This window comes from Nocardia sp. NPDC059195, assembly GCF_042754695.1.
GTDB lineage: Bacteria > Actinomycetota > Actinomycetes > Mycobacteriales > Mycobacteriaceae > Nocardia.
Window position 1 is genome coordinate 1 of sequence record NZ_JBHZBG010000042.1, and the last position, 41245, is coordinate 41245.

Consider the following 41245-nt stretch of genomic DNA (forward strand, 5'->3'; position numbering starts at 1 on the left):
GTCTCAGGCCAGCAGATCAGGCAGGTCGGGAAACCCGGGCCGGACAGGCGCCTTCGGGTTTTCGGTGTTGGCGGGCTTGTGGGCCTGCATCTGTATCCACCGTGCCGCAGTGGGCGGTGGTGGGCTTCCCGCGTACATGAAGGTTCCGGCCACGATGATGGACAGCATCAGGCACCAACCAGGTACCGAGGCGACGAGTACCGAGGTGGAGTCGTTGAGCGCGTGCGGGTAGCCACCTATGTGCAATCCGTTGCCGATCAAGACGAGCGCGATCCCGGCGCTGGCGACGATCTCGAACAGCCACCGCGCCCAGCGCGGGTACCAGCCCGGTGACGTGTGCACCCGGCAGTAGAGAGCCTGGATACTGACCGCGGTGACCGCGACCGGCCACACCGCAGCCTCCCAGCCCGACGCGCCTGCCAGGCTCGCCCACTCGACCCCGAACGACGCGGCCGCGGCGAACACCGCGACGGCGACGAACGAGAACGCCCTCTTCGACGGCGCCGAGATCGAGTACCGGTGGAGTGACTGCTGGCGAAGTTCTTCGCTCGACGGCGTTGACGCCCCCGAAAAGCCGCTTGTCTCAGTCATATTGGTGCTCCTGGTTGAGAAGGATTGGAGCATCAGTGTGAGCGCGGGCACCGACACCAACGGTCGTGTCGACGCTCGCTTGATGAGGTACGACACGCAAAAGCGAAGCCCAATCCCGCCTTTGCGGGTGCAGAACAGATCGCGGTGAGGGCTCGACAGCAGCCCGGGGTAATCAGCGCTCGCGTTCGAAGCCCTGCCCCGGCGATTCGAGGCCGTCGAAGGCATTGATCGGCGCGCGGGTGAAAGCGTTGGGTTGCGGACTCAGGATCGTCGGGTGAGCGCGGTCGTAGGCCTCGCGCTTACGGGCGGCGTCGGCGACGGCGCGGTCGATCTGATCGCGGTCAGTGGCCGCGCCGAGCAGGGTGTGGGTCTCGCGGCTAAGCATGTTCAGCCGGTAGTAGCGCTCCCCCGCGGCGACATCGACCCGCAACCGGTAGTCGAGATCATCGAGCTCCTCGCCGATCTCGTGTAGCCGCTGCTGGTCAGGGTCGAAACCGATCCGCTTCATCTCCGCGATCAGATCCCGGTACCGGTCTTCCAAGCTGCTCATCTCGATCCCCCTGTCATCGATGTGGCTGGTCTCACCCTACGCCGGAGGCGTTGTCCGACAAGCTCGCTCGGGACAGATCAGGTGCAACCGGCGCCGCGCGCATCAGGCTGACGGGGCGTCCTGGCACGATCAGCCCACCCGACCACCATCTCGACCACCGGAGGATCCCATGCCCATGCTGCGTCTACTCGGCACCGGAACCGCGGCCGGTGGTTTCGCCGCCCTCTACGACACCGACGCCGACCTGCTCGTCGTGCAGGGAGCCTCCACCCGTGACGGCACCGCGGTGCTGGTGCCGACCGAGTTGCTCGACTCGGTCGAACCCGGCACTACGCTGCTCGCCGAAACCACCACGGCCGCTGGCGTGGCCCTGGTCGCGGGAACTCCCGTCGACGACGAGACGCGCGAGAAGCTGCTGTTGGAGCCGAACGAGACAGCCGTCGAGGTTCCCAAAAACGGACAGTGAGCACCCCGGCCGCGCTCACAGGTGTTATCCGGTCGGGCGATTTCGCACCTACACTGCCTGCGCACGCTCGACAATGATCAACAACGCGGCGGAGGTGGGCATGAAGAAACCGTTCCTGTACCGGCAGCACCGCTACATCCACGGCGCGATCCTGGTCACCACCGATCCTGACGGCACCACCAGCTACGAGAAGCGTTGGCCGTGCTCGAACTGGCACTGCCCCGAGCAGTTCCACACCAGCATCGAGTGCCCGATCCGCAGCGACCTGCCGGGATTTCGGCAACCGCCGATGTCGGACTCGGCCCGGGTCCTGGCCAAAGTCCGGCGCCGCGAAGCCAGGCGCATCGGCCGCGAAGCCCCGTGGGTCCACCAACTGCGTCTGGCAGTGTTCATCATCGCGGTTATCGTGCTGTTGGCGATGATGCTCGCCACCAACTGACCTCACACAGAAGTAGGCCCAGCCGGGAAAGCTTCCGGCTGGGCCTACTTCTGTGTGAGGTATCGGGTGGTCAGGGCAGTTCTTCGTGGATGTGGGCGGCTGCGTCGGTGAAGTAGCGCACGCACCCGGAGGCGGTGACGTGTTTGCGCCACTGCGCGGTGCGTTGGTAGCCCGCATCGGCCAGGGCGGCATCGAGGGCGATGAGCCCGTCCTTGGCGCCGGCGGTCGCGGTGACCGATTCCCAGAACGCGGTGACCGCGCGCCCGGTTTCGCTGCCATCGACCGCGCTGTAGAAGATCTCCCAGCCGAAAAGGTCAGCGGCACAATCACCGTCGTCGAGGCGTGCGATCACATGCAGCTCGACAGTGCTCGCGCTCACCGGCGCATCCCCCGACTGGCCGCGACCACGGTCTCCTGGACTGGCGCAGGCACCGGATCAGGACTCGGCGCTGCCGCCCGGTCGGTGCGGGTTCGGCACGCCCGCGCCTGCCCGGTGGCGGCCGTGGTGGTGTTCTGGGTCGCGGCCTGGTCGCGGTCGGTGACGATCTTGTCGACCCGCACCGGCCATTGCGCGCGCCGGTCGGTGATCGTGGTGCGAGTCTGCGCGGCCGCTTTCGCGCTGGTGTCGACCATGGTGCGGATCTCGGCCATGGTGTCGCGGTCGACCCCGGCTCGGCCCAACGCTTTGCCCAAGGCGTTGCGCTGGGCGAGGAACAGCTCACGGCTCTGCTCGACGGTGCGACTCGACCCACCCCGAGCGACTGTCCGGACGGTGTCGTCGAGTTTCTCGCTGGCGGTAGTGATCACCTTGTGAACAGGGTTGTCGGGGTCGATGTTGGTGGCGGCGGTGACGCGCTTGCTCACCTCGCTGGGCAGGTTCGGCACCGCCGCGTCGATGACGGCGGACTCGCGCAGGGCGTCGACCTCGGACTTGGTGCGTTCGTCGAGGAACAGCAACTCGGGCAGCTGGTCGCGGGTCAGGACACGGCCGGTCTCGATGTCGGCGAGCAGCGCGGTGAGTTGGTGGCGTTCGGTCGATGCCAGGCCACGGCCCTGGGTGATGGTGTCGTGCAGGGTGTCTCGGGCGGTGGCCATGCGGTGCAGGCGGGTCTCGATGTCGTCGTTGACACCGAGCTCGGACGGGTCGGGGTGGATGTTGTCGACGATGTAGTCGGCTTCGGCCCGCTGTGCTTCGGCGTCGTTGAGGTAGCGGAGCAGCGAGTCGGTGAACTTGTCGCGGTCGACGTAGTCGGGCCACACCCCCAGATCCGGTTTGTTCCCATCGCGGATGTTGCGGCCGATCTCGCGCACGAGCTGCTGATCTTGCGGGGTCATGACCGCGATCTCGGTGGCCATCTCCTGCGGTGCGATGCTGCCGCCGGCGTAGAGGTCGAGCAGCTCGGCCATCCGCCCGCGCGCTTCCTCGCCGGGGTCGACCGAGACCGGTGTGTTCAGCAGATCCACGTCGGTGACGTCGCCGCGCAGGTAGTCGACCGTCACGTCCAGGTAGGCGCGGGCGTCGGCCGGGAGCGGCAACTCGGCGAGCTCGGCCCGCAACTGCTCACGTCGCTGGGCTTGGTCAGCGGCGTGGCCTTGCGGATCGCGGTAATCGACACCCGGACCACGCCAGCGGTGAATCGCTTCCATCACCGGGCCTTTGACCTCGGCGTCCAGACCGGAGGCCGAGACGATGTCGATCACCGCTGATTCCCGGTCCCACAACACCGCCGCTTCGTCGAAGGCCTGCCGTTCGGCGGCGTCATGGGCGGGGTCGATGCGGACAGTGCCCTTGTCCGCATCGATGCGCACACCCCAGTCGTGGGCGTAGGAGCCGACCAGCTTGGTGACCTGATCGCTGGCCACCTCCAGCTCCTGCCGCCACTCCAACGCGTCGGTCAGCCTCAGCGCGACCTGGTCGCGGTTGGCCCACGGGATCGGCTGGGACAACCGCTCTTTCGCGGCCGCGGCTTGCTCGGCCAGCAGCTCGGCGAGCTCTTCGACCGACGCCGTGCCCTCCCCCACAGCGATCTCCTGCTCACGGGTACGGCGCTCACGCCGGTACCGGGACTGGTTCAACGCCACAATCGCGTGCAGGTGCGCGGTGCGCTGGGCATGCCCGACCGGCTTGACCTTGGTCGAGACAACCGACGCATCGTCGATCTCGTCGTAGCGTGGCTTCCACTCCGGGTGCTCACCCAGCAGCGGACGCGACGCGACCAGGTGGGTATGCAGTTCGCGGCGCGCGTAGTCCACGACCCAGCCGACACCCTCGGCCGGGCCGACAGCGCGTACCGGCGCCCCGTCGACCTGGCCGACGAACAGCCCGGGTGTCGCGGCGTCCTTCTCGGCTTGGATGAGCTGTTCACGCAGGTAGTTGGCGTGCTGCAGAGCCGTCAACTCTTCGACTTCTTCGGTGGTGGCGATCCGGTTGTCGGACATGGGATTTCCTTCCTCGGTGACCACGGTGGTGGTCCAGGCGGCGCCGGGATCTCCGGCGGTGGTGAGCTGTTGTTCGGTGACGCCGCGGCGCAGGGCGGCGGCGAGTTGATGCGCGCGAACCGCTTTCGCGACCGCGACCAGCTGGGCAGGGGTCGCGAACCGTTTCGGCGGGGCGAGGCGGGAGTCGTAGAGGTTGGCGACCAGGCGGCGGCCGCGGCGCTGGCGCACCGTCACCGCGACCGGGTCCGCGCCGTTGGGGCGAAGACCCGCCGCCCGAAGCTGACGGCGGGTCATCAGATAGGCAGGAGCGGTCTTCCACTCGTAGCTGTCGCGGGTGTCGTGCTGGTCGGACATGATCAGGTCACCCGTTGGTCAGCGGCCGCGGCCGCGACCCTTGCTCTGCCCGTTGTCCTGCTCGGGATGCACGCCATAGGCGTTGGACCGCATTCCCCCTGCCCCGCCACGCTGGGTGGGCTGGGCAGCCGCTTCGGCGGGGGCGGGTTCGCGCCCGGACTCCGCGGCGACCTGCTGCAGGATTTCGTCGGCGCTGAGCCCGACCTGCTGCAACCCGCGTTTCATCGCTGCGGCGCGCTCGTGCGGGTCGTAGGAGTGCTGCACTTTGGTCGGCATCCGCTGCTTGGCGATCCCGTCCTCGCGCCCACCCCACACATCGGCGATCCGGCGGGCCTGCTTGCCGTCGATCGCGGCTTCCTCGCGCGAGGCCTCGAACACGCCTCGGACCTGGTTACGCAACGCCTCGGGCACACCGAGACCGGACAGGTGCACATCGAGCTTTTCCAGGCGCAGGGACTGCTCGTGCTCGGTCAGCGAGATCCGCCCCGAACCCAACTGCACATGGGCATCGACGACAGCGGAGACCTGGTTGCGGGCCCGGCGCACCGTCCCTTCCGGAGCGGCGGAAGATTCCAGGACCCGTTCGACCTTGCGGCGAGTCACCCGCGCGTTATCGGAGGCGTAGACCTGCGCACGGGTGTGATCGGCGTGCGCGGCGGAACGGTCATCAACGAACATCAACGCGGGCACCTTCGTCTTGCCCGCATGAATGTCGACCAGCACCGCACACAGCTGGTCTTTCTCCAGCGGGTGCAAACCCTCGCCGTGGGCGAGAACGTCGGTGATCTTCTTCTTGTTGGCCGCGGCACGCTTGACGACACCGTCATCGGCGACCGCTTCCAACGACCCACCCTCGGCGGTGATCCGTTCGGCCTGGGCCGAGAGGACCGCATACATCTGCACGGTGTCAGCCAGCTCAGCGCGATCGACGTGGTTGGGCCACAACGGCTTGAGCCTCACGTCCGGGTTATCGCGGATCGCGACACCACGCGCCCGCGCGATCTTCTGATCCTCAGGGGTCAACACCGAGACCTCACCGGCCAGACGCTCCCGGATCCCGTCGGTCGGCCCGCCGGCGCGCAAGGCGTCTTGGTACCGGACCAGCAGCCCATCGATGCGCGCCTTGGCCTCTTCCCCAGCATCGACGAGCGGAGGCAGGCGCCGCATCTCCCGCGTCGCCATCGCCGTCTCGAAGGTCGTCGCGCCCGAAAGCGCCTCCACCGAACCCGGCTGTCCGAGGTAAGCAGCAACGAGGCGGATCTGATGGCGCACAGGCTGTTCGACCTTGGCACCAGCCAACTTCTTGGTCAGGGCGTCGAGCTGGGTAGCGCCCGGGTTGAGCCGCCACGCCTCGACAGCGGCATAGATCTCGGTCTTGGTTTCCTCCGACAGGTTTGGCTGACGGGCGATCATCTCGACCATCCGCTCCTGGGCCGTCTTCACCCGGGCACCATCGGCGCGCTCACCCTCGGCGGCCTTGAGCGCGGCCGCCAACTCCGGTGCCGCGGCGACCTGCTCGGTCGGGGACACCTGCCCGGTCGCGAGGTCGATCGTGAGCCCGTAGCGGGTCTTGACGTGGGCGGCCATGCGCGCCAACCCGTCCTGGGCAAGCGGTGACTCGGCCGAGACCGTGGCCGCGTCCTTGATCAGCGCGGCGAGCTGTTCGCGTCCGACATTGTCCAGACCGGAGTCGAACGCCTTCTTCAGCTTCGCCTCGATCGCCTTGCGCTGGATCTCCTGGCGGTGCTTCTCGGCACGTTCGTGCTCGGCACTGCGGGCAGCTTCGCGTTCGATGTCTTGTCTGCGGCGCTCGGCGGCGGCCAGGGCGGCGGCCATCACCTTGGCGAACAGCATCTGCACGAACTGTCCCCAGTGCCTGCCCATGTCGCCGAGTTCGTCCGAGTGCTGCACGGGGGCCTCACCAGAGGGCATCAGCAGGTAATCGGGCATATCGGGGGTTCCTCCCAAAGTGGGTGAGGCGGTGGCCTCGGTGGCGGGTGCGGGAATCGGGGTGAAAGGGTCCAGGCCCGCAATCGGGACCAGGTCAGCGATCTCGTGACCGCATTGCAGGTGGTCGTGCATGTCCTTGCCGGTCGCGGCACCGACCACGCGGACCCGTTGCGCGATACCGGTGAGGCTGTCCATGACCTTCTCGGCGCGGCGGTAACCGGGGCCGTCGTGGTCGACGACGATCACCACGGTGTGCACCCCGGCCAGGTGTTGGGCGTGCTCAGGGGTCCACGACAGCGCCCCGCCGACGTTGGTCGTCGCGGTCAGACCGGCGGATTCAGCGGCGTGGACATCCTTTTCGCCCTCGCAGACATAGATCACGCGGTCGGCGTCGTCGATGGCTTCACGGACCTGGGGCAACCGGAACGGGATCCGGTCGAAGCCGTGGTGCTCCCACCGGCCGGTCTCGGCATTCCAGGCCCGCTGGCTGAATTCCTTGCCGCGCCCGCCCTCGAACGCGGCCTCGCGGCGCTGCACGACACCGGCGATAGTTCCGTCCGCGCGGGCGTACTCGTAGGCCTCGACCATCCGCCAGCTCGACTTCTGACGTCCCAGCTCCGGCTTGTGCGACATCGCCGGTAGGTCTGCTGCTTCGAGCGCCTGCTCGGCCCGCGACACCACAGGGGCGGGCTTCACCGCAGGTTTGCCGACCCGGCGCCCCGGCGCGGCGGGCCGGTCGTAGAGGTCTTTGACGTCCAGGTCGAGCTTCTCGAGGACCTGCTCGTCGGTGCAGCCGGCGTAGCACTTCACCTTGGTCTTGGCCATGTCGTCGAGGTGCTTGACCGCCAGCGACGGGCGATGACGTCGACCGTCGTTCTCATGGACCGGGCAGCAGAACTGTGTCCACGTTCCGGCCCGGCGCCCTGGCCCCATCTTCTTTTCCAGAGCAGTGGTGATGGTGACCCAGCTACGCGGGCCTTGCTTCGGGGTGGGCGCGGCGCTCATATGAACGGCACTACTTCACGCGGTTTGCGGTCAGGGTCGAAGTTGTTGGGCACCAAGATCTTCGACCCGGGCATCTCCGTCCACCCGTCATCACTGACACCGGGGATCGTGCGAGCGTCAGCGACACGCGAGTCGGCGGGAACGGTGGGCAGCACCCCGTAGAGCGGCTGGTGTCCATCGCGCGTCGAGCAGTGCTTGAACGGGCCCTCGCCGTCGAAGATCCGCGCCATCATCGGATCGAAGTGCTGCAGCCAGAACTGCGACTGCTCCAGGCCTTTGCCCAACCGCAGCTTCTCGAACGCCATCCACAGCGCGGCGAAGCGGCTCTTGACCTCGCCGTGGCGCCACCACTGCGGGCACCACCGCAACTTGCCGTTGTGGGCGGTGGCATCGCGACGGTAGGTCACCGCCACGTAGTTCTCGACGAAGTCGACGACGTTGGCGTAGTGGGTCTTCGGCGGCGCAGGCTCGGCCGCCGCATCCTCGCCTGCCTCGTCGTCCTCGGTGGCGGCCGGGGGGTTCAACGCGATCTCGACCTGGTGGCGCGCGGCTTCGGCCATCTCCGCGCGGGCCTCGTCGGTGAGCATCTCGGTGAGTGCCTCTTTGGCCATGGACTTGGCCAGCACATCGAGCTCGCTGTCGACCGCGCGTTGCAGGGCGGCATTGAGCATCTCGGTCATGTTCTCGGTCGTCATGCGGAACGGCCTTCCTGGTAGGTGTCCTCGGTGCCGTCACCGCGACCGACCACACGTAACGGCGCGGAACCGGTCACTCGACGGCGTTTACGGGTCTTGTTCGAGTCCGAAATCTTGGCGTTGGCAGCCTTTTCGGCGGCCTTGATCGCGTCGCGGACCTCGGGGGCGTAGTCACGCTCGGTCCAGGGCACGGTCTTGATCAGCACCGCAGCTCGACCGGAGGTGAACACCACCGCGCGCCCACGCGGCAGCGAGGTCAGATCCGAGCCGGTCATGGTCCGCTCGGTGATCCGCGAGGTCGACACCGACTTGTGCCCGCCCTGGCTCTTGGATGTCGAGGAGACCTGCTCGTAGTGGTCGCCGATCAACTCCGAGCGGTCACGCAAGAAGCTGGCGTCATCGAGCCCGCTGCCCAAGACCTTGATGTTGGCCGCCGACCACAGCGCCTTCATGCCCTCTTCGCCCCAGCAGCGCACACCCTGGGCCCACGACTGCAGAATCGTCATCACGACCATTCCGCGAGAACCGAAGTGCGAGTACTGCTTCGGCAACGACGGCCACTTGACGATGTTGGCGGCCTCGTCGAGCACCAGCAGCATCGGAACCGGCAGGCGACCACCGGCGTGCCGGTTGCCCTCCACCGCTCCCGCGTCCGCGACCGCGGCCGCCAGCGCGGTGACCAGCGGGCCCGCGTTGCCCTCGGACTCACCCGAGAGCAGGAACAGGGTGTCTTTCGAGGTCACGAACTCGTCGGCGTAGAACGCGGTACGCGGTGCGTCGTTGGGTCCGGGAGGGGTCACCCACCGACGAACGTGGGAGAACTTCAACGCCTGGGCCATCTTCTTGGCCGTGCCGAACACACCGGCGCGCTGCTCATCTCCCGCAGTGGAGTAGTGCGCGGACAGGCCGGTGAAGAACGACTCGAAACGGCCTGACGCCGCATCGAGGATCCGCAGCGGTGTCTCGTCGTTGGGGGTCGTCACCCACCGGTAGGCGTCGGTGATCGGGCGCTGATCGACCGCGGCCGCCAAGAACAACCCCGCGAGAAGGTCTTTGCCTTCCGGCTCGAAGAACGGGTCACCGGAGCCGAACTCGCCGGTCGCGGCGAAGATCCCGGCCAGCTCGGCGGCGCGAACCTCCGCACCCTCGCCGTCTTCGGTTCCCCAGATCCATTCCGTGGGATCCCAGTACCAGCTCGACTCCTCCCCCGCGATGTTCTGGGGGTCGAACACCCAGGAACGACCGCCGGTGCGCTGCTCACGCAACGCGCGGGTCGCATCGACCACGTCGCGCTTGTTGCTCGTGGCCACGACCGGCCCGATCGCCTCGAGGATGGCCGGGATGACCCGGGAGGTGGACTTACCCTGGCGTGGGCCCCAGATGTCGAGGTGCAGGTCCTCGTAGGAGCCGTAGAGCTCGGTGTCGTCGATCACCGCACGCCCGATCAGCACCCCGGGGGCGTCACCGCTGGCCAGGACCACACCGAGGGTGGCTGCCATCGTCGCCATCGCCTTGCGGCTCAACGGAAGCAGCTCTTTGCCACGGGCCATGTACCTGGCGCGGGCGTCGACAGTTTCCTTGTTCTTGCGCTTGGTCTTGGGGCGTTTGCGTCCGGCCTTGAGGTCGGCGCACTTCTCGCACAACCGGCCCCATGCCCAGGCTGAACCCAACGCGGTCGCGGCCAGGCCGGCGACCAGGGTGACCGCACCACCTGTGGCGGCGGTGGTCCACTGGACCTGGCCGCTCATCAGCTCGATCGTGAGGTGCAGCGGGTGCAGGGTGATGTCCTGATCGGGCCCGCCGTAGAGGGCTTCACCGATCCGCAGGCTCGCGCCCGCTCCCTCGATCAGCCCGAAACCGGCACCGACCGCGATCAGCGACTTCATCCCGTTGTCGTCGTCGGACCCACCGCTGGGGGCCTTGATACTGCGGTCCATCACCGGACCCCTTCCGAATCGCTGGCCACTACGACGCGGGTCGCGCCGTCATGGCCGTGAATGGTCTGGATGTCGGTCAGACACGACGCCTGCACCGTGGTGCGCACCTGGCCCCGCCAGCGCATCGAGACCGTGCCGTCGGGCCAGATCACGCCGTCCGCGACGACCCCCGTGCCGCTGAAGCCGGTCGGGTCGTTGTCGCGGTGAAGCTCGAAAAGAACTGGTCCGGAGCAGGTCTCGTACGACATCAGGCCGCCGCCTCACCCACACCGGGCAGCTGCCCGGTCGCGGCGATCTGGGCCAGCTCGGCGAGCGCCACACGGCGGCCGCCGCCTTCGTTGGGCATCCGCACCGCCGCGACCACTCCGAAGGTCAAACCCGCTGTAAGGGCCCAGTCCGCGCAGGCACGCAACCGCGGGCAGCCCGCGCAGATCGCCTTCGCCTGCAGATCGGCGCCGGGGATGCTTCCGGGGAAGAACACCTGCGTCGGCACGGTCGAACATGCCCGGTCCGGCCACTGATCAGGGCTGATGTTCTGGAGCTGAATGTGGATCACCGCACACCCCCAGTCGGGGCCACGGCGCTCGTCGGGACCGCACCGGGCGTCACGTCAACTGATGGGTAATCGGCTGACGGGAACGCGACGCAAACCAGCACCATCACGAACAGCGCCACGGCGATAAGCAGCCCGAATACGAAGCGGATCACCGCGCACCCCCAGTCGGGGCCACGGCGCTCGTCGGGACCGCACCGGGCGTCACATCGACCGAGGGGTAATCGGTCGAGGGGAACGCGAAGCAGACCAGCGCCATCACGAACAGTGCTGCGGCTACGAACAGCCCGAACAGGGCGAACATCGGCCCGACCGGCGAACCGGTCCCCATCGGGATGATCACGTCGTAGGTGCGGAATGTCGGGCGGCTCATGACGAAACCTCGGACAGCTGTACGTATCCGAGCGCCTCAGCCGAAGTCATGCCGATCGCAGCGGCCCAACGCTGCACTTCGAGCTGGGCAGGTGCGACCGCGATCTGCATCGCTGCCTTGGCCTGCGCCTGGGTGAGCGTGCGCCCAGGCAAGAAGTCGACAACCCACTCGTTATCACCGACGTACACGGCGCGATGCTCGGTCACTTCCGAGGTCATGCGGCCGTCGACGACCTGCACCGCAGGGATCGCGGGAGTCGCTGCGCGCCGCCAGATATCGCGGCTCCAAGTGGTCGGGATGTTCATCAGGACCACGCCTCGCGCTCAGCGGCGGTCATCGGCCACTCCAGCTGCAGCACCCGCAGCACCGCGTCGAGGGCGTCCAGACGAAGGGTCTCGGCGTGCATCGCGATCAGGCGCCACACCATGTCGACGTTGGGGTTGTCCTCCCACAGCAGCGGGCCCCACTGGTCGACGATCTCGGCGATCGCGAGCCCGGCGAGCGCCTGCGGGACCGTGACCAGCTGCTGCGGAAGCAGCGACAGCTTCCACATCCCCTGCTCGTACTCGAAGGCGACGTGCTCGGTGCGAGTGGCGATCAGCCACTGGCCCTCTCGATGGATCGTCATCTAGATTCCCATTCGTCATTACTGATATGTTGGTAATGATCGTAATGACGAAGTCGGGACATGGCAATAGCTTGTCTTGTCCGTACTTACGGAGATGATGGAGAGCATGAGCACGCGACCAAGATGGAAGATCGTCTACGACGAGCTCCGCGAGCAGATCGTCAGCGGCAAGATGCAGCCAGGCGACAAGACCCCGACCGAGGTCGACCTCATCGACCAGCACGGGTTCAGCAGGCCGACGATCCGCGAGGCATTCCGCCGCCTCGAGCAGGAAGGACTGGTCAGCGCCGCGACAGCCGGTATCGGCCGCACTGTCCGCAGCCGCGACCTCATCACGTGGCATCTCACGAAGTTCGAGCTCGGCGCGTACACCGACGACCCGGTCAACCGGGTCGACCAGTGGGAAGCCGACGCACACGCCGACGGCTGGCAGACCCGCCAGGTCGTCGCCGGCGTCGCCGAACTGCCCGCTACAGCGCAGGTGGCCCGCTACCTACAGTGCAAGCCCGGCACCCTGCTGCTGCGCCGTCGGCGGCTGCGCTACGTCACGAAACCTCAAGTGCCCGAACAGCTCGCGATGATCGCTGACACGTGGACACCGCTCGACATCGCGGACATGACGATCGACGGCGTCGCCCCGCTCCGCGAAGAAAGCAACGTCGTCTACCCCGGCGGCATCTACCGCGCGCTCGGCTTCCGCCAGGTCCAGTTCTCCGACGAGATCACCGTCCGCATGCCTGAGCCTGACGAGGCGGAACTGCTCGAGCAGCAGCCCGGCACCCCGGTCGGCCAGCACGCTCGCGTCGGCGTCGACGCAAGCGGGCGCCGTGTGCGTGTGCTGCTCAGCGTCTTCTCCGGAGACGCGCTGCGGCTCAAGTACGACCTCTACGTCCCCGAGCACCGGCCCGCCACCAACGGAGCCAACAAACCCGCTGAGAGGAACTCCTGATGACTACTGAGCCCGACCGATACGACCCCACCGGCGCGGCCGCGATCTGGGACCGCGCCGCCGAACTCGTCACGGCCATGCGCGATCCGGAGCTGTCGACCGACTGGAACACCGGCCTCGAACAGGCAGCTCGCGCGCTGAACAACGAATCCCGCGGCATCCGGCAGGACGGCGGGATGTACTACCGCACCATCAGCGGCACGGGCGTCGGGGTCAGCAGCAAGAGCGACGGGGCGGCCGCGATCTGGGACCGCGCCGCCGAACTCGTCACCGCCATGCGCGATCCGGAGCTGCCGACCGACTGGAACACCGCGCTCGAACAGGCCGCTCGCGTGCTGAACAACGGGTCACATGCCAGCACAGGAACTGGGCCGACCAGCTAGCTCGATCGCGTCTCCCCCTCGACGTCGACCCTCGATGAAAGGACTTCCATGCCGGACTACGTCTGGTACGCCGCCTACGGCTCCAACTTGCACTCCAGACGGCTGGCGTACTACATCGAGGGGGGAACGCCGCCCGGCACCGGGCACACCTACCCCGGATTCCGCGACAAGACACCACCTTTGAAGACCCAGGCGCTCACCCTGCCCGGCACCATCTACTTCGCCTGGGAGAGCCCAGTGTGGACCGGTGGTGTCGGCTTCTACGCGCCCGACCACCAACGACCCGACTGGCCGGACAACGCTGCGATGCACGGCTATCTGCTTACCACCAGCCAGTTCTCGGACCTGCTCACCCAGGAGATGTATCGGGAACCCGGCGCGGACATCGACCTCACCGAGGTCCTCATGACCGGCCGATGTCAGCTAGGGCCGGGGCGGTACGAAACGCTCGTGCTCGCAGACGAGCTCGAAGGGATTCCGGTGCTGACCTTCACTTCGCCGTGGGATGTCCACACCGTCGAATTGCGGTGCCCCTCAACTCGATACCTTGAGATGATCAGTACAGGGCTCCACGAATCTCACAAGTGGTCGGCGCCGGAAATCCGTGACTACCTGGCAGTACGTCCCGGTGTACGAGGCGAGTGGGCTCCTGGCGAACTGGCCGAACTCGTAGTGCGGGCGCTGGAATTCGGTGGGGCCGAATAGATTGCTTCAGTCGAAGCGGCGTGTCGGCGCGCAAACCTCGCCGAGAACGTATAGATCTAATCGCATGGCTAGACCAGTGACGCTTCCGCCAGCAAAACCAGTCGGACTGAAGTTGTCCCTCGAGGTTATCGAGGCGATTGACGCCGCAGTCGAGGACTCTGGGCTGAACAGGCGCGCGATCTACGAAATCGCGCTGCGACAGCTGCTCGGTCTGGATCCCTACCCCGGCGCACCCCGCGAAGGCGATGTGCCCCCGGGACAGCTTTCGTTGGCTAGCTAGCACACCAGCTGTGTGAAACGTGCTGGGAGCGACTGCTTCCCAGCACGATGATGCAGCGCGTACACACGATTATGAAGGAGAACCGCGATAGGCGACTGACCACAGGCCTCTGAGCCTGCACTCACAACTCAAAAAAGCGAGAAACCCCCGGCAGGCAGGCCAGGGGCTTATGTCTCGCCCCTCAAATGAGAGGCCGCGTCTTGCACGACAGGTCTCAGGATAACGCACGTCCGCACACATTTGTGTGTGGACACGCTCTTGACAGCACAGAACGTGCGTGTACGTATCCTGATCAGCACAAACACGACTACCCCGCCCCACTCCCCACACTCGACGACGCCGACAAATGGCTAGCGCTGATCGAGTCCGCGATCACCGATCGCTACCGCGGATCCAGCCCCACCAACCGGCGTCGTGGGCACATCAAATGCCCGCCGACGATCCGCCGTGGCCACGTTCGCGGGCACCAGTGCACCAACCTGCACCCCGGCCTGGTCGCAGCGTGGGGCGGCAAAGAAGCTGCCTGCCGCCGCGTGTGCCGGGTCCGGCTCGATCCCCGCAACAACGACGAAGACAGCGTCGGTGCAGTGGCGTGCTGGTTCGATCGCGCGACCTATCTCCAGGCCGCGGCCGCCGCGTACGACCGTCGATACCGGGGCGTGCGCCCGATCCTGGTCAAGCGTCGCGGTGGCACGACCGGAGGGGGCGTCGCCAAGGGGCCGTTTATGAAGGTCGTGGAGGTGATGGCGGCCGTCGTGGACCGCAACACCGGGCGCGGGTGCTTTCTGAGCAACTCCCAGCTCGCCGAGCGGACCAGTCTGTCGTTGACCACCGTGACACGGGTGCGCCTGGCGATGCTGCTCATGGGCGTCGCCACCGAGGTCATGCGCGGCCGCCAGCGCACGCGGATCGAGCGGATGGCCAGCTGGCGCGTCGGTGACCGTGCGCGTGGGTGGGCGTCGGTGTGGTCGCTTCACCCACCACGCGCCGCCGGGCCTGTGGATAACGGTGGGGACAGCATTCGCCCAGGTCAAACAAACATGGCTACCCATCCTGAAAGGGGCCGGGTTTTCCCCGCAGCCGAGAGATTAGATGGGTCTTACGTAGGCAAAAGCTGTGGAAATCGCGCTTCGCGCAGCATCGACAAGAGCGGGCGGCGCGAAGCGAAGCCGAGGCCGCCTCAGGAGGCGCTTGTGCTGGCACTCAGGTGGCTCGGAGACGCCCGAACTCCGGTATGGGCACGGCGATACACCGCAGACGCATGGGCGCACGCTCTGGCGCCAGCAGCCGAGAACGGTTGGACGCCAGAAGATCTCAACGAGTCGATTCACCCCGGCGCCGACCCACACTGGCCCTTGGCCTACGTGCGCGCGATGCTGGCAGCCGTGGACCTGCCGTACCCGCCCCACGTTCTGCGCTCGATCGCCGCGCTCCAAGAAGCTCAGGCCCAGGCCACAATCGATCACGCCGTCGACGCAGCAGTCTCCGCAGCCAAGGCCGCGGCGGCCACCAAGCGAGCTTCGACCCGCGAGGCCGCTCTCGCCGGTGACGGCCGCCGGGCAGCGCTGGCAGAATCCCGTGCGATCGCGGACGCCGCAGCGCAGCGGCGCGACGCCGGTGAGCGATTCGACCACCGAGGACACTGGCGACGCCTCCGCGACGAGCGTCAGGAAGGCAGCTAGCGCAGGCACACGCGACCGCGCGGCCGCCACCGAAGAAACCCCGGTCGCGAGCGTGGTCATGCGGACGAGAACCGAGCGTTTACCGCGGTAAACGGTTCGGTCAGTCGGTCCGGGTGCGGATTGCCTGCTCGACGAGCATCACGTTGAGCGCCGCAACAAGCTCGCCGAGCTGGCCTTGGTCGAGGTAGCCGGTCAGTGCGGCGGCCAGGGTCTCCGGCCCAGCACCGAATTTCTTGAGCGCCTTGGTGACTTGAGGGACCGAGGCCGGCGCAGGAACCTTCGGCGGTTGCTCAGGCTTGTCGGCGTCGGGGGAGTTGGTGGCGAGCCAACGGTCGACCTGCTCCTCGCGAGGGACTCGAGCGAGGCTGCGAGCTACCCGCACCGCGAGATCGCCGCGCCTCAACGCGTCCTGCAGCTCCGGCGCGAGCTCAAGCAGCGCACGCCGTTGGGACACCCAGCCCTTCGACCTTTTGAGCTGCTCGGCGGCCGCGGCGGCGGATCCGCACTCGGTCACCAGAGCATCGACCGCGCGGGCCTCCTCGAGCACGTCGAAGTTCTGCCGGTCGACATTCTCAGCGATCGACACAGCCAGCAGCGTCGCCCGGCTGGCAGCGACCGCGTCCTTGATGACGAATTCCAGCTCGGCGCACCCGTACTGCTGTGCGGCCGCGAGGCGGCGACACCCGTTCACGACGATCCACCGGGCGCTGCCGATGTCGGTCTGGTCTTCGGGGTAGAGCTGTAGGTACGCAGCGCGGGTGATGACCAGCGCGGGCTGTAGCTGGATCTCGGCGATCGAGGCAAGCTCGGTCAGGTCGCCGAGATCGATGCGCGGATTGCGCGGATTCGCGACCAGATCGGCCAGTGGCGCCGATGTCGGTGGCGTCGCCCGCCGCCGCTGGGCCGCCTCTTTGCCGTCGACGGGGGAGTGGTCGCCTGTCGCCTCGGTCAGGTCGGCGAGGTTGATGCGTGTTCCGCCCCGAGCCATCACGACACCCGCAATTCGAAAGCGAGCTTGAAGAAGTCCTCACGAGCACGCATAGCCGTTCCGGAACTGGCGTACTCGGTGACGACCTGCCCGTTGGCAGCGGCCCGCGAGTGAACTTTGTATCGGCGAACCACGGTCCGGGCGCTCGACCACTCGTTGCGCGCCATGAACTCGAGGGTCTCGTCGCGCTCGGCCTCACCATCCCGAGGGTCCCAGTTGTTGAGCACGACTGTGTACTTGAGGCCGCGTGGGATGACGACCTTGCGGATCGTCCGGACAGTCGGGTCGAAGCTCAGCGGTTCCGGCGTGATGGGCACGACCACATGGTCTGCACAGTCCAATACCGCGCGTAATGCGTCCGCGGCTGGGCCTTCGCCGAGCGGGTCGCTCTTGTCGCCGGCCGGTGCCATGTCGATCCACCCGGGGGTGTCGACGAAGACGTGATTGATGCCGGGGAGATCGCGCAGTCGGCGCAGCCCGTCGAGGTCCTCATGGGCTTGTACGACGTGGAACGGCAGGTTCTTGACCCGCGAGCCCCACCACACCGCCGATCCCTGTGGGTCGATCGATACCGCAGCCACATCGGCTGGGTCGTCCTCAGCTCCGGGACGCGCTGCGACTTCGGAGGTCACCGCTGCCAGGTTCACGGCCAGGGTCGACTTCCCGACCCCGCCTTTCTGGTTCAGCAGGACATGCACGTACGCCATTCAGTTCTCCTCCGCGGCTTCACCCGGCGTCCCCGGGCTACTCGGATGCTTCGCAGCATAAGACCGCCACCCGGCCAGTTCTCGTCGAAACGCGCCTCGTGCCGATCGGTGCGACGGGGCACACGAACGGGTGTCGCCAAAGAACCAAATCGTTTTGTTTCGTTAAAACGTATCAGAAAAACGATTTGAAAACGTATCGAAATTGACGAATTAAGCGTAGAATCGAGGAATGACCGATCAACCAGAGATCTCGCCCGGCGCCGCGATCACGGCCGCCGCGCCGCGGCTGTGCCAGTTCCCCACCGCCTACGACCCCGAAGCCGCTGAAGCTGCGGCCGACCCGTGGGTCGTGTGCGGCCGCCCGCTCGACGACGTCGCGCCGCGACCGGGCCGCAAACCCGAGTACTGCGGGGAGAGCCGCATCGATCCGGACGGGCATCAGCGTCGTCACGACCGCGCCGGGGCTTTCACTCGCAAGCGCGAGCTGGAGCGGGCCGCGCTCGGCAAGGCCGCGCCTGTGCAGCGCGATCGGCCCACGCCCCGGCCGGTGACATCGGCGCGCGCGTCGCTGGCCGACCTGCTGGCACAGCTCGAGATGGTCGCCGCCGGACACCGTGAGCAGATGGGCGGGCTGCTGGACCGGGTCGTCGACGTGGTCGGGGCAGCTGGGGATCCTGACGCCGCCGTCGCCGAAGTCACCTCGATGCGCCGCGAGGCCCAAGCAGAAGTCGAGACCGCCCAAGCGCGTGCCGACGAAGCAGAGGCCGACGCCAACGTCGCGCGCCGCCAGCGGGACCGCGCCGTCGAAGACAAGGAACTCGCCGACGGCGTTGCCGAGGACGCGCTCGCCGAGCGGGACCAAACACTGGCAGAGGCCGAACGCAGCATCGACGCCATCCGCGCCGAAGCTGCGACCGAGGTCGAGGAGATCCGCGCCCAGGCCCAGGCCCAGATCGAGGAGATCCGTCAAGCGGAAACCGCCCGCGTCGAGGCCGCCGAAGCGCGCGCCGCCGCTGCTCAGGCCGACGCTCGCGCCGCCGAGGAACGCGCGACCGCCGCCGAGACCGCCGCCGAGCAGGCGCGGCGCGACGCTGCCGAGCAGGTCGATACCCTCACCCGCGACCACGCCGCCCGCGTCGAACGCGTCACCACCGACGCAGGCGCCCAGGTGGCCGCCGCTGCCGCCGCCCAGCAGCGCGCCGAGTCCGCCGCCACGGCCGCCGACACCCGCGCGGCCGAAGCCCGCACTGAGCTTGCCCAGGTCAAGACCGATCTGTCAGCGGCGCGCGAGCAAGCGCGCGAGGATGCCACTGCCGCCCGCGAGGAGATCGCCGGACTGCGCCGCGAACTCACCGACGTTCGGGCTGAGGCCCGCGCCGAGCGTGAGCAGCAGCGCGCCGACCACGCCGCCGAGATCGCCCGCGTGCAGCAGGCCGGTGAGGCCGGCGCCGAGGCGCTGCAGCGCGCACTCACCGCGGCCGAGAACACCATCACTCGACTCGAAACCCAGATCGCCAACAGCACCGCCGAGAAGGAGACCCGCTGATGTTTCGTCAGTCCACCACCACGATCACGACCCGAAAAGCGTCGACCACGACCGACCAGCTGGTGGCCGGTGCGCTGCCGGACCGGGTCCAAACAGCACGCGAGCGGCTCGAGCACCAGTACGACCCGGCGCTGCTCGAAGCGCTCTCGGAGCGCGAGCTGGCCCAGGACCGTGAGCTGGCCGAGTTGGTGCGTGAGCATCAGCGCGCCGAGCAGCGTGCCCGCATCCGCGCGGCCGCCGACGCCGCCGAGCGTGTGCGTGAGACGGCGAAGTCGCTGGCGGATCGGGAAGCGACCGATCTGCTGCGTGCGGCGCAGGCGGTAGGGGAGCAGCGCCACAGCAGCAGCCCCCACGCCAAGGTCGCCCGACTGCACAAGCGCAAACCGCGCGTGCTGGCCCTGCTCGTCGGTGTGGTGGCATTTTCGATGCTGTTCTCCGCGGTCACCGTGCAGCAGAACATCGCGCCCGGGCTCGATGTGGCCAACCCGATGTTCTGGTTGTCCTACGGTCTGGAGGCGCTCATCTCCGCGGTGCTGGTCGCGCTGATGCTCTCGACGAGCGACACCTCCGAGTGGGACGTCATCGACGAGGGCAAGCTGCGCCAGGTCTACCTCGTCGAGGCCGCGCTGCTGCTGGCCTCGATCGGGCTCAACACCTTCCCCTACGTCCGCGCCGGCGACGTGTACGGCTTCGGTATCCACGCCATCGCGCCGGTGATGATCGGCGTCGCGCTCATCACCCACCGTCTGGTCGCCGAGCGCTACGGCAAGGCGATCGAAGCGGCTACCGCCGCGATCCCCGATCACGAAGATCTCCAGGCTCGTCTCGTGGCGCTGACTCAGGTCGGTGATGCCGGGAACCGGATCGTGCCCGCGATCCTCGCCCCGACTGCTACGGAGCAAGCTGCTATCGAGCGCGAACGCAGCACTGCTCCGCAGCAGGACACCGACGAAGCGGAGCACCCGGGGGCCTCTGTTGCGGAGCACGAGCGCAGCACTGCTCCACACAGCAGCGCAGCACCCGCCGCGCCCGGTGCTGCGCAGCATCACACCGATGCTGCGCAGAGCAACCCAGCAAACGGTACGGAGCAGAACCCCGTCGCCAACGCCGTGGCGGTCGAAGAGGTCAGTGAGTCGATGACAGAGGTGCTCGCCATGCGCAGCACCGTGCAGCACCCTGCTACGGAGCAGGCCGCCGATGAGTTCTCCGGCGACCCGCACCACGACGAGTTCGGCGCGTTCCTCGAGGTCACCGTGGTCGCTGACGACGGCGCAGACGCCCCCGTCGCTGTCGAGACTGGTCGTGCCGCCGACACGGTCATGGTGTCCGCGCCCGCCCAGAACCTCACCGCGGTCGAGCCCGTCGTCGTGCGCAGCACGGGCACGAAGCAGTCCGTGGAGCACGTTGCGCCACAGCCTTCAGCTACTGCTCCGTACCGCTCCACGGAGCAGCGGAGCACGAGTGCAGAGCACGCGCGGAGCACCTCCGTTGTTGCGGAGCAGCCAGCGCAGCACGAGCGGAGCAGCGCCCCGACTACGGAGCAGAGCGGCGATGCTGCGCAGCGCTCTACGGAGCAGGCCAACGACACCGAGCCGGGGACGATCCTGGCGGAGGTGCGGGAGTTGGCCGGCGCGGTGAAGGATGCGACGCAGTCACGCTCCGCCGTGGAGCGCATCGCGACCGTGCTGGCACACCACGACGCGACCGGTGACGCTCCTAGCCGTGTCGCCCGCGATCTGCACATCGGCTTCGCCCAGGTTGAGAAGTGGCTCAACGCCGCGGCTGAGATCCGACGCGATCGCACCGGCGCCCGCGTCATCCACCTGCACAACGGCTGACACCCAGCCACAGAAAAGACGAGACCCCGGCGGCGCTTATCCGCCGGGGTCTCGTCGTGTCCAGACACTACTAGGGCGCGAGCTGACGACGTCGTACCAGCCGCCTGGCGAGCTCGTCGGTCTGGAACCGGCGTCGTCGATTCCGCCCGAAAAGTGAGTTCCGCCGGTGCTCGGCCGCGCTGGAAATTTCGGCGATGAGGTCCGTCTCCAAAGCCGACCGAGCACCTGTGTTCGCGGTACGATTAAGTCAGGCCCCGGCAGAGCAAGGTAACACTTACGACGTCGTAAGTGGTTTGGCCCTCGCGGGGCGAGGGAACCACCCGGCGGGTGGGCGCTGCGCTGGGCTGTCTGGCGGAGCCTGAGATGGAGGTGGTGGCGGTGAGCACGGAGGCGTCGTCGAGCACGTTGCGCTCGCAAGAGATCGAGCGTTCGCGTGAGCGCCGTCGCCGCCCGAACGCCGTCGAGGGAGCGGGCTACAAGCGGGTCACAGTGCGCCTGACCGCAGACGAGTTGGCGACGGTGCGAGAAGCCGCAGACGAGGCGGGCATGTCGGTGCCGGGGTACCTGGCGCAGTGCGCGCTCAATCCGGTCGGTGCTTCGGTGACGAAGTCGGGCAAGCCGCGGCCGTGGCTGACGTGGCCGAAGCGGTTGGCGTTGCAGCGACTGCTGTTGTCGGCGGCGAGCGCGTTGCACGTGATGCGGCTGGAGCAGGTCGCGCCGGTCGGGTCGAACATCAACCAGATCGCGCGCATCGCGAACAGCACGGGCTACCTCGATCCGGAGCGCGGTGAGGAACTGGACCTCGCGCTCGAGGAGTGGCGTGCACTCGATGCGGACATGCGTGAGCGCGGGGCACGGATCGAGCAGTTGGCCAAAGATGTGACGCGCCGATGATCGCGAAGATCGGGCGCGGCCAGAAACTCGGTGGGCTGCTCGTCTACCTGCTCGGCGAGGGCGAGCACAACGAGCACGAGCACCGCCACCTGATCGCGGGCTCACCGAGCGTCATGCGCGCGGATTGGATGGTCGATTTCCACGGGCCCGAGGCCAAGCGCGCCGCGCGGGATATCGCGTTGGAGATCGCGCGCGAGATCGACCTCCCGCGAAAGCTGTACGGAACCGCGGTGCGGATGAAGGCCAAACCGGTTGCGGTCGGTGCGCGTGGCCACGGCGTGGACGTCGTCGAGCGGCCCGGCAAGGGCGAGGCCGGGGTGATGCGGGATGCGCCGAATTGGCATTGCGTGCTCGCGGCGATGCCGGGCGAGGAACTGTCTGACGAGGTGTGGGCGCAGATCACTCACACCTTCATGGACGAGATGGGATTCAGTGCGACCCCCGACGCCAAGCGTGCGCAGGCGCGGTGGGGTGCGGTGCGGCACGGGCGGTCCGGTGAGCACGGCGACGGCCAGGACCACGTCCACATCGCGGCGTCGCTCGTGCGTGAAGACGGATCGAAGGTCTCGACCTTCGACTACGGGCCCGGCAAAGCCAAAGGCGACTGGTCCCGCGCCGAGGAAGTCTGCGTGCTGATCGAGCAGCAGTACGGGTTGAAGGTCCGCGCCTCCCGCAAGGAGGGCGGGGAGCTCTCGGCCAATTCCCGCGCCGAGATCGAGCGCATGGCACGCGATCAGGGTGCTGAGACCGAGCGTGAGCGTTTGCGTCGGATGGTGCGCGCGGCCGCGGTGAGTGCCGACAGCGAGGTCGCGTTCGTGCGCGAGCTGCGGGACGCGGGGATCTCGGTGGTCCCGCGCTGGGCGGCCGGCGGGAAGACCGACGTGGTCGGCTACTCGGTGCGGTTGCGGCACGGCAATACCGAAGCTGGGCCGTGGTGCGGCGGCGGAACGCTGGCCAAGGACCTGAACTTGAACGCGTTGCGCGAGCAGCAGTGGGAGGACTCCCCGGAGTCGCGTGCTGCGGCGGTCGCAGCGTGGCTGTCGCCGAAGACCACCGGTGAGCGTGCTCGGCGCGGTCTCGACGAGGCAGAGCTGTGGCAGCAGGCCGCGACCCAGTTCGGGCAGTGGCACCAGCATCTCGGCGAGATCCCGCGTACCGATCGGGCGCGGTGGGCGTGGGCGGCCGGGCAAGCCGCCGGGGTGTTCGCGGCATGGTCGGAGAAGCTCGAAGGTGAGCAGCCCGGTGCGCTCGCCGCGGCCGCGCAGGAACTGACCCGGTCGGCACAGCTGCCCAAGGGCGAGCGACGCTACCGGCCGTCGTCGACGGAAAAGCATCTCGGCGATCTCGCGAAGCTGCTGATGTCGGGAGGTTCGACGCGGGCGGAGTCTCATGGTCGCGAGAGCGTCGACGTCACGGCGGCGGTGTCAGCCGCAGTTCTCGCGGCACTGTTGCTGTTGCTGTTGGCAGCGATCGCGATCCTGCTCGAGGTCGCGCGAGCGCACCGTGCCCGGGGCGAGCTCGGTCGGGCAGTGGCGTTGGAGGGTGTGAGCACCACGCGCCTGTCACCGCTGAGTAAGCGGTGGGAGGCCCAAATCGATGAGCGCCGCGGGCACGAAGACCGCGACATCCGCGACATCGGCGTCACACCCACGCCGGAGCGGCACACGGACATCGCGGCGGCGAAGACATCGAAGCTGAGCGAGATGCTGAACAAGGCGGCGGCTGCGGCGAGCGCTCCGTTGACGCCACCGTCGGCGTCGAACGCACGCAAACCCGCGCGGCCGCGTCGGGTGTTCTACAGCGAAATGACGGCGGAGCAGAAGACGCTGATGCGGGTCAAGGCGACCACCGACGCCCAGTTCGCGTTCCGCGATCTGAACGTGCGCGCACTCAGCGACGAGGACCTGGCGCAGGAGCTGGCCGAACGAAGGGCCGAGTTCGGCATGTTGGTCCGCGACCTCGACGAGCGCAAAATCGAGGGGCCGCGGACTCGGCAGGCCAAGGCCGACAACGCCGAGCTGGCACGCAAGGCCGACGCGATCGAGCCCGCACTGCAGGCCGACCAGGCCGCCAGTGAGCTCACCCGCGCCGAGAAGTACCTCTACGCTGAGCTCGCCAAACTCGACACCGCGATCGAGGAGACCCCGCGCCGGAAGTTGCTCGCCCGCAAGGCGCTGCAGGACCGAGCCGAGCGGGCCGAGACCGAGCTGGCAGAGGTTCGCCCGCAGGCCGAACAAGCGCGCGGCGAAGCAGAAGCCGCGGCCAAAGCCACCGGGTCTCCCCAGCACGAGTGGAACGAGATCCTTCGGGAGTCGACCCCGGCACGGGAGCGTCACCGGCTCGAAAAGGCCAAGGAGCAGGACCGCAATGAATTCGTTGAGGACCGCGGCTACCTGCGTGATCTGCAGCGGACTCTCGATCGTGTCGAAGCCGAGAGTGAGCGGCGTGAGAGGTTGACTCCTGAGCAGCGCGCGGCCGATCAGCGGCGTGCTCGCACGGCGCCGAAGGGACCGAAGAAGTCGACGGAGACCGGCTACAAGATGCCGTACCAGCCACCGCCGGACCTGGGTCGCGGCCGCGATTCCGGACCGAGCTTGTAGCGGTGGAAGGGCTGGCTTACCCCCCGGCCTACCCCCTGGCCGTGGGTCCAGTACCTGGGCTAGGGGGTAAGCCGGTACCTGGGCCAGGGGCTAGGCCAGGGGCTAGGCCAGGGGGTAAGCCAGGGTCGCTGGGCTGCTGACCAGCGGTGTTTCTGTTCTGCCCCGTCACCTTCGTTCGCGGGCTCCGATTTTGAAGACCACCCGCTCTCTGCGTACCTAGACAGAGGGTGGTCTTCAAAAGTCGGGGACGGGGCAGAACAGAAACACAAGATGAAGTGAGTTGAATGTGATGGAAGGGGAAGGGGGCCGGGGGCTGCGGTCGTCGAGTTCGGGTTGGATCGGCAAGTCCCAGCGTTGGCCGGCCTGGCATACGGGCTGCCGCGCCTGCTTCGCGGGCTTGCCTCACGATCTCGGGTCGCATCAGCGGTCCGAGGGATCGCCACTTAGATAATCCAACCGGTTACCTTGCTCGCCGGAAGTCATCGACATCGCCTCATCGGCGACGACGGATCACCCCTGCCCTAACCATTGCGCCAAACAGTGTTTCGGCGGCGGTGGCCGTGCTCGAGTGCTCCCCGCCGGATAACTTTCCCTGCCCGGCTTGCTCAGCCAGACCGAGCAGCACCTCCCGGACGCTGCGCGGTGAACTGAGCACCAACGCCACCGCCTCTCGGTGCGCGGCCGCTCGATCTGTCGTCGCGGATCTCGGCTGATCGGGCACGACGGGGGTCGGTTGCGCTGTGGTCCCGGCGTCACGATGCGCGGTCCACAGCTCGTCGATGAACGGTTTGAGTCGTGAGTGCATCCACTGCTGATGCTTGGTGATTGGCGGGTCGTTGTGCATTCGATGCGCCATCACCCGCAAGAGTTTCTCCGTCGCGGTCGAGCTGGAAAGAACCCGCTCGACTGCACCGTCTGGCGATATCGGTCGGCTGCGCTCGATGACACGATCGCGGATTTCCTCGTGGATCTCGACGGGCTGACCGGTGCGGCGGGCAGCGCGACGCTCCTCTGACGAGAGCCGTCGGCACTCGTCCGAACACCACAGCCGCGGTCGACCTCGGCCCGGTACTGGCAGCACATCCTGGCCGCAGCGTGGGCAGCTCTTGGTCTCCATAGCGGCACTCTACCGATTTAAATCCGACGAAATTCCCCCAAATTCTCACTGATGGTGCAAGAGGTGTGTGGAGAGTTTCAGTTGTGGCAGGGGGTTCGGTGAGCTGACACGGCTTGTCGCGTTTCCGGCGAATAGTGCGGGGTCGAGTCCGGGATGCCAGAGGTCTGCTTGGGGAAGGTGCGAGTGGAAGAGAGAGGTGTGAAGGATTGGGCTGTGGCAGCGGGAAGGCGCGGCAGCCGTCAGGCGAGGATGTCGCCGAAGAGGGTGAGTTGCTCGTTGTCGGTGAGCGCCGCGCGGTTGCGGTGCGGGCGCTGACCGAGCAGCACCGCCGCCCGGTCGGGTTGCGTGCGGGCCCGGCCCAGCCGGGCCGCGACGGTGTCGGGGTCGACGCCGCCAGCGAGCATGCGCTGCTCGGCTGTCGCACGCAAGGTGCCCGGCGCCAAGCGCAGCCCGGCGTCGGCACCGACGGCACGGATGACCCGGTCGACCGACCGCAGCGCCATCCGGCCACAGATGCGGGAGACGAACAAGGCGCGGGTTGAGTGGGTACGTCTGTGCAGTCGCAGGTGTCGGTGCGAGAGCCACGCGGTGAGCGCGGCCCGTGACGCGGCGCTGATCGCGACGGTCCGAGATTGTCCGGAGGCGGGGGTGATGGTGGTGCGGCCGGGCCAGTCGGTCAGGTCGAGGTCGTCGACATTGAGGGCGGCCAGCTCGTGTGCGCGGGCGCCGACGTCGAGGGTCAGCACGACCAACGCGTACTCGCGGGGGCCGCGGGCGGCGGCCGCGGCGAGCAAGGCACGGTGCTCGCCGTGGTCGAGGGTGCGCGGGGTGTAGAGCTCGGCGGTGACCCGCGGTGCGTCGGGTGCGCCGAGACCTAGCCAGTCGTGGAACATCGCGAGGGCGGCCAGCGAGGTTCGGACCGAGCGGGGTGCGAGGTCGGCCTCGGCCAGCCACGCCACCACCGCCACGTCCCGCGCGCCCGGGTCGCCCAGGGCGTCTGTGTGGTCGTCGTCGGCGGCGAGCCAGCGCAGGTACTGGGTGACCCGGTCGAGATAGCCCGTGCGGGTGCGGACGGCGAGATCGCGGCTGTCGAGGTGGGCGGCGAAACCGGCCAACAGCACCGGCAGCTGCTCACTCACCGGTACCGCGAACTCGCTCTCGCTCACCGTCACCACCGCCGTCCCATGCCGCACTCGTTGTGCGGATGATCGCAGCAGCCCCCGACATTCTCGACCCACAACGATTAGCGGCCGCTCAGGAGATTCCCGGGCGGCCGCTAACTTCTATCTGACGAACTGGTCGTGGTCGGTCACTTGTAGGTGATGCTGGCGATCTTGTGGGTGCCGGGGCTGACCTCGGTGGTGCGGATGACGAACGCGATCTTCTCGACTTCGGTGTCGCCGGGCCACTTCTGGTGCAGGGTGACCGCCCATGCCGACTTGTCGGTGCTGTCGGCGCGCAGGATGTGCACGCAGTACTTCACGTCCGGCACCAGGGCCGCGATGCCTTCGGCCAGCGCGGACTGGTCACCGACGTGGGTCTCGCCGTTGTCGGTGGTGAAGGAGCGGACCTTGGCGGCGTCACGGGCGACGAAGTAGCTGTGCTCGAAGCCCAGGATCGCGCCTTGGGGGGTGGCGGTGTCGCCTGCTTCGGCGCTGATCGTGATCGAGGCACTGCGGAAGTCCTCACACCCTGACAACGCCCACGCGGGCAACGGCGGCACCACCACCGTCGGCGACGTCGTCGCGGTCGCAGCGGACCCGGCGACCACAGTCGGAGTCGAGGTAGCGGCGTCCTCGGAGCCGAACGTGATCGCGGCCAACCCGATCAGGGTGACCAGCACACCCGCACCCACCACACCGGTCAGCGCGGCCGCCGCCTTCGACCGCCCTCGTTTCTCGTCGAAGCGTTCGTCGTCGTAGTTCTTGCGGGGTCGGCGCGCGATCTTGCCGCCCCCGCCGTAGCTGGTGAGCCGCGGCAACGTCGGGGGCGCGTCGTAGTCACCGGACTGCTCGGTCGCTGTCGCTGTCGCCCAGTCGTTCCAGTCGACATCATCGCCACGCGGCGGCGGCGAGTCCTCGCCGGGAGCGGGTTCGGTCCAGTCGTTCCAGTCCCCGCTGAACCCGTCCTCGTCGACGACATCGACATCGAGGGGCGGCTGAGCTGCGGCGTCGGTGTAGGCCGGCGGCCGGTAGTCGGGCTCGGCATCGTCGTCGAGTTCGGGTTCGGGATCTGGTGGCGGCCAGGTCGGCGGGTTCGTGCCGATCGTTTGCGGCTCGGCCTCACGCCGTCGACGGCGTGACCGTTTGCTCTGCGGTCGTTGCGGTGTCGTCGGTGCGGTCTCGGCCTCGAAGTACGCGGCGAAGGCGTTGTCGGACATGGCCTACGCGCCCGATGCTGTGGTCGTCGAGGAGGGTCTGCCCATCACGCCAAGCCCTCCTCGAGGGTGACGAGGTCGCCAGCGGTGCCGGTGTCGACCTCAGTGACGGCTTGGCCGTAGCTGGACAGAATCCCCTGGTAGTTGGTCACCAGGCTGCCCGCCGTGGTCAGCGTTGCCGCGTGATCGGTCGCGGCCTGGGTCCATGCGGTCGCGAACTCGCGGCCGATCAGCCCCAGCCCGGACAGGTCGACGCCTGCCGCAGCACTGGTGGCGGTTGCCGCCTCGCCGAGTAGTTCCGAAACCCGCGCGGCCGCACGCTGATACGCGTCCAGCGCGCCCGGATCGAACGACATCGTCATGACCCATCCCCCTTCGTGGTGGAGCTCGGGTGCCCCTGCGCCCCGAGCGCGGAAATCCTAGTGAGAACAGCGGCTTCAGGTGTAACAGCACAGACCGGATGGTCAGAGGCGTTCGCGCAGGCGTTTGACCTTGCCGTCGCGGATGCGGGCGATGTACTCGCGCGTGAATCCGGCGAAGCGAGCGACCGCACTGGGCCCATACAGCGGAGTGCCGTCGGTGGCCTGGGCGTCGAGTCCGTCCAGGATCGCGTCGAACAGCTGCTCACGATCGTCTTCGAAACGGGCCTTGGATTCGCGATAGGCCGTGGCCGCCTGCTCGATTCGCAGCGGCAAAGAGTTGTCATCGGCATCGGTGCTCATTCCCTGAGTGTAAACGGTGGTAGCGAACAGTGTTGACATGACTGGCGACACTACCTAATGTGAACAGTGGTCGCAACCAACGATCGCGATCACTGTTCACATTCGATTTCCACTCTCGCTTGGAGCCACCATGACCACCGCTCCCATCAGCACTTTCCTGGCCACCGACCCACGCCACTACACCACCAACGGATTCGCCCACCTCTGGGAAGACCGAGAAGCCCTCGCCTGCTTCGCCGTTGCCGCCGTCGTGGGCGCGGAGTCGGTGCGCGCGGAACTGCTCGGCCACCACCGCCGGGCCCGCGCCCTACTCGCCGCCGCCGAACGTGGTCTGCCCACCGGTGAGGCCACTGCGAAGATCTGGGCCTCGGAGCTGCGCGGCACTTTGGTCTCCGGGCCCGACCTCACCAGCTGCGCACCGATCTCCCACCGCAATGCACACCTGGCCTACGCGCTGGTCGAACAGCTCTACACACTGCACCCGCTGCTGTTGGAATGGCACCTGCACCGGGCGCGCACCGCGCCGCTGTGGCGGCGCCACACGGCCGTTCGGGACGTGCGCGAATACGTGCTGTCGGTGCAGTTCGACCCCACCGACCGCTACACATTCGGCGTCCTCGAGTTGGACGCACAAGGGGTGCACAGCGTCTAGCGAGGTCACCCGGATCGAGTGGCGCTACCTCGATCCGTAATCTGCCCAAAAATAGTTGGCCGTAGTCGGTCACACCGGGCCGAAAAAGCTCATCTCTTCCAGTTTGAGAAGGAAAACGGCGAGCACGGTCGGTGTTGCAACAGTGCCCTCACCAGGCTGGTACGCGCGGGCGCGCAGCCCCTCCGGGGCGATAGATATTGCCTGCTTGACGGGCCGGTTTTTTAGACTGCAACAGACAAACAACCCGGTTCGTAAGTTCCTTCTCGACAACACATTCAACGAGAGGAACACCCGATGAACCCCGACAATCTCACCCAGCTCAGCGACCCTGCTCCTGCTGTTGGCGGTGATCTGGCGCATCGACAGCAGCGACCTGGTGCAACTCGCTCGACTGCTCGTCAGCGCCGTGAACGTGCGGGCCATGCTCGGCGGGGCACCGTCGTCGCCGTGCCCACACTGCGGCCAGAACCGGTAGTCCAGGATCGTTGCGCGGCAAGCCTGCGAGCTGGTGACGAGGAGCTGGTGACTAGAAGTCACCAGCTCCTCGTCGGTGGTCGAGGTCGTCGAGGGCGGTCACGATCAGCTGGCGGGCCTCGCGGCCGTACTCCGCGGACCGTTTCAGCTCCTCGAACATCCGCGCGTAGAGACCGATCTCGGCGGGTTGGCTCACCTGAATGCTGGCGGTCGGTGTCTCCAACGCGACCAGGTCGTCGTCGAAGATCCAGAACCCGGCGCTACCGACCCCGCCGCGTTCGCGCATCAACGGGATGATGCCGAGCGAAACCTGCGGCAGCGCCATCACTTCCAGCAGGCGCCCGAGTTGGCCGGCCTGCACCTCGGCCGAGCCGAAGAACGTCCGCAGCGCCTGTTCCTCGAGGACGATGACGAACCGGCGCCCGCCGCGCTGCACGATCCGCTGCCGCTGCATCCGAACCGCGACCGCGTCCTCGACATCGTTCGGGGTGCCGAGAAACCGGATCCAGAACTGCACCATCGCCCGCGCGTACTCCGGTGTCTGGAAAAGTCCTGGTACGACGTTGTGCTCGTAGATCCGGAACACCGTGGTCGCCTCGTAGCGCTGCGGAGTGTGCGCACCGAGGACCCGCTTCATTCCGGCCCGGGATTCGCGTCGGTGCTCGGTGTAGGCGGAGTCGACGGCGTGCAGTGTGGCGACCAGGTCGGGTTCCTGCTCGGGCGCATCGGCCAGACGACACCAGTCGGCGATGTCACGCACGGTCGGCAGCTGACGGGCGTTCTCGATCTTCGACACCCGCGTGAAGTGCTGCCCGGTGGCATCAGCGAACGTGCGGATCGTCAACCCAGCCCCGGTACGTAGCTCGCGCAGTCGTTGGCCGAGTGCGCGGCGTCCGTCCTGGGCCGAGCTAGACGGGCTGGTAGTCACGGTGCGGGATCGCCCACTGCCACACCATCTCGAACGCCGTGCGGCACAGCTCGATATCTGCAGGTTCGGTCGAGGTGACCTTGTCCACGCTCAGCCCGTCGCCGGAGTAGTGCAAGAAGATCACCAACTGCTCGTCGAGCAGGTAGAAGTCGTTGCCCGGGACCGCGACCGAGTCCAGGCGCGAGCGCGGTACCCACCGGATGTCTTCGCCCGCATCGACCATCGGCGCCGCAATCGAGTGAGACCAGCGCTGGTAAGCCGAGAGCGGTTCGGACACGACCCGGGCCCGGCGCACCGTGCGCCCGGCCGCGGTATGGGCGCGCAGATTGGTGCACCACTCGCCCAACCACGCGAGATCGTCGTGTTCGCCGGCGGCCCACTTCGCCATGTACGGCAGCTCGATCTCGGTGCCGTAGGCGTCGCGGGTCTCCAGATGCACGGCGCTGCGGGTGAAATCGGTCAGTAGCCGGTCGAATTCGGCGTCACTGATTGCTGTCACTGGCGGCCTGAGCTCCTTCGGCGAAGAACGGGACGAGCCGGTCGGGGATCTCCACGCACGACTCCCCCTCGGGAATGTTCATCTGGGCGAGGATCGCAGGGTCGGTGACGATCCAGCCCTGCACGATCCAACCGGTATCGGTCTTGTACAGCGTCGGTGATCCGGACGGGTTGGATCCGGGATCCTTGGCGACGAACGTAAAACTCATGGTGGCCCCCTGCCAACGGTGTTGCGCGATGTTTCTGCTGCCCGTTCATCCTGGTCGCCGGGGTGTGGATGGGTCAATGGCTCACTGTTGCGCAACATTTCGCAACATTGTTCCGTTGCGGTCTGTCCCACTTCTAGCGTTGTGGCCAAGCCGTGCGGCGCCGGTCCGACGAGCAGTCACCGGCGCCGTGGGCTCTCACTTCACCGCCCTCGAGGAGGCCCGCAGCCGATGAGCGACACGACCCGCCGCGTGCCCACCGACCTGACCGAGCGGGCCAAGCGCAGATCGATGGCCATCAGATGGTCCGACGAACCACCCAACGGCTGGGAGCTCTACAACCCATTCCGGGTCGTGTGCTTCGGCAGCCTGGACAACGTGGCCGACTGGCTTACCGCGGCCGAGAACACCGGCCGATGATCGCCCTCGGCTACGCGGTCGCCCTCGGCCTACCGCTGCTCGTGCTGCTCGTGCAGATCCGCCCAGAACACGGATACCGCGTTCAGTCGATCTCGATCTCGCGCGCCAGCGCCCGTAAACGCTCGTCTTCGGCCTCGGACACCGGAGTGATCGCGTCGGAGAGGGGCAGCAGCAGAGTCAGCGGCCGCGACCGGGCATCGACGACAACGGCGCACTCGACCACGGCGAGGACGTCGCCGGTCTGGGTGAGCATCAGCGCGGTCAGCCGCCCGGGATAAGGCTCGCAGGTCTTCAACCCGCGGGCCCTGACCCAAATGGGAGTGTTCGCTCCCCATCTCAACCGCCGTGGGGGCCAGATCCGGTTCGCCCACACCAGTACCCGCACCGGGGGCGCGATCCGCCGCACCGGCCGGCGGTCGACTTCCGGCCAACCGCTCACGCCGTCGAACCACTCGGAATGCGGCCCGGCGAGCCACCCATTGATACGAACATATGTTCTAGTATGCTCGTATCCGTGCAGGTAGGTGATCTAGTCCGGCTCGGTACGAAGGGCCTCAGCCAGTTCCGGGTGCTGGAGGTCGAGGACACTCGCGCGTTGATCGAGCCCACGTTGGACGCACCGGGCGCCTACGCGTTCCACATGCGGCTGACCGACTTGGTCGCCTGGACCGACGACTGACACCAGGGCGCTGGGAGGCACCGTGGAAGACGAACATCTGATGTCGGCGGACCAGCAGCGGTTGGTCCTGGCCGTCGTCGATGCCCTGAACAACGGCCTCGACGTCCACACCGCGGTGCGCGCGACCCTCGCTCCCCCACCGAACTCAGCGGATGTCGACACGGTTCTGCGGATACTCGCCCTCGCCCCCGTCGCCTTCAAGCGTGGAGAGCGTCCCGCCGCAGTGCTCGCGCGCATCCTGACCGCGATCGAGATCTTCTCCGAGGGCGGCGAACTTGTGCCGCACCGACCGGTCTGCGAGGTTGAGGACCGCTACTGACTGGCTGATCTGGCGGTGCCTGACATCGACAACGAGAGTTCTGCTGTAGCTCACGCGCGTTGGCGGGGAACATGGTCTAGGTGACTGTTTCTGCGAATGCCCCACGGCCTATACCGTTTTCGTCGACCGCGTTGACCTCGTTGCAGCAGCTGGCGTCGGTGGCGATGAGCGGGGTGACGATCATCTGTGGGTTCCCGGCGGCGGGAAAGACCACCGCGACACGGTTCCTGGCCGATCTCGTGGATCCTGTCGTGCTGGATAAGGACACTTTCGCGCCGCAGCTCGAGGAATCGGTGATGTCGGAATTGAACGGCAATCCGTTCGACCGTGACAGCGACCTTTACCGCCGGGTTGTTTCCCCGAACATCTACGCTGCCCTGCTGAGCCATGCGGTGAGGATCGGGGCACGCTGCCCCGTCCTCGTCGATGCCCCGTTCCTCGGCCACGTCCAGGCCGCCGCTGAGAACGGCGTGCTGCTCACCGACTACATACGCGCAGCCACCGCAGCCGAAGTCGAGATCCGGACGGTGTGGGTGAACACCGACACCGTCCGGATACGCGACCGAATGGTCGCGCGCGGCGCCGAACGTGATCAGCCCAAGCTCACGGCCTGGGATAGCTACCGCACCACAGTGTTGGACTCGGGGCTGGCTCAGGCAGGACCGAGCGTCGTTGATCACGTCGTCGCGAACTGAACTGCTCGAACGGGCAGTTCACGCTGCGGGCGGTGATCATTCCGGCTTGCCCCGAGTCTGTTCCAGGAGCGCGAGCACTACCCCACCGACCGATGCGCGGGTGCAGCCGCCGCCCAGATGGTGCCCTGGCGAATAGGATCCCGCCATGAGCTATCCGTGCCCTCGCTGCGATCACCCGAATCTCGATCTGGCACATGCACTCACACACCTGCCCGGCGAGCAGCGTCAGAACTACGAACGTTCGATGCGCGGGCAGCCGATGATCTCGACCAGCGAGGCGTGCGACCTCATGTCGGCGGGCGCCTACTACCGGCGATAGATCAGCGTCGGGACCAGTCGAGGGCGGGCAAGGCCGCCCTCAGCGTCCGGATCTGTTGGGCCCACTGCTCCCATGTCTGGTCGGCAGGTTTGCGCGGATCGATATCGACGGAGCCGGCGGCCGCGGTCACGGACTGAGGTGAGGGCGTCGCGGTGAGGAACTGGAACGGGCGCGCCCACTCGATCAAGCGCACCGGGTCGAGCAGCTCCATCGCATCGTCTTCGGTGCTCGGGTGCGCGGTGGCCTCGACGATGACCTGGGGTTCAGCGAGCTCACCCTCACTGTCGAAGTAGTGAAAGATCTCGGTGACGTCGGCGACCAGCGTGCAGCCGTCCGGGCCGTCGAAGTTGAGGCGGTCGCCGCTGCGAGGTAGGAACCGGGCGGTGATCTCCAGGCAGATCTCGTCATCGACGAACAGTGGTGCGTTCGGTCGGATGGTGAGGGTGTAGTGGGACAGGTGGCTACCGTCTGTGGTCACCGCGCCAGTATCGCGCCGAGATGCCTGTCGCCGGAGCGCAATGGCGCACCGTTGGTGACCGTCTCGCGATAGATGTTTGAGTCGCTGCACCCCCATTTTCTAATGTCCGCAGTATGTCCTTGATCCCCGATCTCGCCGGTCTTTCGCCGAGCGAGATCATCACCGCCATCGGCATGGTGTGGTTCGTATTCGACGGCATTCCGCGACTGCTGGCCGGGCTCGTCGTCAACTTCAGCGACGACCCGCGTCGGCGCGCGGACCAGCTCAAGCTGCTTGCGGCGACCCGGCGCCGATGGTGGTGGTCACGATGAACCTCACGACCCGAAAGCGCGCCGGGTACCTACCCCTTTCCGGATGCGCTGCACGAACCCGGTCAGACCAGAGGCGGAAATTGGCGACCGTTGTTGTACTTGACCTCGAATTCGGTGAGCTTGTCGCGGACAGCGACGTCGACGAGCGCGGCGAGGCTGGCTGTGCCAGGTTCTGCGGGGTGTGAGCGTTTGAGTCGGGCGACGGATTCGCCGGCATATTCGAGCAGCGCCGAGTCCCAGTTGATGCCCCGCTGTCGCTTGCTGTTGCTGCGCTGATGCCTCGCACCGTCGAAGACTTTTCCGAGATGGGCTTCCAACCTGGTAACGACGGCGGTGAGTTCGTAGACGCGCTCAGCCAGCGCCACGGCCTCCGCGTTCGTGACGGCTTCCGCTCCATCTGGGTCATGGTCGAGAACATCGACGACATCTCGGAGTTCGCGGGCCGCGAGCATTACCAGGAACCCCAGGCTGTGAACATCGGGAGTGACGGTCATCCGGACATCATGGTGGGGATGTGTGCTCGGCGAGACCGAAACCGGTTCAGCGGCCATACCAATCGGAGGTCGTTTGTCAGTGGCCCATGCGATCATCCCTGTCCATGAAACCTGGCTCTGAACACGCGGACCCGCAGAGGCAGTTCTTCCACCTCCTGAGCAACTTCTCTTACGCCGAGGTCAACAAGCACACGACCAAGGGCTCGTTCACCGACGCGCTCCGCCGAGAGGCATACCGGATCAACGAATCCCGGGGCTTCGGACGCAGTGACTACAAGATCATCACCGCAGTCGACAGCTGCAGCGAGTGGACGTGGAAGAACATGAGCGGAAAGCCCGCCCCACCCACAAAATCGAATGCTTCCACCACACTCACGCTCACACTCCCGCATGCTGCCGATGAGCAGCTACGCGCCCGCGCCGATGCCGTCGGCGTGGGTACCAACGAACTGGCCACAAGGTGGGTTCTGGCGGGGTTGCTGACCGGGTCCGTCAGCAGCAGTGCACTCTCGACTCTCATCGACTCCCAACCCGACTCGCTGTTCTAGGCGCAGCTGGACAGGCGCGGCCAGCTCAGGACCCCCGCTGAGGGTTGTGGTCGACCTCGAACATCACAAAGCGGACTTCGACCACGGAGGCTGGGCCAGCGCTGAGACGATGGCATCGACTGCGGCCGCACCATCGGAAGGACATCATGGCCTGGAATTCGGCAGGGGACACCGTGTTCGGCCCGATAGCCGAGATTCTGCTCAAATGCGATGCACCCCCCGAATTCGTCACCTCAACCCTCACCGCTGTCATTGACGGGCTCTTCCATAACGATTGGGGCTACGACGGTGCGCTCAGTTCCCTCGCCGAGTTCGCCAATCACCCCGCGGTCGTCGCTGCCTTCAGGAACAACGCCGTCCCCGACCCGGACGACCCTGAGTACGCCGTCATCGTCGCCGACCTCGAACTCGCCGCAACACCGACAGCACGAGCACTCGACAACTCACCCACCTGAGCGACCTGTGCCTGTCGCCTCGCGTCGATACCGTGACGATGAGTAGCCGATCCGATCCCCGCTTCGCAGTGAGTGTGACGGGATAGCCTGGGCGACATGACCGGGGAGACAGAACAGCCAGGGGGCCGAGCGTGAGTGTCCCGACAGGCTGGGTTCGGTTCCTGGTCGACTTCGACGTGCCTGAGCCAGCGGACTACGACCGGCCTGACATCCCCGCTATCCAGTTCTACTGCCACACACCAGGAATGCCACGTGCCGGCGATGACATCGAGATCGACGGTCCCGGCGATGGGTTGGCCCTGACGATCTCGAAGGTGGAACACGCCTACGGGCCGCCTGAGCACTCCGACCACCCGCACTACACCCTGACCGCATGGGCGGTCCTGCGCGATCCCCCGCTGTTCACGGTCGAGCACGCCCAGCAGCTGCTGATGCACCCGGACAAGCTGCGGAAATGGATCCACCGGTACCCGTTGCTCGAGCCTTACGACGGGACCTACCGAGACATCACGTGCGAAGAGTGTGTCGCCGCGGGCCGCCCCGGGCGAGGCGACGAACTGATCCTCGATCACTGAAGGGCCGCCAGCGTGGGCGCTGGCGGACCGTCTGATGTTGTTGTGCGGGGCTATTCGCGCTTGGCGAACCGGCTGGAGTAGGCCGCGCGGGCGCCTTCGAGCAGGGCCTCGAATCGACGTTGTGCCCTCGATCGGTAGGTGTCGCCGCTGGAATCGGCGACCTCGCGCCAGCTCAGCACCGGGTCCCGCGTCGGGGTGGTCTGGCCAGGTGGGTACCCGCGACCGATCCACAGCAGCTCGTCGTAGAGCGCTTCGAGCATCCGCTGCGCGCGGACAACATCGGTGATGGCGGAGTCGAGCCTGACCGAGTCGGTCAGGCTGTCCGGATCGGCTTTCGCCGCGACCAGCGCCGCGATCGAGCCCGCCGCGTAATCGGCGAGCTCTTCGGCAGCCATGTGGTTTTCGAGCCAGGACAGTTCGTAGGTGTGGTGAAAGATGCCGTCGGGCTGGCGCTTTATGACATGGCGGCCGCGAGTCCAGTCGGTGCTCACTAGGTGTCTCCCTGCTGATGTCGTGTCGGAAGGTGCGGGTCAGTGTCCGGTGGTGACCAGGGCGGCGACGCCGAGCCAGAGCCAGTGCCAGGACTGATCCAGATGCGCGGCACCGGAGGCGAGTCCGGTCCCGGCGTTGTAGAAGCCGCCCAGGCCGAGGCGGTCGGCGAGACCGGCCAAGGTGGTGCGCCGATCGGCCCAGTAGTGGGTCACCGCGCTGATCGTGAGACCTGCACCGGCCCAACCGAGATCGACTGGCAGTCGCAGCCACCAGGCGACCGCTGCCAGGCATAGCGCCAGGGTCGCGGTGTAGGTGGCGACGTGCTTGGCGCACTCCCACCGACCGTGCCATCCCGGCGCACCTTTGCCCCCGGCTTGGTGGGAGGTCTGCACCCAGTAGTCACCGACCTGGTGGCCGACGAGGTACGCGCCGAGGACGGCGGCGAAAGTGGCGGCGGCCGCGCTCTGATCGATCATGGTTCCCAACCCCTTGTCTGTAGCGATTTCGCTACACCTCCAACTGTAGCGAAATCGCTACAGGCGGGGAAGGGTTCGCGCCATCTTCGTTCTCGGCAGGACGCGGAGCGGGGTCTTACTGCTGAGGGTGTTGTGGCGGTGAGCTGCCGTTCGGGTGGGCGAGGCCGGCGGCGGCCAGCTGGTCGCGCAATCGACGCAGCTCGGTCAGATCTACTCCCGCGACAGTGGCTAGATCGGCGTCCGGCCAGGGGCCTGGTCCGTGGCGGTCGAGTACTCGGCCGATCGCTCCAGCGACATCGGCTTCATGGGCTAGCACGACGAGCGGGTCCAACTCGGTGAGCGCCCGGTCCAGCAACTCGGTGTCGCGGCCCGCCTCAGTTCGGCGGGCACGTTCGGCGCGCAGATACTCGGCCAGGTCGCGCAGCTCGGCGGCGACTTCGGCGATGATGGCCCGACGCTGGTCCTCGGTGCCCACCACTCCAGCGTGCGCCCCGAGCGCCGCACGGTCCACCCCCCTGCGCTCGCTTGCCGTGATTAGGGCTGTCGGCATTTCCTACTTCATCATCGGGGTGAGCGGCCCAAATCCGCGTTCTGACCGCCGATAAGACCCACTTATCGGCGGTCAGAAATCGAACACGTGTTCCCCGGATTTTCGGCCGACTCCGCGCGTATCCTTTGCCGCGTGGCATACGACCCAGACGAGAACCTCGAGGTGATCGACGGCGGGTTCCTCCCGCCCGGCATGGATGTCGACGCGATCATCGCCCACGGGCACGAAGACGCGCTTGCCGCGGTCTGGCTCACCTACTTCGGTTACGGACCGGGCCCGGTGCTCCCCGATGACAACAGCGCCAGCCTCGCCGACGGCGTGGCCTCCGCCGACAAGTACCGCCGCGAGCGGATCCTGCGTGAGGCCAAGTCCACCCCCGTCGAACCCCTTCAAGCGCTGGCCGCCAGCGCGCGGCTGATCGAGGAGCTCCTGCACTTCCGCGCCGAGATCATCGACGACGCACGCAGCGACGGCAAGACCTGGGCCGAGATCGGGGCCGCGCTCGGCATGAGCGCCCAAGCCGTCGTCGACCATCGCCGCTACCAGAGCGAACTCACCCGCGAGAGGAAGCAGGCCCGGCGCCAGAATTCGTCAAGCTAACTTGTCGAATCAGCGACAAGTTAGCTTGACGTCAAGTAAACTTGTCCTATGGATATCGACGCCAACCTGCCACTGCCCGCCGACACCGACCTCGACGGGCTCATCGAGAACCAGCAGCTCGACCACATCGCCGCACTCATCCACACCCACGATGTCATCGGAGCGACCCGACGCGGCCTGGCCGAGACCGAGGGCCGACCCGACGACGAGCCCTACGACAGCGCTTCCGGGCTCACCCTCACCGTGGGCGAGATGCGCGCGACCTTCCAGCGTGAACTCGATCGACTCGCACCGGTGACCGCCCTGCACGTCCTGCGCGCCACCGAGGCCGGCGCGAATCAGCTGTCCGGCGCCCGACACCGGGCGATCACCGCGGCCCGCGCGGACGGGCAGAGCTGGAGCGCGATCGGCGCCGCGCTGGGCATGAGCAAGCAAGGCGCTCAGGACTGGTTCAACAAGCGATCCATACCCCTGTTCCAGGACCACGCCGCCGAGTAGGGCAAGCCCGTACCCGAAATACCGAACCCGACTGCGCGACCACGGTTTACGGTGAAGCGATGAGCGAGGCGACCGCGCCGAAGGATTCCGCGACAGTCCAGCTGAGGACGATGTTCAGTCCGCGTGTGGCGAACATGCTCGGGCGGCAGGGAATCTTCACCCTCGGCGATCTGGTGACCTATGCCCACCACGACCTGAGCCGTCTCCCTGCTTTCGGCGGAGGCACAATGGCCACGATCGACGCCGCGTTGGCCGAGCGTGGCCTGCGTCTGGACCGGCACGACCCTCACCAGCCCACCCTGCTCGAAGAGTTCGCCACGGTGCTCGAGCAACGCGACCAGCTCCTGGCGCTGATCGAGCGGATCACCGACGCGGTCAGCACAATCGAGGGACTCCGCGACATCGACACGACGCTGGGCGGCATGGACACCAAACCCACCGTGCGCCAGGCGGCGACCACCCGCCACCGCGACAACCGCCGCTGACCAGGTCTCCCCCGGTCAGCCCACGATCTGTAGGACGCTATGAACGACGGGGCAGAACACCACGACTTGCCATGGGGCGCGGACCCGCGCGCGCACTGGACACCGGAACAACACCAGGACTGGGCCGACGCCGAGCAGGAACTGACCGACCAGGGCTACCGTCCCGCGCAACCGGTCTGCGAGCTGATCGCGACCGTACCCACGCCGGGCATCGACCGGTGGGGCTGGATCTGCACCGAATCGAACTTCGAGCTCGCGGACTGCACCACGATCGAGCGCGCTCTACTCGGCGCGGAGATGCGCCTGGTCGCCCGCGAGGTCAACGGACTCGACGACGACGAGGACCGCGCCCACGTCTACGAACTGCGTCGCGCTCGCGGCCGCCTCAACTGAGCTGGCCCACCCGAACAGTGTTACCAAACTTTGGTAACATGCTGGTCATGGGTAGGAACACATCGATCAGCCTCGACGACTACTACACCGATTTCATCGCCGACGAGGTCGCCTCGGGGCGCTACAGCTCCGCCAGCGACGTCGTGCGCACCGCACTGCGCCTGCTCGACGACCGCGAGACCGAGCTACGCGCGCTGCGCGCCGAGCTCGTCGCCGGCGAGAACAGCGGCCCGGCCACCCCGTTCGACTTCGACGCCTTTCTGGCGGGCAAGCGTCGGTGAACCGATACTTGCTCTCCCCCGCAGCGCAGACCGACCTGCACGACATCTGGGACTACACCGAAAAGACCTGGAACGCAGACCAAGCCGACACCTACATCCGTCGCATTCAGGCAGCGATCGAAACCGCTGCGGCGACACCCGGTGTCGGGCGCGCCTGCGACGAGATCCGTCCCGGCTACCGGAAGCTCGCGGCCGCGGCCGCCCACGTCATCTACTACCGGCTCAACGCTGACGACGACATCGAGATCGTCCGCATCCTGCACCAGCGGATGGACGTCGGATCGCGTCTGTAGCTCGCGTGCCCCAAAACGGAAGACCTCCGCCCCAACAAGATCGAACCTCCTCCGGATAAGGCATTTTGCCCATGAGCCGGAATTCTTACGGCAATCGCTGGATTGATAGCCGCACCGCTCGGCGTGACTTTCGCGGATCTAGCCCCGCACTCCGGTAAAACGACAGATGACCCCGGTACCGCCTCTCGGGTACCGGGGTCATCTGCTGTTCGCGCCGCCTCATTTTTGTGCGCAAAACCGGACACTGCGCAGGTCGCGGACCTGTCTCAGGCCAGCAGATCAGGCAGGTCGGGAAACCCGGGCCGGACAGGCGCCTTCGGGTTTTCGGTGTTGGCGGGCTTGTGGGCCTGCATCTGTA

General features: G+C 67.1%; 54 protein-coding genes. 26 read left to right on the forward strand and 28 right to left on the reverse strand.

Annotated elements, in window-relative coordinates; all coding sequences use genetic code 11:
- Window positions 1–3 precede the first annotated feature (3 nt).
- Complete coding sequence (locus ACFXKN_RS31525; RefSeq protein ID WP_379434454.1) at window positions 4–591, reverse strand: hypothetical protein; 588 nt, start codon at window positions 589–591, stop codon at window positions 4–6.
- Between the two features lie 172 nt (window positions 592–763).
- Window positions 764–1141, reverse strand: a complete 378-nt coding sequence (locus ACFXKN_RS31530) for a hypothetical protein (protein ID WP_379434456.1) — start codon at window positions 1139–1141, stop codon at window positions 764–766.
- Between the two features lie 169 nt (window positions 1142–1310).
- Here ACFXKN_RS31530 and ACFXKN_RS31535 point away from each other — a divergent pair, with 169 nt between their 5' ends.
- Window positions 1311–1607 (forward strand): hypothetical protein, encoded by a 297-nt coding sequence (locus tag ACFXKN_RS31535; RefSeq protein ID WP_379434457.1) that lies wholly within the window; start codon window positions 1311–1313, stop codon window positions 1605–1607.
- 100 nt (window positions 1608–1707) lie between these two features.
- Window positions 1708–2046, forward strand: a complete 339-nt coding sequence (locus ACFXKN_RS31540; RefSeq protein WP_379434459.1) for a hypothetical protein — start codon at window positions 1708–1710, stop codon at window positions 2044–2046.
- A gap of 70 nt (window positions 2047–2116) precedes the next feature.
- Here ACFXKN_RS31540 and ACFXKN_RS31545 read toward each other — a convergent pair whose 3' ends face one another.
- The 10 genes from ACFXKN_RS31545 to ACFXKN_RS31590 all read right to left on the reverse strand — a co-directional run bounded on the left by ACFXKN_RS31545 (window position 2117) and on the right by ACFXKN_RS31590 (window position 11980).
- Window positions 2117–2425, reverse strand: a complete 309-nt coding sequence (locus ACFXKN_RS31545) for a hypothetical protein (protein ID WP_379434461.1) — start codon at window positions 2423–2425, stop codon at window positions 2117–2119.
- The gene (locus ACFXKN_RS31550) at window positions 2422–4839 is read right to left on the reverse strand and encodes an RRQRL motif-containing zinc-binding protein (RefSeq protein WP_379434463.1); all 2418 of its coding nucleotides are present in this window, start codon (window positions 4837–4839) and stop codon (window positions 2422–2424) included. Before ACFXKN_RS31550 ends, ACFXKN_RS31545 begins: the two co-directional genes overlap by 4 nt.
- A gap of 18 nt (window positions 4840–4857) precedes the next feature.
- Window positions 4858–7794: a toprim domain-containing protein gene (locus tag ACFXKN_RS31555; protein ID WP_379434465.1), complete on the reverse strand. Its 2937-nt coding sequence runs from the start codon at window positions 7792–7794 to the stop codon at window positions 4858–4860.
- Window positions 7791–8489: a DUF4913 domain-containing protein gene (locus tag ACFXKN_RS31560; RefSeq protein WP_379434467.1), complete on the reverse strand. Its 699-nt coding sequence runs from the start codon at window positions 8487–8489 to the stop codon at window positions 7791–7793. Before ACFXKN_RS31560 ends, ACFXKN_RS31555 begins: the two co-directional genes overlap by 4 nt.
- Window positions 8486–10426, reverse strand: coding sequence for a type IV secretory system conjugative DNA transfer family protein (locus tag ACFXKN_RS31565; RefSeq protein WP_379434469.1), 1941 nt, complete (start codon window positions 10424–10426; stop codon window positions 8486–8488). Before ACFXKN_RS31565 ends, ACFXKN_RS31560 begins: the two co-directional genes overlap by 4 nt.
- Window positions 10426–10674, reverse strand: coding sequence for a hypothetical protein (locus ACFXKN_RS31570; RefSeq protein WP_379434471.1), 249 nt, complete (start codon window positions 10672–10674; stop codon window positions 10426–10428). Before ACFXKN_RS31570 ends, ACFXKN_RS31565 begins: the two co-directional genes overlap by 1 nt.
- Window positions 10674–10982, reverse strand: a complete 309-nt coding sequence (locus ACFXKN_RS31575; RefSeq protein WP_379434473.1) for a WhiB family transcriptional regulator — start codon at window positions 10980–10982, stop codon at window positions 10674–10676. Before ACFXKN_RS31575 ends, ACFXKN_RS31570 begins: the two co-directional genes overlap by 1 nt.
- Window positions 10983–11130: 148 nt before the next feature.
- On the reverse strand, window positions 11131–11352 hold the full coding sequence (locus ACFXKN_RS31580) for a hypothetical protein (protein WP_379434475.1): 222 nt from the start codon (window positions 11350–11352) through the stop codon (window positions 11131–11133).
- A complete protein-coding gene (locus ACFXKN_RS31585) occupies window positions 11349–11657 on the reverse strand; it encodes a hypothetical protein (RefSeq protein WP_379434477.1) in 309 nt (102 codons plus the stop codon). Before ACFXKN_RS31585 ends, ACFXKN_RS31580 begins: the two co-directional genes overlap by 4 nt.
- A complete protein-coding gene (locus ACFXKN_RS31590; protein WP_379434479.1) occupies window positions 11657–11980 on the reverse strand; it encodes a hypothetical protein in 324 nt (107 codons plus the stop codon). The genes ACFXKN_RS31585 and ACFXKN_RS31590 overlap by 1 nt, the downstream gene beginning before the upstream one ends.
- 106 nt (window positions 11981–12086) lie before the next feature.
- On the opposite strand from ACFXKN_RS31590, the gene ACFXKN_RS31595 reads away from it, so the two are divergent.
- From ACFXKN_RS31595 to ACFXKN_RS31610, 4 genes are all read left to right on the forward strand, one after another.
- Window positions 12087–12929, forward strand: coding sequence for a GntR family transcriptional regulator (locus ACFXKN_RS31595; RefSeq protein WP_379434481.1), 843 nt, complete (start codon window positions 12087–12089; stop codon window positions 12927–12929).
- Window positions 12929–13312, forward strand: a complete 384-nt coding sequence (locus tag ACFXKN_RS31600) for a hypothetical protein (RefSeq protein ID WP_379434483.1) — start codon at window positions 12929–12931, stop codon at window positions 13310–13312. Before ACFXKN_RS31595 ends, ACFXKN_RS31600 begins: the two co-directional genes overlap by 1 nt.
- A gap of 48 nt (window positions 13313–13360) precedes the next feature.
- A complete protein-coding gene (locus ACFXKN_RS31605) occupies window positions 13361–14017 on the forward strand; it encodes a histone deacetylase (RefSeq protein ID WP_379434485.1) in 657 nt (218 codons plus the stop codon).
- Between the two features lie 813 nt (window positions 14018–14830).
- Window positions 14831–15979, forward strand: coding sequence for a hypothetical protein (locus ACFXKN_RS31610; protein WP_379434487.1), 1149 nt, complete (start codon window positions 14831–14833; stop codon window positions 15977–15979).
- A 100-nt stretch (window positions 15980–16079) separates the two neighbouring features.
- Here the strand turns inward: ACFXKN_RS31610 and ACFXKN_RS31615 are convergent, their stop codons facing one another.
- Entirely contained in the window at window positions 16080–16967 is an 888-nt protein-coding gene (locus ACFXKN_RS31615) for a ParB/RepB/Spo0J family partition protein (protein WP_379434489.1), read from the reverse strand.
- Window positions 16967–17674 (reverse strand): ParA family protein, encoded by a 708-nt coding sequence (locus tag ACFXKN_RS31620; protein WP_379434491.1) that lies wholly within the window; start codon window positions 17672–17674, stop codon window positions 16967–16969. Before ACFXKN_RS31620 ends, ACFXKN_RS31615 begins: the two co-directional genes overlap by 1 nt.
- A 229-nt stretch (window positions 17675–17903) precedes the next feature.
- Between ACFXKN_RS31620 and ACFXKN_RS31625 the strand changes: the two genes are divergently transcribed.
- The 4 genes from ACFXKN_RS31625 to ACFXKN_RS31640 all read left to right on the forward strand — a co-directional run bounded on the left by ACFXKN_RS31625 (window position 17904) and on the right by ACFXKN_RS31640 (window position 24552).
- On the forward strand, window positions 17904–19220 hold the full coding sequence (locus ACFXKN_RS31625; RefSeq protein ID WP_379434493.1) for a hypothetical protein: 1317 nt from the start codon (window positions 17904–17906) through the stop codon (window positions 19218–19220).
- Complete coding sequence (locus tag ACFXKN_RS31630) at window positions 19220–21058, forward strand: hypothetical protein (protein WP_379434495.1); 1839 nt, start codon at window positions 19220–19222, stop codon at window positions 21056–21058. Before ACFXKN_RS31625 ends, ACFXKN_RS31630 begins: the two co-directional genes overlap by 1 nt.
- Before the next feature lie 378 nt (window positions 21059–21436).
- A complete protein-coding gene (locus tag ACFXKN_RS31635; protein WP_379434497.1) occupies window positions 21437–21952 on the forward strand; it encodes a plasmid mobilization protein in 516 nt (171 codons plus the stop codon).
- Window positions 21949–24552, forward strand: coding sequence for a relaxase/mobilization nuclease domain-containing protein (locus ACFXKN_RS31640; protein ID WP_379434499.1), 2604 nt, complete (start codon window positions 21949–21951; stop codon window positions 24550–24552). The genes ACFXKN_RS31635 and ACFXKN_RS31640 overlap by 4 nt, the downstream gene beginning before the upstream one ends.
- 1356 nt (window positions 24553–25908) lie before the next feature.
- On the opposite strand, the gene ACFXKN_RS31645 is transcribed toward ACFXKN_RS31640, so the two are convergent.
- The 4 genes from ACFXKN_RS31645 to ACFXKN_RS31660 form a co-directional block, all read right to left on the reverse strand.
- Complete coding sequence (locus ACFXKN_RS31645) at window positions 25909–26835, reverse strand: tyrosine-type recombinase/integrase (protein WP_379434501.1); 927 nt, start codon at window positions 26833–26835, stop codon at window positions 25909–25911.
- A gap of 143 nt (window positions 26836–26978) precedes the next feature.
- Window positions 26979–28049, reverse strand: coding sequence for a hypothetical protein (locus ACFXKN_RS31650; protein WP_379434503.1), 1071 nt, complete (start codon window positions 28047–28049; stop codon window positions 26979–26981).
- A gap of 44 nt (window positions 28050–28093) precedes the next feature.
- Complete coding sequence (locus ACFXKN_RS31655; RefSeq protein WP_379434505.1) at window positions 28094–28408, reverse strand: hypothetical protein; 315 nt, start codon at window positions 28406–28408, stop codon at window positions 28094–28096.
- Window positions 28409–28510: 102 nt separating this feature from the next.
- Window positions 28511–28768, reverse strand: a complete 258-nt coding sequence (locus tag ACFXKN_RS31660; RefSeq protein WP_379434507.1) for a hypothetical protein — start codon at window positions 28766–28768, stop codon at window positions 28511–28513.
- A 130-nt stretch (window positions 28769–28898) separates the two neighbouring features.
- Between ACFXKN_RS31660 and ACFXKN_RS31665 the strand changes: the two genes are divergently transcribed.
- Window positions 28899–29420: a hypothetical protein gene (locus tag ACFXKN_RS31665; protein WP_379434509.1), complete on the forward strand. Its 522-nt coding sequence runs from the start codon at window positions 28899–28901 to the stop codon at window positions 29418–29420.
- Window positions 29421–29489: 69 nt separating this feature from the next.
- Here the strand turns inward: ACFXKN_RS31665 and ACFXKN_RS31670 are convergent, their stop codons facing one another.
- Genes ACFXKN_RS31670 through ACFXKN_RS31685 form a run of 4 tightly spaced genes read right to left on the reverse strand, consistent with a single transcriptional unit; the run spans window position 29490 to window position 31529 of the window.
- Complete coding sequence (locus tag ACFXKN_RS31670; protein ID WP_379434511.1) at window positions 29490–29957, reverse strand: hypothetical protein; 468 nt, start codon at window positions 29955–29957, stop codon at window positions 29490–29492.
- Complete coding sequence (locus ACFXKN_RS31675; protein WP_379434513.1) at window positions 29947–30822, reverse strand: helix-turn-helix domain-containing protein; 876 nt, start codon at window positions 30820–30822, stop codon at window positions 29947–29949. Before ACFXKN_RS31675 ends, ACFXKN_RS31670 begins: the two co-directional genes overlap by 11 nt.
- On the reverse strand, window positions 30803–31321 hold the full coding sequence (locus ACFXKN_RS31680) for a DUF6879 family protein (protein ID WP_379434515.1): 519 nt from the start codon (window positions 31319–31321) through the stop codon (window positions 30803–30805). Before ACFXKN_RS31680 ends, ACFXKN_RS31675 begins: the two co-directional genes overlap by 20 nt.
- The gene (locus ACFXKN_RS31685; RefSeq protein WP_379434516.1) at window positions 31305–31529 is read right to left on the reverse strand and encodes a hypothetical protein; all 225 of its coding nucleotides are present in this window, start codon (window positions 31527–31529) and stop codon (window positions 31305–31307) included. Before ACFXKN_RS31685 ends, ACFXKN_RS31680 begins: the two co-directional genes overlap by 17 nt.
- A gap of 228 nt (window positions 31530–31757) precedes the next feature.
- Between ACFXKN_RS31685 and ACFXKN_RS31690 the strand changes: the two genes are divergently transcribed.
- Window positions 31758–31946 carry a hypothetical protein gene (locus ACFXKN_RS31690; RefSeq protein ID WP_379434518.1) on the forward strand — a complete coding sequence of 63 codons (189 nt, stop codon included), beginning with the start codon at window positions 31758–31760 and terminating at the stop codon, window positions 31944–31946.
- Between the two features lie 82 nt (window positions 31947–32028).
- Here the strand turns inward: ACFXKN_RS31690 and ACFXKN_RS31695 are convergent, their stop codons facing one another.
- Entirely contained in the window at window positions 32029–32241 is a 213-nt protein-coding gene (locus tag ACFXKN_RS31695; protein ID WP_379434520.1) for a hypothetical protein, read from the reverse strand.
- Window positions 32242–32460: 219 nt separating this feature from the next.
- Here ACFXKN_RS31695 and ACFXKN_RS31700 point away from each other — a divergent pair, with 219 nt between their 5' ends.
- From ACFXKN_RS31700 to ACFXKN_RS31715, 4 genes are all read left to right on the forward strand, one after another.
- Window positions 32461–32625, forward strand: coding sequence for a hypothetical protein (locus ACFXKN_RS31700; protein ID WP_379434521.1), 165 nt, complete (start codon window positions 32461–32463; stop codon window positions 32623–32625).
- A 22-nt stretch (window positions 32626–32647) separates the two neighbouring features.
- Window positions 32648–32944, forward strand: coding sequence for a hypothetical protein (locus tag ACFXKN_RS31705; RefSeq protein WP_379434523.1), 297 nt, complete (start codon window positions 32648–32650; stop codon window positions 32942–32944).
- Window positions 32945–33024: 80 nt separating this feature from the next.
- Entirely contained in the window at window positions 33025–33639 is a 615-nt protein-coding gene (locus ACFXKN_RS31710; protein ID WP_379434525.1) for an AAA family ATPase, read from the forward strand.
- Window positions 33640–33784: 145 nt separating this feature from the next.
- The gene (locus ACFXKN_RS31715) at window positions 33785–33958 is read left to right on the forward strand and encodes a hypothetical protein (protein WP_379434527.1); all 174 of its coding nucleotides are present in this window, start codon (window positions 33785–33787) and stop codon (window positions 33956–33958) included.
- A 1-nt stretch (window position 33959) separates the two neighbouring features.
- Here the strand turns inward: ACFXKN_RS31715 and ACFXKN_RS31720 are convergent, their stop codons facing one another.
- Window positions 33960–34436 carry a hypothetical protein gene (locus ACFXKN_RS31720; protein ID WP_379434528.1) on the reverse strand — a complete coding sequence of 159 codons (477 nt, stop codon included), beginning with the start codon at window positions 34434–34436 and terminating at the stop codon, window positions 33960–33962.
- A 113-nt stretch (window positions 34437–34549) separates the two neighbouring features.
- Here ACFXKN_RS31720 and ACFXKN_RS31725 point away from each other — a divergent pair, with 113 nt between their 5' ends.
- Window positions 34550–34747, forward strand: coding sequence for a hypothetical protein (locus ACFXKN_RS31725; RefSeq protein WP_379434530.1), 198 nt, complete (start codon window positions 34550–34552; stop codon window positions 34745–34747).
- Window positions 34748–34809: 62 nt separating this feature from the next.
- Here ACFXKN_RS31725 and ACFXKN_RS31730 read toward each other — a convergent pair whose 3' ends face one another.
- Entirely contained in the window at window positions 34810–35241 is a 432-nt protein-coding gene (locus ACFXKN_RS31730; RefSeq protein ID WP_379434532.1) for a hypothetical protein, read from the reverse strand.
- A gap of 104 nt (window positions 35242–35345) precedes the next feature.
- Between ACFXKN_RS31730 and ACFXKN_RS31735 the strand changes: the two genes are divergently transcribed.
- The 3 genes from ACFXKN_RS31735 to ACFXKN_RS31745 all read left to right on the forward strand — a co-directional run bounded on the left by ACFXKN_RS31735 (window position 35346) and on the right by ACFXKN_RS31745 (window position 36819).
- Complete coding sequence (locus ACFXKN_RS31735; RefSeq protein ID WP_379434534.1) at window positions 35346–35789, forward strand: hypothetical protein; 444 nt, start codon at window positions 35346–35348, stop codon at window positions 35787–35789.
- Between the two features lie 146 nt (window positions 35790–35935).
- Window positions 35936–36244, forward strand: coding sequence for a hypothetical protein (locus ACFXKN_RS31740; protein ID WP_379434536.1), 309 nt, complete (start codon window positions 35936–35938; stop codon window positions 36242–36244).
- Window positions 36245–36375: 131 nt separating this feature from the next.
- Window positions 36376–36819, forward strand: a complete 444-nt coding sequence (locus tag ACFXKN_RS31745) for a hypothetical protein (RefSeq protein WP_379434537.1) — start codon at window positions 36376–36378, stop codon at window positions 36817–36819.
- A 50-nt stretch (window positions 36820–36869) separates the two neighbouring features.
- Here the strand turns inward: ACFXKN_RS31745 and ACFXKN_RS31750 are convergent, their stop codons facing one another.
- The 3 genes from ACFXKN_RS31750 to ACFXKN_RS31760 form a co-directional block, all read right to left on the reverse strand.
- A complete protein-coding gene (locus tag ACFXKN_RS31750; RefSeq protein WP_379434539.1) occupies window positions 36870–37310 on the reverse strand; it encodes a hypothetical protein in 441 nt (146 codons plus the stop codon).
- A gap of 39 nt (window positions 37311–37349) precedes the next feature.
- Entirely contained in the window at window positions 37350–37787 is a 438-nt protein-coding gene (locus tag ACFXKN_RS31755; RefSeq protein WP_379434540.1) for a transcriptional regulator, read from the reverse strand.
- A gap of 115 nt (window positions 37788–37902) precedes the next feature.
- Window positions 37903–38262 (reverse strand): hypothetical protein, encoded by a 360-nt coding sequence (locus ACFXKN_RS31760; protein WP_379434542.1) that lies wholly within the window; start codon window positions 38260–38262, stop codon window positions 37903–37905.
- 207 nt (window positions 38263–38469) lie between these two features.
- Between ACFXKN_RS31760 and ACFXKN_RS31765 the strand changes: the two genes are divergently transcribed.
- The 6 genes from ACFXKN_RS31765 to ACFXKN_RS31790 are packed head-to-tail and all read left to right on the forward strand — an operon-like array spanning window position 38470 to window position 40887.
- Window positions 38470–38937 carry a hypothetical protein gene (locus ACFXKN_RS31765; protein WP_379434544.1) on the forward strand — a complete coding sequence of 156 codons (468 nt, stop codon included), beginning with the start codon at window positions 38470–38472 and terminating at the stop codon, window positions 38935–38937.
- Between the two features lie 48 nt (window positions 38938–38985).
- Window positions 38986–39435, forward strand: coding sequence for a hypothetical protein (locus ACFXKN_RS31770; RefSeq protein WP_379434546.1), 450 nt, complete (start codon window positions 38986–38988; stop codon window positions 39433–39435).
- 59 nt (window positions 39436–39494) lie between these two features.
- Window positions 39495–39920 (forward strand): DNA-directed RNA polymerase subunit alpha C-terminal domain-containing protein, encoded by a 426-nt coding sequence (locus ACFXKN_RS31775; protein WP_379434547.1) that lies wholly within the window; start codon window positions 39495–39497, stop codon window positions 39918–39920.
- A 39-nt stretch (window positions 39921–39959) separates the two neighbouring features.
- Window positions 39960–40313 (forward strand): hypothetical protein, encoded by a 354-nt coding sequence (locus ACFXKN_RS31780; protein ID WP_379434549.1) that lies wholly within the window; start codon window positions 39960–39962, stop codon window positions 40311–40313.
- A 47-nt stretch (window positions 40314–40360) separates the two neighbouring features.
- A complete protein-coding gene (locus ACFXKN_RS31785) occupies window positions 40361–40594 on the forward strand; it encodes a type II toxin-antitoxin system ParD family antitoxin (RefSeq protein ID WP_379434551.1) in 234 nt (77 codons plus the stop codon).
- On the forward strand, window positions 40591–40887 hold the full coding sequence (locus tag ACFXKN_RS31790; RefSeq protein ID WP_379434554.1) for a type II toxin-antitoxin system RelE/ParE family toxin: 297 nt from the start codon (window positions 40591–40593) through the stop codon (window positions 40885–40887). Before ACFXKN_RS31785 ends, ACFXKN_RS31790 begins: the two co-directional genes overlap by 4 nt.
- Window positions 40888–41245 lie beyond the last annotated feature (358 nt).

Coding starts and splice junctions, on each gene's coding strand:
- ACFXKN_RS31525 (WP_379434454.1), bottom strand. CDS start 591: ATGACTGAGACAAGCGGCTTTTCGGGGGCGTCAACGCCGTCGAGCGAA.
- ACFXKN_RS31530 (WP_379434456.1), bottom strand. CDS start 1,141: ATGAGCAGCTTGGAAGACCGGTACCGGGATCTGATCGCGGAGATGAAG.
- ACFXKN_RS31535 (WP_379434457.1), top strand. CDS start 1,311: ATGCCCATGCTGCGTCTACTCGGCACCGGAACCGCGGCCGGTGGTTTC.
- ACFXKN_RS31540 (WP_379434459.1), top strand. CDS start 1,708: ATGAAGAAACCGTTCCTGTACCGGCAGCACCGCTACATCCACGGCGCG.
- ACFXKN_RS31550 (WP_379434463.1), bottom strand. CDS start 4,839: ATGTCCGACCAGCACGACACCCGCGACAGCTACGAGTGGAAGACCGCT.
- ACFXKN_RS31555 (WP_379434465.1), bottom strand. CDS start 7,794: ATGAGCGCCGCGCCCACCCCGAAGCAAGGCCCGCGTAGCTGGGTCACC.
- ACFXKN_RS31560 (WP_379434467.1), bottom strand. CDS start 8,489: ATGACGACCGAGAACATGACCGAGATGCTCAATGCCGCCCTGCAACGC.
- ACFXKN_RS31565 (WP_379434469.1), bottom strand. CDS start 10,426: ATGGACCGCAGTATCAAGGCCCCCAGCGGTGGGTCCGACGACGACAAC.
- ACFXKN_RS31570 (WP_379434471.1), bottom strand. CDS start 10,674: ATGTCGTACGAGACCTGCTCCGGACCAGTTCTTTTCGAGCTTCACCGC.
- ACFXKN_RS31580 (WP_379434475.1), bottom strand. CDS start 11,352: ATGAGCCGCCCGACATTCCGCACCTACGACGTGATCATCCCGATGGGG.
- ACFXKN_RS31585 (WP_379434477.1), bottom strand. CDS start 11,657: ATGAACATCCCGACCACTTGGAGCCGCGATATCTGGCGGCGCGCAGCG.
- ACFXKN_RS31590 (WP_379434479.1), bottom strand. CDS start 11,980: ATGACGATCCATCGAGAGGGCCAGTGGCTGATCGCCACTCGCACCGAG.
- ACFXKN_RS31595 (WP_379434481.1), top strand. CDS start 12,087: ATGAGCACGCGACCAAGATGGAAGATCGTCTACGACGAGCTCCGCGAG.
- ACFXKN_RS31600 (WP_379434483.1), top strand. CDS start 12,929: ATGACTACTGAGCCCGACCGATACGACCCCACCGGCGCGGCCGCGATC.
- ACFXKN_RS31605 (WP_379434485.1), top strand. CDS start 13,361: ATGCCGGACTACGTCTGGTACGCCGCCTACGGCTCCAACTTGCACTCC.
- ACFXKN_RS31615 (WP_379434489.1), bottom strand. CDS start 16,967: ATGGCTCGGGGCGGAACACGCATCAACCTCGCCGACCTGACCGAGGCG.
- ACFXKN_RS31620 (WP_379434491.1), bottom strand. CDS start 17,674: ATGGCGTACGTGCATGTCCTGCTGAACCAGAAAGGCGGGGTCGGGAAG.
- ACFXKN_RS31625 (WP_379434493.1), top strand. CDS start 17,904: ATGACCGATCAACCAGAGATCTCGCCCGGCGCCGCGATCACGGCCGCC.
- ACFXKN_RS31630 (WP_379434495.1), top strand. CDS start 19,220: ATGTTTCGTCAGTCCACCACCACGATCACGACCCGAAAAGCGTCGACC.
- ACFXKN_RS31640 (WP_379434499.1), top strand. CDS start 21,949: ATGATCGCGAAGATCGGGCGCGGCCAGAAACTCGGTGGGCTGCTCGTC.
- ACFXKN_RS31650 (WP_379434503.1), bottom strand. CDS start 28,049: ATGTCCGACAACGCCTTCGCCGCGTACTTCGAGGCCGAGACCGCACCG.
- ACFXKN_RS31655 (WP_379434505.1), bottom strand. CDS start 28,408: ATGACGATGTCGTTCGATCCGGGCGCGCTGGACGCGTATCAGCGTGCG.
- ACFXKN_RS31660 (WP_379434507.1), bottom strand. CDS start 28,768: ATGAGCACCGATGCCGATGACAACTCTTTGCCGCTGCGAATCGAGCAG.
- ACFXKN_RS31665 (WP_379434509.1), top strand. CDS start 28,899: ATGACCACCGCTCCCATCAGCACTTTCCTGGCCACCGACCCACGCCAC.
- ACFXKN_RS31685 (WP_379434516.1), bottom strand. CDS start 31,529: ATGAGTTTTACGTTCGTCGCCAAGGATCCCGGATCCAACCCGTCCGGA.
- ACFXKN_RS31690 (WP_379434518.1), top strand. CDS start 31,758: ATGAGCGACACGACCCGCCGCGTGCCCACCGACCTGACCGAGCGGGCC.
- ACFXKN_RS31715 (WP_379434527.1), top strand. CDS start 33,785: ATGAGCTATCCGTGCCCTCGCTGCGATCACCCGAATCTCGATCTGGCA.
- ACFXKN_RS31725 (WP_379434530.1), top strand. CDS start 34,550: ATGTCCTTGATCCCCGATCTCGCCGGTCTTTCGCCGAGCGAGATCATC.
- ACFXKN_RS31730 (WP_379434532.1), bottom strand. CDS start 35,241: ATGACCGTCACTCCCGATGTTCACAGCCTGGGGTTCCTGGTAATGCTC.
- ACFXKN_RS31735 (WP_379434534.1), top strand. CDS start 35,346: ATGAAACCTGGCTCTGAACACGCGGACCCGCAGAGGCAGTTCTTCCAC.
- ACFXKN_RS31740 (WP_379434536.1), top strand. CDS start 35,936: ATGGCCTGGAATTCGGCAGGGGACACCGTGTTCGGCCCGATAGCCGAG.
- ACFXKN_RS31755 (WP_379434540.1), bottom strand. CDS start 37,787: ATGATCGATCAGAGCGCGGCCGCCGCCACTTTCGCCGCCGTCCTCGGC.
- ACFXKN_RS31770 (WP_379434546.1), top strand. CDS start 38,986: ATGGATATCGACGCCAACCTGCCACTGCCCGCCGACACCGACCTCGAC.
- ACFXKN_RS31775 (WP_379434547.1), top strand. CDS start 39,495: ATGAGCGAGGCGACCGCGCCGAAGGATTCCGCGACAGTCCAGCTGAGG.
- ACFXKN_RS31780 (WP_379434549.1), top strand. CDS start 39,960: ATGAACGACGGGGCAGAACACCACGACTTGCCATGGGGCGCGGACCCG.
- ACFXKN_RS31785 (WP_379434551.1), top strand. CDS start 40,361: ATGGGTAGGAACACATCGATCAGCCTCGACGACTACTACACCGATTTC.